This window comes from Palleronia sp. (genome assembly GCF_042089775.1).
Taxonomy (GTDB): Bacteria; Pseudomonadota; Alphaproteobacteria; order Rhodobacterales; family Rhodobacteraceae; genus Palleronia.
Genome location: NZ_JBELKF010000009.1, coordinates 18,626 through 69,476, shown reverse-complemented (window position 1 = coordinate 69,476; position 50,851 = coordinate 18,626). Strand labels below are relative to the sequence as shown.

Annotated in this window: 53 protein-coding genes; 17 read left to right on the top strand and 36 right to left on the bottom strand. The window is 66.1% G+C overall.

Features of this window, described 5'->3' with window-relative positions; translation table 11 throughout:
• Window positions 1-672: 672 nt before the first annotated feature.
• The 5 genes from ACFDS3_RS04350 to ACFDS3_RS04330 form a co-directional block, all read right to left on the bottom strand.
• Entirely contained in the window at window positions 673-2,664 is a 1,992-nt protein-coding gene (locus tag ACFDS3_RS04350; protein WP_375261121.1) for a methyl-accepting chemotaxis protein, read from the bottom strand.
• Window positions 2,665-2,703: 39 nt separating this feature from the next.
• Window positions 2,704-4,197 carry a glucosylglycerol-phosphate synthase gene (ggpS, locus tag ACFDS3_RS04345; RefSeq protein WP_375261120.1) on the bottom strand — a complete coding sequence of 498 codons (1,494 nt, stop codon included), beginning with the start codon at window positions 4,195-4,197 and terminating at the stop codon, window positions 2,704-2,706.
• Between the two features lie 10 nt (window positions 4,198-4,207).
• On the bottom strand, window positions 4,208-4,996 hold the full coding sequence (locus ACFDS3_RS04340) for an HAD-IIB family hydrolase (RefSeq protein WP_375261119.1): 789 nt from the start codon (window positions 4,994-4,996) through the stop codon (window positions 4,208-4,210).
• Window positions 4,993-6,108, bottom strand: a complete 1,116-nt coding sequence (locus tag ACFDS3_RS04335; protein ID WP_375261118.1) for an NAD(P)H-dependent glycerol-3-phosphate dehydrogenase — start codon at window positions 6,106-6,108, stop codon at window positions 4,993-4,995. The genes ACFDS3_RS04340 and ACFDS3_RS04335 overlap by 4 nt, the downstream gene beginning before the upstream one ends.
• 120 nt (window positions 6,109-6,228) lie before the next feature.
• Window positions 6,229-7,575, bottom strand: a complete 1,347-nt coding sequence (locus ACFDS3_RS04330; protein ID WP_375261117.1) for a HupE/UreJ family protein — start codon at window positions 7,573-7,575, stop codon at window positions 6,229-6,231.
• Window positions 7,576-7,577: 2 nt separating this feature from the next.
• Here ACFDS3_RS04330 and ACFDS3_RS04325 point away from each other — a divergent pair, with 2 nt between their 5' ends.
• On the top strand, window positions 7,578-8,396 hold the full coding sequence (locus ACFDS3_RS04325) for a DUF4198 domain-containing protein (protein ID WP_375261116.1): 819 nt from the start codon (window positions 7,578-7,580) through the stop codon (window positions 8,394-8,396).
• Here ACFDS3_RS04325 and ACFDS3_RS04320 read toward each other — a convergent pair.
• Window positions 8,393-8,803, bottom strand: a complete 411-nt coding sequence (locus ACFDS3_RS04320) for a hypothetical protein (protein ID WP_375261115.1) — start codon at window positions 8,801-8,803, stop codon at window positions 8,393-8,395. The two genes, ACFDS3_RS04325 and ACFDS3_RS04320, sit on opposite strands and share 4 nt — an antisense overlap.
• Before the next feature lie 113 nt (window positions 8,804-8,916).
• Between ACFDS3_RS04320 and ACFDS3_RS04315 the strand changes: the two genes are divergently transcribed.
• From ACFDS3_RS04315 to ACFDS3_RS04305, 3 genes are all read left to right on the top strand, one after another.
• The gene (locus ACFDS3_RS04315) at window positions 8,917-9,300 is read left to right on the top strand and encodes a helix-turn-helix domain-containing protein (RefSeq protein ID WP_375261114.1); all 384 of its coding nucleotides are present in this window, start codon (window positions 8,917-8,919) and stop codon (window positions 9,298-9,300) included.
• The gene (locus tag ACFDS3_RS04310) at window positions 9,297-9,572 is read left to right on the top strand and encodes a succinate dehydrogenase assembly factor 2 (protein ID WP_375261113.1); all 276 of its coding nucleotides are present in this window, start codon (window positions 9,297-9,299) and stop codon (window positions 9,570-9,572) included. Before ACFDS3_RS04315 ends, ACFDS3_RS04310 begins: the two co-directional genes overlap by 4 nt.
• Window positions 9,573-9,640: 68 nt before the next feature.
• Window positions 9,641-10,144: a MarR family winged helix-turn-helix transcriptional regulator gene (locus tag ACFDS3_RS04305; protein ID WP_375261112.1), complete on the top strand. Its 504-nt coding sequence runs from the start codon at window positions 9,641-9,643 to the stop codon at window positions 10,142-10,144.
• Between the two features lie 49 nt (window positions 10,145-10,193).
• Here the strand turns inward: ACFDS3_RS04305 and ACFDS3_RS04300 are convergent, their stop codons facing one another.
• Window positions 10,194-10,628 (bottom strand): VOC family protein, encoded by a 435-nt coding sequence (locus ACFDS3_RS04300; protein WP_375261111.1) that lies wholly within the window; start codon window positions 10,626-10,628, stop codon window positions 10,194-10,196.
• A gap of 79 nt (window positions 10,629-10,707) precedes the next feature.
• On the opposite strand from ACFDS3_RS04300, the gene thyX reads away from it, so the two are divergent.
• Together thyX and ACFDS3_RS04290 are read left to right on the top strand one after the other, a co-directional pair.
• Window positions 10,708-11,613: an FAD-dependent thymidylate synthase gene (gene thyX / locus ACFDS3_RS04295; protein WP_375261110.1), complete on the top strand. Its 906-nt coding sequence runs from the start codon at window positions 10,708-10,710 to the stop codon at window positions 11,611-11,613.
• A gap of 128 nt (window positions 11,614-11,741) precedes the next feature.
• Complete coding sequence (locus ACFDS3_RS04290; RefSeq protein ID WP_375261109.1) at window positions 11,742-12,296, top strand: biosynthetic peptidoglycan transglycosylase; 555 nt, start codon at window positions 11,742-11,744, stop codon at window positions 12,294-12,296.
• A 595-nt stretch (window positions 12,297-12,891) separates the two neighbouring features.
• On the opposite strand, the gene aroQ is transcribed toward ACFDS3_RS04290, so the two are convergent.
• The 9 genes from aroQ to ACFDS3_RS04245 all read right to left on the bottom strand — a co-directional run bounded on the left by aroQ (window position 12,892) and on the right by ACFDS3_RS04245 (window position 21,046).
• Complete coding sequence (gene aroQ / locus ACFDS3_RS04285; RefSeq protein ID WP_375261108.1) at window positions 12,892-13,329, bottom strand: type II 3-dehydroquinate dehydratase; 438 nt, start codon at window positions 13,327-13,329, stop codon at window positions 12,892-12,894.
• A gap of 51 nt (window positions 13,330-13,380) precedes the next feature.
• Window positions 13,381-14,694 carry an ABC transporter permease gene (locus tag ACFDS3_RS04280; protein ID WP_375261107.1) on the bottom strand — a complete coding sequence of 438 codons (1,314 nt, stop codon included), beginning with the start codon at window positions 14,692-14,694 and terminating at the stop codon, window positions 13,381-13,383.
• A complete protein-coding gene (locus ACFDS3_RS04275) occupies window positions 14,687-15,370 on the bottom strand; it encodes an ABC transporter ATP-binding protein (RefSeq protein ID WP_375261106.1) in 684 nt (227 codons plus the stop codon). Before ACFDS3_RS04275 ends, ACFDS3_RS04280 begins: the two co-directional genes overlap by 8 nt.
• Window positions 15,360-15,788 carry a hypothetical protein gene (locus ACFDS3_RS04270; RefSeq protein WP_375261105.1) on the bottom strand — a complete coding sequence of 143 codons (429 nt, stop codon included), beginning with the start codon at window positions 15,786-15,788 and terminating at the stop codon, window positions 15,360-15,362. Before ACFDS3_RS04270 ends, ACFDS3_RS04275 begins: the two co-directional genes overlap by 11 nt.
• A 98-nt stretch (window positions 15,789-15,886) precedes the next feature.
• Window positions 15,887-17,470: an alkaline phosphatase gene (locus tag ACFDS3_RS04265; protein WP_375261104.1), complete on the bottom strand. Its 1,584-nt coding sequence runs from the start codon at window positions 17,468-17,470 to the stop codon at window positions 15,887-15,889.
• 142 nt (window positions 17,471-17,612) lie between these two features.
• A complete protein-coding gene (locus ACFDS3_RS04260; RefSeq protein WP_375261103.1) occupies window positions 17,613-18,815 on the bottom strand; it encodes a peptidoglycan DD-metalloendopeptidase family protein in 1,203 nt (400 codons plus the stop codon).
• A 64-nt stretch (window positions 18,816-18,879) separates the two neighbouring features.
• Window positions 18,880-19,521, bottom strand: coding sequence for a protein-L-isoaspartate(D-aspartate) O-methyltransferase (locus ACFDS3_RS04255; RefSeq protein ID WP_375261102.1), 642 nt, complete (start codon window positions 19,519-19,521; stop codon window positions 18,880-18,882).
• Window positions 19,518-20,300 carry a 5'/3'-nucleotidase SurE gene (gene surE, locus ACFDS3_RS04250; RefSeq protein WP_375261101.1) on the bottom strand — a complete coding sequence of 261 codons (783 nt, stop codon included), beginning with the start codon at window positions 20,298-20,300 and terminating at the stop codon, window positions 19,518-19,520. Before surE ends, ACFDS3_RS04255 begins: the two co-directional genes overlap by 4 nt.
• Window positions 20,301-20,404: 104 nt before the next feature.
• Complete coding sequence (locus tag ACFDS3_RS04245; protein WP_375261100.1) at window positions 20,405-21,046, bottom strand: SDR family NAD(P)-dependent oxidoreductase; 642 nt, start codon at window positions 21,044-21,046, stop codon at window positions 20,405-20,407.
• A 96-nt stretch (window positions 21,047-21,142) separates the two neighbouring features.
• Between ACFDS3_RS04245 and ACFDS3_RS04240 the strand changes: the two genes are divergently transcribed.
• The gene (locus tag ACFDS3_RS04240; RefSeq protein WP_375261099.1) at window positions 21,143-21,730 is read left to right on the top strand and encodes a biotin transporter BioY; all 588 of its coding nucleotides are present in this window, start codon (window positions 21,143-21,145) and stop codon (window positions 21,728-21,730) included.
• 80 nt (window positions 21,731-21,810) lie between these two features.
• Here the strand turns inward: ACFDS3_RS04240 and purF are convergent, their stop codons facing one another.
• The 3 genes from purF to ACFDS3_RS04225 form a co-directional block, all read right to left on the bottom strand.
• Window positions 21,811-23,271 carry an amidophosphoribosyltransferase gene (purF, locus tag ACFDS3_RS04235; protein ID WP_375261122.1) on the bottom strand — a complete coding sequence of 487 codons (1,461 nt, stop codon included), beginning with the start codon at window positions 23,269-23,271 and terminating at the stop codon, window positions 21,811-21,813.
• Between the two features lie 95 nt (window positions 23,272-23,366).
• Window positions 23,367-23,948, bottom strand: a complete 582-nt coding sequence (locus ACFDS3_RS04230; protein WP_375261098.1) for a LysE family translocator — start codon at window positions 23,946-23,948, stop codon at window positions 23,367-23,369.
• A gap of 77 nt (window positions 23,949-24,025) precedes the next feature.
• A complete protein-coding gene (locus ACFDS3_RS04225; protein ID WP_375261097.1) occupies window positions 24,026-24,595 on the bottom strand; it encodes an exopolysaccharide biosynthesis protein in 570 nt (189 codons plus the stop codon).
• Between the two features lie 120 nt (window positions 24,596-24,715).
• Here ACFDS3_RS04225 and ACFDS3_RS04220 point away from each other — a divergent pair, with 120 nt between their 5' ends.
• Entirely contained in the window at window positions 24,716-25,504 is a 789-nt protein-coding gene (locus tag ACFDS3_RS04220; protein ID WP_375261096.1) for an MBL fold metallo-hydrolase, read from the top strand.
• Window positions 25,505-25,544: 40 nt separating this feature from the next.
• On the opposite strand, the gene thpR is transcribed toward ACFDS3_RS04220, so the two are convergent.
• The gene (gene thpR, locus ACFDS3_RS04215) at window positions 25,545-26,087 is read right to left on the bottom strand and encodes an RNA 2',3'-cyclic phosphodiesterase (RefSeq protein ID WP_375261095.1); all 543 of its coding nucleotides are present in this window, start codon (window positions 26,085-26,087) and stop codon (window positions 25,545-25,547) included.
• A gap of 62 nt (window positions 26,088-26,149) precedes the next feature.
• Between thpR and ACFDS3_RS04210 the strand changes: the two genes are divergently transcribed.
• On the top strand, window positions 26,150-26,722 hold the full coding sequence (locus tag ACFDS3_RS04210) for a hemerythrin domain-containing protein (protein WP_375261094.1): 573 nt from the start codon (window positions 26,150-26,152) through the stop codon (window positions 26,720-26,722).
• Window positions 26,723-26,737: 15 nt separating this feature from the next.
• Here ACFDS3_RS04210 and ACFDS3_RS04205 read toward each other — a convergent pair whose 3' ends face one another.
• The gene (locus ACFDS3_RS04205) at window positions 26,738-27,955 is read right to left on the bottom strand and encodes a multidrug effflux MFS transporter (RefSeq protein ID WP_375261093.1); all 1,218 of its coding nucleotides are present in this window, start codon (window positions 27,953-27,955) and stop codon (window positions 26,738-26,740) included.
• 122 nt (window positions 27,956-28,077) lie between these two features.
• Between ACFDS3_RS04205 and ACFDS3_RS04200 the strand changes: the two genes are divergently transcribed.
• The 5 genes from ACFDS3_RS04200 (at window position 28,078) to ACFDS3_RS04180 (ending at window position 31,182) form a co-directional block, all read left to right on the top strand.
• Complete coding sequence (locus tag ACFDS3_RS04200) at window positions 28,078-29,610, top strand: acyl-CoA carboxylase subunit beta (RefSeq protein ID WP_375261092.1); 1,533 nt, start codon at window positions 28,078-28,080, stop codon at window positions 29,608-29,610.
• A gap of 67 nt (window positions 29,611-29,677) precedes the next feature.
• Window positions 29,678-30,064 (top strand): DUF6497 family protein, encoded by a 387-nt coding sequence (locus ACFDS3_RS04195; protein ID WP_375261091.1) that lies wholly within the window; start codon window positions 29,678-29,680, stop codon window positions 30,062-30,064.
• Window positions 30,065-30,173: 109 nt separating this feature from the next.
• Window positions 30,174-30,314 carry a hypothetical protein gene (locus ACFDS3_RS04190; protein WP_375261090.1) on the top strand — a complete coding sequence of 47 codons (141 nt, stop codon included), beginning with the start codon at window positions 30,174-30,176 and terminating at the stop codon, window positions 30,312-30,314.
• A gap of 61 nt (window positions 30,315-30,375) precedes the next feature.
• Window positions 30,376-30,723: a hypothetical protein gene (locus ACFDS3_RS04185; RefSeq protein WP_375261089.1), complete on the top strand. Its 348-nt coding sequence runs from the start codon at window positions 30,376-30,378 to the stop codon at window positions 30,721-30,723.
• Between the two features lie 270 nt (window positions 30,724-30,993).
• The gene (locus ACFDS3_RS04180) at window positions 30,994-31,182 is read left to right on the top strand and encodes a hypothetical protein (RefSeq protein ID WP_375261088.1); all 189 of its coding nucleotides are present in this window, start codon (window positions 30,994-30,996) and stop codon (window positions 31,180-31,182) included.
• Between the two features lie 57 nt (window positions 31,183-31,239).
• Here ACFDS3_RS04180 and scpA read toward each other — a convergent pair whose 3' ends face one another.
• The 11 genes from scpA to pobA form a co-directional block, all read right to left on the bottom strand.
• The gene (gene scpA / locus ACFDS3_RS04175; protein WP_375261087.1) at window positions 31,240-33,369 is read right to left on the bottom strand and encodes a methylmalonyl-CoA mutase; all 2,130 of its coding nucleotides are present in this window, start codon (window positions 33,367-33,369) and stop codon (window positions 31,240-31,242) included.
• Window positions 33,370-33,665: 296 nt separating this feature from the next.
• On the bottom strand, window positions 33,666-34,568 hold the full coding sequence (locus ACFDS3_RS04170; RefSeq protein ID WP_375261086.1) for a hypothetical protein: 903 nt from the start codon (window positions 34,566-34,568) through the stop codon (window positions 33,666-33,668).
• Complete coding sequence (locus ACFDS3_RS04165) at window positions 34,565-36,613, bottom strand: biotin carboxylase N-terminal domain-containing protein (RefSeq protein ID WP_375261085.1); 2,049 nt, start codon at window positions 36,611-36,613, stop codon at window positions 34,565-34,567. Before ACFDS3_RS04165 ends, ACFDS3_RS04170 begins: the two co-directional genes overlap by 4 nt.
• Before the next feature lie 7 nt (window positions 36,614-36,620).
• Window positions 36,621-36,788, bottom strand: a complete 168-nt coding sequence (locus ACFDS3_RS04160) for a hypothetical protein (RefSeq protein WP_375261084.1) — start codon at window positions 36,786-36,788, stop codon at window positions 36,621-36,623.
• 100 nt (window positions 36,789-36,888) lie between these two features.
• Entirely contained in the window at window positions 36,889-39,321 is a 2,433-nt protein-coding gene (locus ACFDS3_RS04155) for a glycoside hydrolase family 3 C-terminal domain-containing protein (protein ID WP_375261083.1), read from the bottom strand.
• 79 nt (window positions 39,322-39,400) lie between these two features.
• Window positions 39,401-40,180, bottom strand: coding sequence for a 3-oxoadipate enol-lactonase (gene pcaD, locus ACFDS3_RS04150; RefSeq protein WP_375261082.1), 780 nt, complete (start codon window positions 40,178-40,180; stop codon window positions 39,401-39,403).
• The gene (locus tag ACFDS3_RS04145) at window positions 40,177-41,010 is read right to left on the bottom strand and encodes a 3-keto-5-aminohexanoate cleavage protein (RefSeq protein ID WP_375261081.1); all 834 of its coding nucleotides are present in this window, start codon (window positions 41,008-41,010) and stop codon (window positions 40,177-40,179) included. Before ACFDS3_RS04145 ends, pcaD begins: the two co-directional genes overlap by 4 nt.
• Window positions 41,011-41,028: 18 nt before the next feature.
• Window positions 41,029-41,634 carry a protocatechuate 3,4-dioxygenase subunit alpha gene (gene pcaG, locus ACFDS3_RS04140; RefSeq protein ID WP_375261080.1) on the bottom strand — a complete coding sequence of 202 codons (606 nt, stop codon included), beginning with the start codon at window positions 41,632-41,634 and terminating at the stop codon, window positions 41,029-41,031.
• A complete protein-coding gene (pcaH, locus tag ACFDS3_RS04135) occupies window positions 41,634-42,350 on the bottom strand; it encodes a protocatechuate 3,4-dioxygenase subunit beta (protein ID WP_375261079.1) in 717 nt (238 codons plus the stop codon). The genes pcaG and pcaH overlap by 1 nt, the downstream gene beginning before the upstream one ends.
• Window positions 42,347-42,727, bottom strand: coding sequence for a 4-carboxymuconolactone decarboxylase (gene pcaC / locus ACFDS3_RS04130; protein WP_375261078.1), 381 nt, complete (start codon window positions 42,725-42,727; stop codon window positions 42,347-42,349). The genes pcaH and pcaC overlap by 4 nt, the downstream gene beginning before the upstream one ends.
• Before the next feature lie 105 nt (window positions 42,728-42,832).
• A complete protein-coding gene (gene pobA, locus ACFDS3_RS04125) occupies window positions 42,833-43,999 on the bottom strand; it encodes a 4-hydroxybenzoate 3-monooxygenase (RefSeq protein ID WP_375261077.1) in 1,167 nt (388 codons plus the stop codon).
• A gap of 73 nt (window positions 44,000-44,072) precedes the next feature.
• Between pobA and ACFDS3_RS04120 the strand changes: the two genes are divergently transcribed.
• Window positions 44,073-44,951: a helix-turn-helix domain-containing protein gene (locus ACFDS3_RS04120; RefSeq protein WP_375261076.1), complete on the top strand. Its 879-nt coding sequence runs from the start codon at window positions 44,073-44,075 to the stop codon at window positions 44,949-44,951.
• Here ACFDS3_RS04120 and ACFDS3_RS04115 read toward each other — a convergent pair.
• The 3 genes from ACFDS3_RS04115 to ACFDS3_RS04105 all read right to left on the bottom strand — a co-directional run bounded on the left by ACFDS3_RS04115 (window position 44,921) and on the right by ACFDS3_RS04105 (window position 47,913).
• On the bottom strand, window positions 44,921-45,865 hold the full coding sequence (locus ACFDS3_RS04115) for a LysR substrate-binding domain-containing protein (protein ID WP_375261075.1): 945 nt from the start codon (window positions 45,863-45,865) through the stop codon (window positions 44,921-44,923). The two genes, ACFDS3_RS04120 and ACFDS3_RS04115, sit on opposite strands and share 31 nt — an antisense overlap.
• 73 nt (window positions 45,866-45,938) lie before the next feature.
• Window positions 45,939-46,253, bottom strand: coding sequence for a DnaJ family domain-containing protein (locus ACFDS3_RS04110; RefSeq protein ID WP_375261074.1), 315 nt, complete (start codon window positions 46,251-46,253; stop codon window positions 45,939-45,941).
• Between the two features lie 37 nt (window positions 46,254-46,290).
• A complete protein-coding gene (locus tag ACFDS3_RS04105; RefSeq protein WP_375261073.1) occupies window positions 46,291-47,913 on the bottom strand; it encodes an ABC transporter substrate-binding protein in 1,623 nt (540 codons plus the stop codon).
• A 194-nt stretch (window positions 47,914-48,107) separates the two neighbouring features.
• Between ACFDS3_RS04105 and ACFDS3_RS04100 the strand changes: the two genes are divergently transcribed.
• Window positions 48,108-49,403 (top strand): lipoprotein-releasing ABC transporter permease subunit, encoded by a 1,296-nt coding sequence (locus ACFDS3_RS04100; protein ID WP_375261072.1) that lies wholly within the window; start codon window positions 48,108-48,110, stop codon window positions 49,401-49,403.
• Entirely contained in the window at window positions 49,396-50,073 is a 678-nt protein-coding gene (locus ACFDS3_RS04095; protein WP_375261071.1) for an ABC transporter ATP-binding protein, read from the top strand. The genes ACFDS3_RS04100 and ACFDS3_RS04095 overlap by 8 nt, the downstream gene beginning before the upstream one ends.
• On the opposite strand, the gene ACFDS3_RS04090 is transcribed toward ACFDS3_RS04095, so the two are convergent.
• The coding region (locus ACFDS3_RS04090; protein WP_375261070.1) for an aminotransferase class III-fold pyridoxal phosphate-dependent enzyme at window positions 50,074-50,851 on the bottom strand (778 nt) is incomplete at its 5' end.

Below are 50,851 nucleotides of genomic sequence, written 5' to 3'. Positions count from 1 at the left end.
AGACATCAACCGGCGGACTCTCCGTAAGGCCGGAGGGAAGTTGGGGCTCAGGTCACGACTGCCGATGTGTGCCGCATGCATGACGTGAACGCTGATTTTCTAGGAGTGGAATGCCAGGTGTGGTGGACTCATGCTTTCGGACGCTCATCGCTGAAGGCGTTTGAGGATGAGAACACGAAGCTCTTGGGCGAGGCGGTGCATGTCGAGGCGGTTCTGAAGGATTGCCGCAGGAAAATTGTAGCGTCCGGTGTCAGGTGGGAGGTCTTTGAGATCCACAGCGTGAGCCAGCGCCTAGCATACAGGGCGCTGACCGTGGATCAGTCGAGCATACGGTATCGCAGCGTCCTCCCGAGGATGCCGAGGCAAGGGTGGCGATATAGGCTGTGGCAGCCGAGTGCCGCCAATTCGGCTATATCCGTGTGCATGTCATGCGTGAAAGGCCGGGCTCATGATGAACCTCAAGAGGCTCAGGCGACTTTAACTTGGAGCAGTTCCAGGTGCGCCGGAGGGGCGGCCGCAAACGCCGCCGGTCGAGCTCACCCTTTCTGCGCCACGCGGGCTGACGTCAGCGTCGGTTCTATCTGAGTGCCCAACGCACTGGCATCGAGTGGCATATCGGCACATCGGGAAGCGCGGGTGGTGTGCCCGCCCGGTGTCGAGCGAGCGCCGCGGTCAGGCGGCGCGGGACGGGCGATGCTCCTTTACATCGAAGCGACGTACAAGGTCCGACAGTGCCCGAGACTCGTTGCGCAGCCCCAGCGTCGCGGCTGCAGTCTCTTCGAACATGGCAACGTTCTGCTGCGTCGCTTTCTCGAGTTGGCACATGGAAGAGTTTATCCCGGACAATTCGTTGGCTTGCTCTGACGAAGACGTTGCGATCAGTCCGACCTGACCGGCAAGATCGTCCACGGAAGAGACGATCGATTGTAGGGCCGCTCCCGCCTCGGACGCCATGCCAACGACCGAGCCGACCTTCTGGCTAGATTGCGTGATCAAGGCGTCGATTTGCCGCGCGGCCTGCGTAGAACGCTGGGCAAGAGCACGGACCTCGGACGCAACGACGGCGAAACCTCGACCTGCTTCGCCCGCACGTGCTGCTTCGACGCCTGCGTTCAGAGCCAAAAGGTTCGTCTGGAACGAAATGTCATCGATCAAGTCGATGATCTTGCTGATCTCCGCGGAGGATTCAGCGATTTCGCCGATGGCGCCCACGGTGCGATCCACGACGGCCTGTCCTGCTCGTGCAGTCTCGTTCGCTGATCTGACTAGGCTATCGGCCCGAGTGGCGCCTTCGGAGGCTTCGTTGACAGCTATGCTCAGGCGCTCCAGTGCCTTGGCAGTCATTTCCAGCGTTCCGGCGGTGGATTCCGTGCGCTGCGAAAGAGAAGTCGCAGCCGATGAGATCTCCTCGATGTTGCTGTCCATCGATTCCGTCGAATTGCCGATGCCGCTGAGGAGTTCGGCCAAAGTCTCCAAAGCTTCATTGAAGTCCAGGCGGAGCTGCTCGTAGGCGGCCGGGAAAGTCTCCTCGATCCGGGTGTCGAACTTGCCTTCTGCAAGGTGACGCATACCGCCGGCCAGGGCGGCAACAATCCGCGCCTGCTCGGCCTCGCGGGTAGTACGCTCTTCTTCGGCCAAGCGGCGAGACTTCTCTTCCGCGGCTGCGCGTCCTGCCTCGCGGCGCTCTTCCTTGCGGCGTTGCTCTTCATGGTTTTCCAGCGCCCGCCGCTCTTCTTCAGCCCGTTGCTGGCGCGCAATCTCGGCCTCCTGCCGCATATGATTCTGTTCGGCCTCCATCCCTTCCTTTTCGATCAGGGCGTGGCGCAAACCATCAACTTGTTTGGCTATTTCGCCGACTTCATCCGCGCGGAGCGTCGCGGCTATCTCATCGTGGATGTAGCCAGAGCGGATGCGGGCGATGGCGCCGGAAAGTTGATGCAAAGGAGAGGTGACGCTTCGCGCGATGAAGAGCCCGGCACCGCCGAGCACTGCCAGCACGACGGCAAGTGCGATCACGGCAGAGGCGAGGTGAGTGAACATCTCGGCTTCTACATCATTGATCCAGATGCCCGTGCCCACCACCCAGTTCCACTGCGGCACGAGGCCGGTGTAGCTGATCTTGGGCAGCGGATCGCCGCCTTCGGGCGGACTGATCTCATAGGGCACGGTGCCACCACCGGTGGCTGCGACCTGCATCAGTTCGCGCGTGAAATAGCGGCCGTCGGGAAGCTGGTTGTCGTAGTGGTTCCGACCGACCTGCCCGGCGTCCGGATGCACGAGCATGTTGGCGTCCGCGTCGAAGGCGAAGATGTAATTCCCGACGCCGTACCGGATGCTGCCTAGAACCCGCTTTGCTTCGGCTTGAGCCTTGGCCTCGGTCATCTCCCCCGAGGCTGCCAGGTCGGCATAGGAGGCCACGATTGCGATCGCCGTCTCGACCTGCGACTTGATCAGGTTTTCCCGCTGCTTGTATGCCTCGCTTTGGTAGTTTCCGAAGCCGACCGCGAAAAGCGCGACCATCAGAAGCCCGGCGAAAGCAATCAGGCCAAAGAATTTGCGTGAGATCGTCAGTTTCATTTCATCACCGGCTCCGAGGTTGGCCGGGACAAGCTGCGCCAGAATGGTTACGGCCGACTGACCCTCACGCTTCAATATGCGGTGCATTCGAACCATCCGGCAGCTCGTGGAAACTGCCGGCGAGGTTCAACGGGTGGTAGAGGGGCCGTCGACGCCGGAAAAACCCTTCATCTGGTCCTCGGCCCATGCCTTGACGTCGTACTTGCGGATGGTCTCGCGCATGTCGCGCATCCGCTCTTCCTGTTCTTCCTCACTCATGTTCAGGGCCTGCAGCAGCGCCTTGTCCATCGACTTGTGCGAGAAGGGATTGGCCAGCACGGCCGAGCCCATCTCGACCGCCGCACCCGCGAATTCGGACAGGACCAGTGCACCGCGGAGGTCCGAGCGGCAGGCCGCAAACTCCTTGGCGACGAGGTTCATGCCGTCGGCGAGGGGGGTGATCCAGCACACATCGGCGGCACGGTAGTAAGCCACTAGATCGTCGAACGGGATTGCCCGGCTCATCAAGGTCACAGGCGTCCAGTCGAACGTGCCGAACTGGCCGTTGATGCGACCCACGGTCTCTTCGATCTCGGCCTGTACGCTCTCGTACACCGTCATGTTGCGGTTGGCGCTGACCGACACGTGCAGCAGCCGGACCTTGCCGTGCAGATCCGGATTGTCTTCGAGGATGCGCTCGAAGGACAGGAGCTGATCCGCCCCGCCTTTGGTGTAGTCGGTGCGGCCGACGGACAGGATCATTGCGCCGGTGCCGATCTCGCTGCGCAGCTCACGGGCGCGCGCCAACGTCTCTTCGGACTCGGCCTTGCCTGCAATGTAATCGACGTCGACGCCGACCGGCGAGGCCAGCACCTGCACTCTGTGTCCCTCGTGCTTCACCCAGCGGGCAACCTTGCGGTCGGAAAGCGCCACGTATTCCTTTACGAAGTCCGGAGCCACGGGCTCGCGCGGGCCCGTCTCGATGTCGAAGAGGCTTTCGGCCACACCGACGAAGTTCGCCGCGTAGCGCGGGATGTGGAAGCCGACGACGTCGCAGGCCAGCAAGCTTCCCATGATCTCGCGCCGCCAGGGCAGCACGTTGAACATGTCAGCCGACGGGAAGGGCGTGTGGTGGAAGAAGCTGATCCTGAGGTCGGGGCGGATCTTGCGCAGGTAACCCGGCACGAGCCACAGGTTATAGTCGTGGACCCAGACGACGGCGCCTTCGGCCGCCTCGTTTGCGGCGGCCTCGGCAAAGGCCCAGTTCACCTCGCGGAAGGTGGGCCAGTCGACAGGGTCGTAGTCGTACTTCTCCTTGAAGGAGTGCAGGATCGGCCAGAACGCCTCTTTCGAGGTGACGTGGTAGAACGACCGGACCTGCGCTTCGGTCAAGGGAAGGCGGCTGACGGAATACTTGCCGTAGCTGTCCTCGATCTCGACGATGCGCTCGAAGTTGGGTTCGGCCGGCGTTTCAGACAGCTTCCACGCGACCCAGGCGCCCTTTTCCACGCGGCCGAAGAAGCTCTTCAGCGTGGGTACGATGCCGTTGGGACTCTTGTTTTCCTTGCGGACGATTTGGCCGTTTTCCTCGACCTCCTCGTAGGGCTGACGGTGGTAGACGATTACCAGATCGGACGCCATTCGAACCTCCTCACTCCTTGGTGCCGGACGCCTCTGCGCCCGGCGTCTCGTGCAGATCGAGCGCGCGGACCGCCTCGAGGATGCCCGCGGCGCCGATCGCCTCGGCGATATAGACGTGGCTCAGCGGCCTGACCCGTTCCACCAGCGCGTCCTCGGAGCCGCCGACAGCCACGGCCGGAAGGCCGCATTCCAGCATTGACAGGTCGTTCAGCGTGTCGCCCGCGGCGAGCACCGCATTGGGTGGGACACCAAGATGGCTGGCCAGCTTCTTGAGCGACGGCCCCTTCGAGATGCCCTTGGGCAGGACGTCGAAATACTTGGATGCCGACGCGATCCAGTCGAACCCCATCTCTTCGACCTTGTCGATGATCGAGCGGTCGAACATGTCGGGATCCATATCGTAGCTGACGCGGTAGCGGAAGTCCGTCGGCTGCAGCGTCAGACCCGGCGCCCCGTCAAGCGCGTTGCGCACCCGATCACCCGCGTTATTCCACGTCTCGGCGATGGCGGACTCGAGCGCCGGGATCGGCTCGAGCGACTTGTTCTTGACCTGCGCGATGGTCGTGCCGACGTCGCCGACCACGTATTCGGGCCACGGCACGCCGCTGTCGCAAAGCTCGGCGATGAACTTCGGGTCGCGGCCGGTGACGAAGATCAGGCCAATGGTCTGCCGGTTGGCCTCGATCCAGTTGTAAAGCGTCTGGCGGTCTTCTTCCGAGCCACCGAGGAAGGTGCCGTCGAGATCGGTGGCCAGGACGAACTTGCAGCTGCCGATATCGCGGGCGGGGGTCTCGCTCATGCGGGTTCTCCGAAGGGGTGCTTGAACTGGATGGGCATGCCTTTGGGCTCGGCCTCGATCGGGCGGGCCCAAAGATCACGGAAGGTCTGGGTGATGTCGGCGTTTTCGTGCAGGATCGTGTAGACGGCTTCGCAGATGGGCAACGTGACGCCTATCCGGCGGGCAAGGTCGATGACCGAGACCGAGTTGACCTCGCCCTCGACCACGACCTTCTTGCCACCGAAGCACTCATCGCGTTTCAGTCCCTGTCCCAGCTGCATCCCAAGGCTCATGTTCCGCGAGGTGGTGGACGAGCAGGTGAGCGTGAGGTCGCCAGCGCCCGAAAGGCCGGTGACGGTCTCGCGCCGGCCGCCGAGGTTTTCGGCCAGTGTCTTCATCTCGTCCATGCCGCGGGTAATGAGGGCGGCGCGCGTATTCTCGGCAAAGCCCGCGCCTGACATCATGCCGCACGCGATGGCGATGACGTTCTTCACCGCACCGCCGATCTCGACGCCGACGAGGTCGTCCGAGATGTAGGGACGGAAGCTTTCGGAGCTCATCGAGATCGCTAGTCGCGCGGCCGGTGCGTTCTGCGGGTCGAGGCGGTCCTGGTAAGAGAAGTCGAAGGCCACCGTCGCCGCGGTCGGGTGGGCGAGCACGGTTTCCTTTGCGAAGGTCGGCCCTGAAAGGGCGCCTACCGGGTTGTCGCCAAGCTCGGACGCCGCGACTTCGCCCAGCAGGAGGCCCGTCTTGGCTTCGATCCCTTTGGCACAGAGGGCGACCGGAACGCGCGGCGCAAGGTGCGGCTTCATCTGCCGACAGATGCTGCGCAGCGTCTTTGAGGGCGTGACGATCAGCACTGCTTCGGCGCCGTTCAGCGCCTCGGCCATGTCGGTCGTGGCCTCTATGCCGCTCGGCAGCGCCATCTCGGGGAGGTATCGCGGGTTTTCGGCGCGCTCGCGGATCGCGCGGACGGTTTCCTCGTCGCGGCCCCACATGATGACCTCGCGCCCCGCGCGTCGCGCGACCGAGGCCAGCGCAGTTCCCCAGCTCCCGGCGCCGATGACGGCAATCCGGCGGTAAGGCTCGGCCAGTGCGGCCGAAGCACGTTCTACTGTCTTGCTTACACTCATGGTCCCTAAACTGACCGTAAATCGGCTCGGGGCAAGTCCCTCGCGGTAGCTGCCGCCGCCCCTCGACAAGAAAATGCTGCGCTGCAACACCGCCGAGGGGCGCGAGCCGCGATCACCTCGCTAGAGGAACACCCTTTCCACGAACCAGTAGGCGCCCGTCAGCGCAATCAGGATCGAGGCCGGATTCGCCACGTTCTGGCGGTAGCTCTGCTCCCCGTCCGAGACCAGGGCCGCCGCCGTCAGGCCGCACAGGACCGCTACTGTCGCGATCAGAGGCGTCAGACCCTCCACGGGCAGGATCGTTGACAGCAGGGCCAGAAGTGCCGGCGCGGCGACAAAGGACAGGACCATGTAGCCATAGGCCAAGGGATCGTTGCGCTCGCCCGCCCGGTCGTGACGAATTGCGGCGGTGACAATCAGGAACGCCACGGCGATCACCGTGAGCTGGCCGATCTCGACCCCGATGTTGAAGCCGATGAGCTTGGCCACGAAGTTCTGCGCCCCAAGCCCGTAATCCGACAGAACGCTGGCAAACCCGAGCCCGTGCAGCAGGCCGAACACCACGATCACCACGGGCCGCCAAGGCGACAGGCCGCGCGCGAGCACGTTCTCGACTCCCACATAGACGATCGAGGCGGCAATCAGCGGCTCGACCACCGCGGCCGGTATCCGCACGACTCCCAGCGCCGCAAGCGCCAGCGTCACTGTGTGGGCCAGCGTAAAGGCCGTCACCTGCCAGAACAGCGGGCGGAAATGCGTCGACAGGAAGAACAGCCCCAGCACGAACAGGATGTGGTCGAGGCCCAAGGGCACGATGTGCTCGAATCCCACAGAGATGTAGCTGAGGAATGCCGCGCCGAAGCCCTGCGTGCTGCCGCCTTCGCGCGGGATCGGGTCGCTTTCGCCGCCGGAGGTCAGGTAGGCGGTGTAGCCTTCGGCGCCCTCACCCATCTGGCGTATCGCCACGGCGCCGAGCGACGGCTCCCATGCGATTGTCACCGGACCTTCCGGCGGCAGGTCTGCCGTGGCCATGAAGGTCGAGACGCGGGGCAGGGCGGGATCGCCCACCGGCGGGATCGAGACGTCCTGCAGGTCCAGCGGCACCGCCTCACCATCCACGCGCAGTTGCAGGCGCTCCTGCATGTCGGCCCAGTCGTCGCGGAAGGCGGCGGCAAGATCCTCGGGCGGCAGGTTCCGCAGCCGATCCGTCTCGTCGGAGAGATCGGAGTTGTTGGTGTTGGACAGGCCGTTCAGGTCGACGCCCGCGATCATTGGCTCGATCGTCGCCTCGACCTCCACCAGCGCAGTGCCGTCCTGCAGCGTCAGGTTCAGGACCGACGGCTGCACCTCGTGTGCAGCCACCGGCGTCGACATCACCACCAGCAGGGCCGCAAGTGCCGCCCCGATCCTTGACAGCGAGCTCCACCGGACCACCTTCGCTGCCTGCTTCCCTGGGATGGTTCTCATCTATGAAACTCCTGCCTGCCGCGACGGCGATTGTTCTGATTATACTCGCAGCACCGGTCGCCGCGCACGAGTTCTGGATCGAGGCCGATGACTACACGATTGCGCCCGGCGACCAACTCTCAGCTTCGCTTATGGTAGGGCAGGATTTCCACGGCTCCTCCTATGCCTACATCCCCGTGAACTTCCATCGCTTCGACTTGGCGATCGGTGGTGAGGACCCGCATCCCGTGCCCGGCCGTATCGGCGATCGTCCCGCCCTGCAGACCGAGATCGAGGCGGATGGCCTCGTGACGATCATCCATGTCACCCGAGACTACGAGCTGACCTGGGACACGTGGCGCGAGTTCACCGACTTCGTCGAGCACAAGGCCGGGGCAGGGGTGCTCGAAGCTCACGCTCAACAGGGCTATCCTCAGGAGGACGTGCGCGAAGTCTACACGCGCTACGGGAAGGCGCTCGTCGCGGTGGGCGAGGGGGCCGGGGACGACCGCGCCTTCGGCTTGCCGACCGAAATCGTCGCCCGCGAGAACCCCTACACGGGGGACCTGACGGACGGGCTCGACGTGCGGCTCTACTATGACGAAGAGCCCCGCGCGGATGCCCGGATCGAGGTGTTCTCCAAGTCCGGTCCCGACGACACGCGGCTCGAGACTGTTCGCACCGACGCCGAGGGGCGCGCCACCATCCCGGTCGAGGCCGGGCGCACCTACCTGCTGAACGCCGTCGTCTTTCGCCAGCCATCGGAGGAGCTCGACCTTGCGTTCGACCCGATGTGGGAAACGCTCTGGGCCAGCCTCACCTTCGCTGTTCCGGCCGATTAGCCTTCGCGCGACTTCTGCAAACGCTCGGCCCGCTTGCGCACCAACACCGAGCGCAGATCGTGCATCGCCAGGAGCAAGTCGTCGGTCACCGCGTCGACTTCATCACCTTCAGCCTTCGTCTGAAGCCAGTGCGTCACCTGGTTCAGGTGGTCCACGGTGCGCCGGATGTCGTCCACGAGCCGATCCGACAGGATGCGCCGGCGTTCGGCCATCCAGGTGTCGATGGCGGCAATGTCCTCGATACTGAGCGTGCGATCCCCGTGAGGCTTCACCTCGCCGTTGCGGATGTTGACCACGGCGATCTGGTCCATCTCGATCCGGCGCATCCGGTTTTCCTGCTCGACGCGAAAGACGATGGCGCCGTTCTCGCGGGTGCGGAAGTAGTAGGGGGGAAGCTCGGCGGCCATGGAACCTCTCGACGCGGACGTGTCGCGTTTCTGCGGGCGGGCGTCGTGGATCGGTGGCCACGCCGACCCGGACGTCATAAGGTCGGCTCCGGTGCCACACAAGGGAGAGCCAGATGAGCGACGCGATCGAACGGGACTGGTATTCCGACCAGACCGCCACATTCGGAGACCGGCTCGCAGACGCCCGCCAGGCCGTCGGCGTGACTCAAAAGGAACTGGCCCGGCGTCTGGGCGTGCGTCTTCAGACCCTCGAAGCCTGGGAGAACGACCTTTCCGAGCCTCGTGCGAACCGGCTGCAGATGATCTCGGGCCTGCTGAACGTGTCGCTCATGTGGCTCCTGACGGGCGAGGGCGAGGGGCTGACGGCTCCTGCGGACGACGCCCCTGCCGAAGTCACGCAGATCCTGAGCGAGATGCGGCAGCTGCAAAGCGACCTCGTCCGGACCTCGGATAAGCTTGGGCGTCTGGAAAAGCGGCTGCGGGCCCTGAAGCAATGAGCGTCGATGAAACGACCCTGCGCCGCCTGAAGATGCGCTCCATGCGCCGCGGCATCCGCGAGATGGACCTGATCCTGTCCGGCTGGGCCGAGACCCGCCTTGCCGCGCTTTCCCCCGAAGAGGTGGCGACCTACGAGGCCCTTCTGTCCGAGAACGACCAGGACCTCTATCGCTGGGTCAGCGGGCAGCAGCCGGCGCCGCCGGTTTACGCCGATCTGGTGGCCGATATCGCCACCTTGGCCCACGAAAGGGCAATATCGGCAAAAAACTGACACGATTTGACGAATTGTTAGTCATTCCGCCGCATGAACGACTTGTATAGAATACGGCGGAGAATGCGATGAACATTCATAACGATACGCTCACGATCACGGCGGCCGACCGCGGGTTCGCCGCGGAATACCTCGACAGCCTGTCGCTGGTGGAACGGCTGCACCGGCTGCTGCTCGACGTCCTGAAGGACGAGTTCGAGCGTGTCGGCGTACTCGAGGTCAACCCGGTGCAGGCGCTTCTGCTGTTCAACGTGGGCGACAACGAAGTCACCGCGGGCGAACTGAAAAGCCGCGGCTACTACCAGGGCTCGAACGTCAGCTATAATCTCAAGAAGCTGGTCGAGATGGGCTACATGCACCACAAGCGCTGCGAAATCGATCGCCGCGCCGTCCGCGTGAGCCTGACGCCCAAGGGGCACGACGTGCACAAGATCGTCGCCCGCATGTTCGCGCGCCACGCGCAAGGACTGCAGAGCAAGGACGTGCTCAGCTTCGACCAGATCACCCAGATCAACGGCACGTTGCGCCGGGTCGAGCGGTATTGGTCCGACCAGATCCGCTACATCTATTGACGGCTGCTTGGCCCGCGCCTTCGCGCGGGCCCGTTTGCTAAGTAGGCGCTTACCAGTGCCCGGTATTCTCCATGCTGGTCCAAGGCTCCTGCGGCTCCTTCGCGTCGCCCCGCTGCAGCAGCTCGACCGAGATGTTGTCGGGCGAGCGCACGAACGCCATGTGCCCGTCGCGCGGCGGCCGGTTGATCGTCACGCCCGCGTCCCGAAGCTTGGCGCACATGTCGTAGATGTCGTCCACGCGGTAGGCGAGGTGCCCGAAATGCCGCGAGTCGTCGGGCAGCTTCTCGTCGCCGTCCCAGTTATACGTGATCTCGACATCAGCGCGGCCGTCGTCCTGGTCGGGCGGGCACATGAAGACAAGCGTGAAACGGCCCTGCTCGCTTTCCTTCCGCTGACGCTCCTTCAGGCCCAGCATCTCGAAGAAGGCCATCGTCTTCTCAAGGTCCTTCGCACGCACCATCGTATGCAGGTATTCAATGCCCATCGGCCTCTCCCTTTCATGGTTTCGGCTGCAACTAGCGTCGGGCATAAGTCCGTAAAGATGCATGCCGTAGGAGAGCCCGATGTCCATCACCCCCGAACAGCAGGCCGAGATCGAAGCGCAGCGCGCTGAGACCACGTCCACCCGCCGCGCCACTGCCGCAGGGATGGAGGCGCATCTCTACGAGGCGAAGCCGGTGCTCGACCACGGCTTCGTGCGGGCGATCGACTACATGGGCGACGACGCAGCCATCGTACAGGCGGCCCGCGTCTCGTATGGGCGGGGGACCAAGGCGGTGTCGAACGACGAAGGGCTGATCCGCTACCTCATGCGGCACTGGCATTCTACCCCGTTCGAGATGTGCGAGATCAAGCTCCACGTGAAGCTGCCCGTCTTCGTCGCGCGCCAGTGGATCAGGCACCGGACGGCGAACGTGAACGAATACTCCGCCCGCTACTCGGTGCTGGACCGCGAGTTCTACATTCCCGCGCCCGAGCACCTCGCCGCGCAATCCACGATCAACAACCAGGGCCGCGGAGAGGTGTTGCAGGGCGAAGAGGCGCAGCGCGTGCTCGAAATGTTGCGCGACGACGCCAACCGCGCCTACGACCACTACCAAGAGATGCTTAGCACCGACGGCCAGCCGGGCCTTGCGCGCGAGCTTGCCCGGATGAATCTGCCGGCGAACATCTACACGCAATGGTACTGGAAGACGGACCTGCACAACCTCTTCCACTTCCTCCGCCTGCGCGCCGACCCCCACGCCCAATACGAAATCCGCGCCTACGCCGACACCATTTCCGCCATCGTCCGCGACTGGGTCCCCCTGGCCTACGCCGCCTTCGAGGACTACCGCATGGGCGGCGCCCACCTGTCCCGCGGCGCGCTGGAGGTCGTCCGCCGGATGCTGGCTGGCGAGGAGGTCACGCAGGAGAATAGCGGGCTGTCGGCGCGGGAATGGCGTGAGGTGATGGGGGTGATTGGGTGAGCCGTGCAGATAGGGAGCCGAGGCTGAGTTTTAGTCTAAAGCGATCCCTAGCCAATACGGTCGCTGATATCGAAACCGCTCGCGCTAAAGTTGGTGGCAGAGGAGGCGCTCTACCCGATGAGGAGTTGATGCTGGAGCTAGGAACGCTTGCTCTTGAGGATCGATACTTCTATCGTCACTTTGGCTTTGAGCTGCGGGTATTTCCACGCATGCTGAAACAGATCCTTTCTAAGATGCGGCCCGGGGGCGTTAGTACGCTCGAGCAACAGCTAGTTCGCATATATAGTGGGCGCCGTGAACGGACGTTGCGCCGGAAGGTTCGAGAGATCATCCTCGCAATCGCATTGGATGCCCACAATTCCAAACGAGATATATTAGCTTCGTATATGTTTGATAGTTACCTAGGATATCGCTTGGAGGGTGTTCGAGAGGCCAGCGAGTTCCTGTTCAACAAGCATTGGGGAGCACTGTCAGTCGAGGAGGCGGTGTTTGTTTCTTGTTTGTATGCTCGCCCATTTCCGAAAGCCCTATGGCTCAGAATTGAGCTAAATCCGCTTGGCCCCGCTTCTCCCGAGAGCCTTCTTGTACTCGGGGATATATATGCCCCCGCTTGGACGAGCAGGCTAAGATCCCGTTACCAGTATGGAATCCTATTAGTAGCTGATCGATTGAACAGGCGTTGAGCCAAGTAGGTGTAGGAAACGTGGGTTAGGTCGCCTCGCATATTCTCTTTATTCGGAACTCTTTCCAGATCAAGGGCGGCAATGCGATTGTCTAGGTTTCGCAGATACCGAGCAATGTCTGACTGGACACGACTCAGGTCTTCACTGGCGCCATCGAAGGATTTGCGGTCTCGGGTCGACAAGCCGGTTCTGCCGTGCCTTCTTACAAGCGTGATGGACGACGAATTGGCCTGCAGCCTCTCTTGTACTGTCTTTTCAAACTCGTACGCGCTGCTCCAGCCGAAGCTGTAAAATATCTGAGAGATGGTTGACGAGTACGCCCCCATCCACCTAGATAGCTCCTCCGAATATTCCTGCGCTCCCTCAGGAGAGATTTTCCCGGACAAAACCCGCTGGAGATACAACCTCTGGGCGTGAAGCCTTCTGTCAAGGCGCTTCGATAGGCTGTCGACAGTGCATCGGGCTATCTCTACTTCTTTCTCTATAAATTGAACTCTGCTCCGGTATTTCCACTCTCTCGACTGATAGATGTACCCCAAGCATGCGATCAAAATGGACGCACTCAGGGAAATCAAAAAAGCTTCTGCGGCAGAATTCATTTCTTTGCTTCCATTGCGACCACCCGCCGCACCCCCGCAGCATACCCCTCGATCCCCAACCCCGCGATCACCCCATCCGCCCTCGACGACACGTAGGAATGGTGCCGAAAGCTCTCTCGCTTGTGGACGTTCGAGATGTGGACCTCGATCACCGGCCCCTCGTAGGCGTTCAGCGCGTCGAGGATCGCGACCGAGGTGTGGGTGAAGGCTCCGGGGTTGATGACGATGCCGGCGGCGTGGTCGCGGGCCTCGTGGGTCCAGTCGATCAGCTGACCCTCCCAGTTTGACTGGAGGGCGCGCAGGTCCCACCCCTCGGGCAGGGCGTCGCGGCAGAGGCACTCGACATCCTCAAGCGTTTCGGACCCGTAGATCTCGGGCTGGCGCTTGCCCAAAAGGTTCAGGTTCGGCCCGTTGAGAAGGTAGATTGTCGGCATGTGCCCCTCCGCTTGGTGTGCGCCATGGTTAGGGCGGGACGCGGCGCTTGACTACCCCCGCAGCGCGCCGACGATCCCGCCTCGCGTCGCGCCCCACGCCCCGATCAAGGCGGCCATCGAGGCGGCCGAGGCGAAGCCAATCGCCAGGTGGATCTCGGTCCAGCCGATCCCGGCCTGCACGAGGATGTCCGTCCGCTCGCTGACGATCCGCGACAGCACCGCCGCCGCCGCGTAGCCGACCGCGATACCGAGGACTGCGCCCGTCACGAGGATCGCCGTGGCGAACCCCCAGACCACGGCAAAGACGAACCGCGCCGGCGCCCCGAGCGCGCGCAGCAGCGCCAGTTGCCGCCGGATCAGCCGGCCGAGCAGGTAGAGACCCACCAGCACCGAGGCCGCCACCAGAAGCTGACTGACGATGGACAGGACCGACATCGCCTGCCGCACATCGCCCATGATCGTGTAGAGCTGCGACAGCACCGCGCCGGGGAAGAAGGCCATGGTCTCGCCCGTGCCCTGGAACTGCGCGCGCAGGCCGTAATTGGCGGCGAGGTTCTCGGCCCGGATCACGATGGCGGGGGTGCCGGGGAAGTAGTTCGCATCGAACGGGGGGCCGAGTTGGGTCGGGCTGTCGGGGGCATGGCCGGGGGCGAGGCCGTGCGCCTCCCACACGGCCTCGACCGGGACGAGGACGGCGCGATCCCAAGGCGAGCCGGTGGGCGCCATGCGGCCGGTGACGGTGTAGCTAAGGTCGCCATGGGCGCCCTCTTCAGCGGCATCGCCGAGTCCGTGCGCCGGGACAATCGTGTCCCCGATCGCGAAAGGCGAGGCGGCGCCAACGATGGCCTCGGTGGTGCCCTGCCACATGCGGCCCTCGATGGAGCCGTCGGTCAGATGGGTGACGAAATTGGCGATGGTGCCGACGATCGGCGCGCCGTCGGCGCTGTCTCCGAAGGCGAGCGGCGCGGCAAGGTCCACGTCGCGGGCGTTCGCGACCTCGGCGAAGGTGGGGCCGTCGACGAGCGGCACGTCCGAGGGCTGAAGGAACACCGCGGCCATCAGCATGGTGATCTCGGACCCGGGTGCCGCGACGACGAGGTCGAACTTGTCAGCCGCCTGCGCTGTGCCCTGGCGCAACGCCCGTTCCTGCGCCACGAGGCCGAGGCCCGTGCCGACCGAAACCGCGACGAGCAGCACGAACAGCACCACGGGCAGGCGGAACCGCGCGGCCAGCGCCCGGATCAGGGGCCAGGGTGAAAAGCCCCGCAGGATCACCGCTCCGACGATCAGGATCGGCAGGGCGAGGGCGATCGCTGTCAGGATGTCCTGCGTTCCGATCGACATACTGTCCCAGAGATCACGCATGTGCCGACACCATCTGTCCGTCCACGATCTTCACCACCCGATCCATGCGCGCAAGAAGCCGGTCGTCATGGCTGACCGCGACGAGGGTGGTGCCATTCTCTCGCACCCGTGCCAGCAGATCGGTCAGCAGTCGCTCGCCGGTGTCGCGATCCAGATTCGCCGTCGGTTCATCCGCCAGCAGGATCGCCGCATCACCCGACATGGCGCGGGCCACGGCGACGCGCTGCCGCTCGCCGCCCGACAGGGTGGGGACGGTGCGGCCGTCCTCGTCGATGCCGAAGCGCTTCAGCAGGCGGCGGGCGCGGTCGCGAATGCCGCTGCGCTCGCCTCGGGGGCGGTACATCGCGGCAAGGGAGGCATTCGCGACGGGGCCGAGTTCCTCGAACAACAGAAAGTCCTGGAACACGATGCCGACATGGCGGGCGCGAAACGCCGTTCGCGCACCAGAGCGGAGCGCGCCGAGGTCGGTGTCGCCCCACTGCACGCGGCCGGTCATGCGGTCCTGCAACCCGGCGAGCGCAAAGAGCAGCGTCGACTTGCCCGCCCCGCTTGGCCCGCGAATCCCCATCGTGCCGCCGGCGGGCAGTTCGAGGCGGGGGACCGACAGCAAAACGCGATTCTCGGCGGACCGCACTTCCAGCCCCTCGATCGCGAGGGGCAGGCCATCACCGGCCATAGGTGGCGTCGGTCAGCCGCACCATCGAGACGAAGCCGGTGTCGGGGTCCTTGTACTCGCCGATCTCCAGCACGCCGCGGTTGTCGATGCCCACGTTGAACGGGATCCGGTCGACCGTCCGCTTCGTGTAGATCGCAAGGATGTCGTCGGGCCACTCGGCCGAAGTCTCGCAGAACGGGCAGACCGCCATCGGGCGCTTGGTCAGAACGAAGAACCTGGCGTCGGCCTTCAGGGGCGGCGCCATGAACCCCTCGAACGTGGCGCGCTCGCCTTCTAGCGAAAGGGCGAGATCCGACATCGTTCCGTTTTTGTTGTAGAGATCGCGGACCTTGATCGGGCCCTTCTGCGCGTTGACGAGGCCGGGGGCGGCCAAGGCGGCGGAGCCGGCCAGGGCGAGCATGTGGCGGCGGTGGAGCATGGACCCTCCATGATGTCGGCGGCGATGGCGTAATCGATATGGAACGGAAAACGGGCCCCCGGAAGGGCCCGCTTCGCTATGTCACGAAAGTTATGCGATCAGTTCGACGCGTTCTCGCCGGCGGTCGCGGCATGCTGCATCACGTGGAAGATCACGTTCTGTTCGATCGTGCCGTCGAAGAGGTGCGCCGAAGGTCCCTTGGCGTAGACGGCCACGTCCTCGCCTGAGTGGGTCTCGGAGGACATCGGGATCAGCGCCTGCTGAAGGTAGTCGATGTCGGTCACGTCGGCATCGGCAATGGCCGAGCGGTCGCCCGAGTAGATCGGAGCGCCAGCCTCGGGACTGGCTTCGCCCGCCTTGATTTCGGTCGCGGCCGAGTTCTCGGCCTCTTCCGGCATCTGCTCGACCAGAACCGAACCGGCGCCGTTGAGGTAGCCGATGACGGTGTAGGGCAGCTCGTCCGAGGCCATGTTCGGCTCGTCCAGCGCCTCGATGCCTTCGCCGTTGACCTTCATGCACAGGCCAAGGATGTCCGAGCCGCGGCCGCAATAGCCGTTGAAGGCGATCGCATGTTCATGGTCCGAGGTGACGACGATGAGCGTATCCGCGTCGTCGGTCATCTCGTCGGCGGCGCGGATGGCCTCTGCGAAGGCGACGCCGTCGGTCAAGGTGCGCGCGGCGTTGCCGGCATGGTTGGCGTGGTCGACGCGGCCGGCTTCGACTGCAAGGTAGTAGCCGTTCTCGTTCTGGCTGAGCTTCTCGATCGCGGCCGAGGTCATTTCGGCCAACGAAGGCTCGCCCGAGCGGTCGGCCTCGTACTGCATGTGCGACGGCTCGAACAGGGCGAGGATCGGCCCTTCGGCCGACAGGTCGAGGGCATCGAACTCTTCCTGGGTCTGGATGTAGGCGGCGTTCAGGTTGTCCACGGCCATCTGCGCGAGGTTCTGATTGTCTTCACGCTTGCCGGCGCTGTTCTCGGCGTCCGTCGTGTCGGTGGTGATGAAGTGACGGCGGCCGCCACCCATGGCGACGTCGATGACGCCATTTTCCATCTGCTTGTAAAGCTGCAGCGCAATGTCGTCCTGATCGCAACCTTCGGGGAGCAGAGTGTCGTCCTCGAAGTCGCGGTCGGCGGTGCGGGCGTAGACGGCGGCGGGAGTCGCATGCGTGATGCGCGCGGTCGAGATGACGCCGACCGACTTGTCCATGTCGGACACGATCTCGGCGAAGGTGCGCACGCCGTTCTCGAGGCCGGCGACACAGTCGCCGACGGCGACGTTGTCGGTCACGTTGATCAAGTCGTTCTTGGTCTTGATGCCCGAGTTCATGGCCGTCGCGGTCGGGGCCGAGTCGGGGGTCTGGCCGTTCGCCGAGTAGGTCTTCACGAGGGCCGAGTACGGGAACTCGTCCTGCGGCAGGTTGTGGTCGTCGCCCAGACCGCCCTGCTGCTGCCCTTCGAACAGGCGGGTGGCGTAGTTCGTGCCGACGCCGTTGCCGTCCGCCACGAAGAGGATGATGTTGAGCGCCCGGTTCGTGTTCTCCTGGCGGTCGATGAGCTGCTGCAGCGTCTCCTGAGCCGACTGATACCACTCATTGTCCTGCTGGGGCAGGTCGCCGCTCTGGGCGAAGGCGGCCGTCGTGCCGAGCAGCGCGGCCATGGTGACGGAAAGCGAGAATTTCATGGGTGTCCCCCGTTCGGTTCGGTTTTCTCGCCGCTGGGTTAGGCTGCGGGCGACACAGATATGTGAAGGGCAGGTGACGGATTCGTAACAGCCGCGGGCCGGACGCGGCGGAAGCGCCGCCCGGTGACGACTGTCGTGTAACCTAGTCGAGGTAGGTCGACGGATCGACGCTTTCGAAACCTTCGCGCACCTCAAAGTGCAGGGCCGAGGTCTCGGCCGAGCGGATCTTGGCGATGGCCTGACCGCGGGTGACGGTCTCACCCTTCGTCACCGCGATGTCCGACACGCCGGCATAGACTGTCAGCACGTTGTTCGGGTGCCGCAGGACAAGGATCGGGATCTGGTCGGTGTCGCGCGTGATCGCCGCCACCGTACCGTCGGCGGCAGCCTTCACGGCGGTTCCGGGCGCGGCCGCGATGTCGATGCCCTCGTTCTTGCCCTCGGAATAGGCGCGGATCACGCTGCCTTGCAACGGGTAGGCGAAGCGCCCTCCGCCCGAGGATGCCTCGGTCACCTGCCGAGACATCGACTGCGTCGGAGGTGTCTCCTTCGGCGGGGCCTGCGTGGCTTCTTCCTGAGGCAGCGGCTTCGATGCCGAAGGCGGCGGCTCCACTTGAGTCCCTTCGCCGGGCTTGCTGGTCTGTTCTGAGGGGGCGGGCTGCGACGCAACCGCAGGCACCAACAGGATCGAACCTAGGCGCACGGTCATCTGCTCGTCGAGCGCATTCCACTGGGCCAGCGCCTGGACCGGAATGCCATAGCGCCGTGCGATCGAGAACGCCGTTTCGCCGGACTCGACCCGGTGCCGGATCGGCTGACTGCCGCCGGGCATCGACGGGGTGGCCGCGGGTGCCGGTGTGGGCGCGGGGGCTGTGGTCGGCGTGGTGCTGCGCTCGATTGCTGCGTTCGCGCGATCATCGAGCGTTGCCGTCGCGATGGGCTGCGCCGCGGGAATGGCCGGTCCGCTTTGCGGAGCGCCGGTGGCGGATGACGGCTCGGCCACGCGCCGGGGCAGGGCCACCAGCTCGTTCCGGCGCAGGGGAGCGCCTGTGGGCAGGCCGTTATACGTCGCCAGCTCTTCGGCGTTCAGGCCAAGGCGCTGCGCCATCGAGGCGATCGTGTCGCCTTGGCGGGCGACGGCAACCTGATAGTCGGGGTACGAGATCACGCCGCGGTTGTCGGCATCCGGGCGCGAGGGCACGCTGGCCATCACGGCGGAAGTGGTCCCGAAAGGCGCGCCAATGCGGTCGCGCAGGTCCATGTCCCATCCCGAGGTCGTGCACGCCGACAGCGAAAGGCCGGCGACGGCGATCAGGGGCAGGGCCCCGGTTGTATGGCGGGTCATCTGCTCGTCCTTACATGCGGGGCGGCGCCTCTTGGCGGGCGCTCGCCCGGTCTCGAATTGCGGCCTAATCCGCGCCCATTCCCTCCACGAGCGGCACGAACCTGACCGGGCGAAGCTCTTCGTAGTCGAACCCGTCCGCGTGTCGCGTGACCTTCAGAAGGGTCTGGACGTGATCCGACTGTCCCACCGGCACCACCATGATACCGCCCTCGCGCAGTTGCGCCAAGAGCGCCGGTGGCGGATCCTCGGCGGCTGCGGTCACGAGGATACGATCGAACGGGGCCTGCTCGGGCAGGCCGTGCCCTCCGTCGCCCGAGATCACCGTGACATTCGCGATGCCAAGCTCTTGCAGCACCTCGCGGGCGGCCCGCACCAGGCGGCGATGCCGGTCCACCGTATAGACTCGGCGGGCGAGGTGACTGAGGATGGCAGCTTGGTAGCCCGAGCCGGTCCCGATCTCGAGCACCTTGTCCCGCGGGCTGACATCCAGCGCCTGCGTCATCAGCCCGACCACCGATGGCTGCGAGATCGTCTGCCCGCATTCGATGGGCAGCGGCATGTCCTCGTAGCACCGGTCGGCAAAGATGCCGCGGACGAACAGGCCGCGGTCCACGCGCTCCATCGCGTCAAGCACGCGGTGCTCGGTGATTCCCTTCGAGCGAAGGGCAAAGAGCAGTTGCATCCGGGTTTCGGCGTCGAAGGTCATTCAAGCTGCTCTGACAGCGGGGCGACGAGGTCATGCGCCGTCAGGTCCGCGCGCATGGGCGTGATTGCGACATAGCCGTCCAGCGCCGCAGCGACGTCAGTGCCCTCGTCCGTGGGGGTCTGCTGCGGTCCGCCGGTGACATAAAGGAACCGCCGACCCGAGGGCGACACGTGCGGCGTCATTCCGTGCCCCGCATCCTGCCGCCAGCCCTGGTGAGTGACCTTGCGGCCCTTGACGTCGGCCGCGGGGCAGGGCGGGAAGTTGACGTTGTAGAAGAGGCGGTAGTCGGCGCTGTCCCACGTGGCGTGGTCCAGGAGGCGGCGCACCGTCTCGGCCCCCGTGGCGCGCGCCGCCTCGAACGGGTCGTCCAGCCGCGCGTTGTCAGGGCCGAAATACTGGCTGAGCGCGACTGACGGAACATGCTGCAGCGCACCTTCCATAGCTCCGCCGACGGTGCCGGAATAAAGGACGTTTTCGCCGGCGTTGTTGCCGCGGTTCACGCCCGAAAGCAGAAGGTCGGGGCGCCCCGGCAGGATGTCGAAAAGTGCCGCAAGGACGCAGTCGGCGGGCGATCCTTCGACCGCGTAGCGCCGCGTGTCGATCTCCTGCACCATCGCGGGGCGCGCGTAAGAGATGCAGTGGCCGACGCCGGACTGCTCGAACGCGGGCGCGACGGTCCAGACTTCGCCATCCGCGCCGGCAATCTCGGCCGCGATCTCGCGCAGAACGGCCAGTCCGGGGGCCGCGATACCGTCGTCATTGGTGATGAGAATGCGCATGGTGCTCGCCCTTTTGGCCTGTCTAGGGACGTCGAGGACGAGCGGCAAGCGGTCGCCCGACGACCGCCGTGCGGCGTTGCAGCAGGATGACGGCTGCGCGCCCCTCAGAGCAGCGCGACGAGGCGAGCGGCCTCTTCGGTGGCGTCCGCCAGGGCCGCACGATCCTCGCCGGGGAAGAACCTTGCGCGGGTGGCGGTCGGCATCGGCTTCGGCTCGAGGATCGAAACCTTGGGCCCCGTATTCACCGTCTCGGTCTGCCAGCTGCGGGCCAGCGCCATCTGCGCCGCCTTCGTGGCGCCGTAGCTGCCGAAGAACTTCTGGCCTGCGCGCGGGTCGTCGAAGAACACGGCCTGACCTTCGGGCGCCGACAGCAGCAGCGGCTCGACCATCCGGATCAGCGTCGCGGTCGCGGAGGCGTTGATCGCGAGGCTCTTGTCCAAGTCCTTCGGCGCGATATGCGCGCTCGGCGACAGCGGGGCGGCGTGGATTGCGGTGTGCAGCCACAGATCGACATGGCCCCAGCGGTCGTAGATGTCGCGGCACAGATGCGCCATCGCATCGGCATTCGTCACGTCCATCGGCGCAAGCGTCGCCGTCCCGCCCCCGGCTCGGATCCGGTCGTCCAGTTCCTCGAGCGCACCGGTGGTGCGGGCGACGGCAACGATGTGATGCGTGGGCGCCAGCGCGGTGGCAAGCGCGGCGCCGAGCCCGCGGGAGGCGCCGGTGATGAGGGCAAGCTTGGTCATGGCGCCGGTTTGCGCGCGCGCCCGCGGATTGGCAAGCCTTGACGCTCCGATCCGGCAGGGCGACAACGGCCCAAACGTTTCCCAAGGAGGACGCTCATGATCAATTCCACCCCGCTTCTGCGCAGAGGTGACCTGTCCCTGATCCAGCAGGGCGCGATGATTCTGGCCGGTACGGCGCTGATCGCGCTCGCGGCAAAGATCACGATCCCCATGTGGCCGGTTCCGGTGACGCTGCAGACGCTGGCCGTCCTGACCGTGGGCCTGACCTTCGGCAGCCGCATGGGTGCGCTGACGCTGCTGGCCTATCTGGCCGAAGGCGCCATGGGTCTGCCCGTCTTCGCCGCAGGCGTCGGCCCCGCCGTGCTGGTCGGCCCGACCGCCGGCTTCCTGTGGGGCTTCGTCCTGATGGCATGGATCGCCGGCCGCGCCGTCGAAACGGGCTTGGCCCGCGGGCCGGTGTCGACCTCTGTCACCGCGCTTGTCGCGACGGCTGCGCTTTATGTTCCGGGTGTCGCATGGCCCTACGCTGTCGCGTCGATGTTCGGGATCGAAGCGAGCTGGGCCTCAACCTCGGCCGCGACGCTGTGGTCGGGCTGGGTTGCGCCGTTCCTCGTTGGCGATGCGGTGAAGGCCGTTCTTGCCGCGCTGGCCGTCACCGGGGCCGCGCGCGCCCTGCGCGGCTGAACCGACGCATCCTTGTCGTAAGAAAACGCCGCCTCTCGGGGCGGCGTTTTTTTTGCCCGGTTGGGCGCCGCAGCGACGTGTTACTCGGCGGCTTCCTTCAGACGAAATCCACGCTCCATCCGGTCGGTGGGGGCGATCGGGTATTCGCCCGAAAAGCAGGCGTCGCAATGTTGCGGCGCAGCCGGGTTGCGGCCTTCCGCCTCGCCCACGGCCCGGTAGAGCCCGTCGAGCGAGATGAAGCGCAGCGAGTCGACGCCCAGATGCGCTTCCATCTCGGGCTCGGACATGGTGGCGGCCAGCAGCTTTTCGCGGTCCGGCGTGTCCACACCGTAAAAGCACGGCCACGCTGTCGGCGGGCTCGCGATGCGGAAGTGAACCGCCGCGGCACCGGCATCGAGCAGCATCTCGCGGATCTTAACGGTGGTCGTGCCGCGCACCACCGAATCGTCCACCAGCACGATGCGTTTGCCGCGGATCAGGGCCCGGTTCACGTTCAGCTTCAGCCGCACGCCCATGTTGCGGATCTGCTCGGTCGGCTCGATGAAGGTCCGGCCCATGTACTGGTTGCGGATGATCCCCATCGCGTAGGGAATGCCGCTTTCCTGGCTGTAGCCGATGGCCGCCGGCGTTCCCGAATCTGGGACGGGGCAGACGAGGTCGGCCTCGACCGGCGCCTCGCGCGCCAGCTCGACCCCGATCTGGCGGCGCGTCTCATAGACCGATCGGCCGCCCAGGATCGAATCGGGGCGCGAGAAATAGACGTGTTCGAAGATGCAGAAGCGCGGCTTCCTGGGCGCGAAGGGACGGTGCGAGGCCACCTCGCCGTTTTCGATCACCACCATCTCGCCCGGTTCCACCTCGCGGATGAACTCGGCGCCGATGATGTCGAGGGCGCAGGTTTCGGACGACAGGACCCAGCCGTCGTCGCCGATCTTGCCCAGCACGAGCGGCCGCACGCCCAGCGGGTCGCGCACGCCGATCAGCTTGGTGCGAGTCATCGCGACGATCGAGAACGCGCCTTCGACTCGACGCAGGGCGTCCTGCATCCGCTCGGGCACCTTTCGCTGCAGCGAGCGGGCCATAAGATGAATGATGCACTCGCTGTCGCTGGAGCTCTGGAAGATCGAGCCGGCCTCGATCAGCTCGCGGCGCAGGGCGTCTGCGTTCACAATGTTACCGTTATGGGCGATGGCAGCGCCGCCCATCGAAAACTCGCCGAAGAAGGGCTGCACGTCGCGGATCTGCGTGTTGCCCTTCGCGCCGGCCGTCGAATAGCGCACGTGCCCGATGGCCAGCGGCCCCGGCAGCGTGTCCATCAGTGATTGCTTGGTAAAGTTGTCGCGCACGTAGCCGAAGCGGCGGGCCGAGTTGAAGCCGTGCTCGGGATCGTGGCTGACGATGCCGCCAGCCTCCTGTCCGCGATGTTGCAGCGCATGGAGGCCAAGGGCGACGAAGTTCGCGGCGTCGGCCACACCCGTCACGCCGAACACGCCGCACTCCTCGCGCAGCTTGTCGTCGTCGAACGGAGGGGCAGGGGGCATCGCGGGCATGGGCGGGGCTCCGGCGAGGGCGTTTCGCGGCCCCCTTACGCCGTTGTCACGGCCTTGTCACGTCCCGCCGCTTCACGAAGCAACGATCAGGCGAAGGCGGGGATCATGGTGCCCACCAGCAGCGCGGCCATTGCGATGTTGAACAGCCTGAGCGCACGCGGCGTTCTGAGAAGCCGGCCGATCCATGCGCCCGCGACAGTCCATATCGTGACGAGCGGCAGCGCAACGGCGGCAAAGATCATGGCCGCGATCAGCGCCTGCGACGGCTCGACATAGACCGCGACCGAGGTAAGCGCGAGCGCCCAGGACTTGGGGTTGATCCACTGAAACCCGGCCGCCTGCAGGAAGGTCAGCGGGCGACCTTGCGGCCGGTCCGCCTCGGGCGGGGCGGCGTTCGCGATCTTCCACGCGAGATAGAGAAGGAAAAGCGCTGAAGCCGCCAGAAGCGTCCCTTCGAGCCACGGGAACAGGCCGAAGACCTGCGCCATACCCGTCGCCACGAGGGCGATCATCAGCGCGAAACCTAGCGCGATTCCCAGGATGTGCGGCACGGTGCGACGCAAGCCGAAATTGGCGCCCGAGGCCATGACCATCAGGTTGTTCGGCCCCGGCGTTCCCGTTGCGACGGCGGCGAAAAGGACGAAGGCGAGGAAACTGTCGGATGTCATCCCGCCGATCTACAGCGGAATCGCCGGCAGAGGAGCCGAAAAATGCTGATCCCGCGCTTGTGCGGCACTCGACTCGCTCAGATGAAGGGCTGGATGCGCCACATGCCCCACAGGGCGGCAGCGCTGCTCACGAACGCCACCAGCATCAGAAGGCCGTCCCGCATTGTCAGCGCGACGCCCAGCAAGGCGATGGCGGCGAAGGGAATGATTCCGGCGAACGGCACGAGTTCCAGCGGCGGCATCAGACACGCGAAGACGAATGCGAGCAGCGCGGCGATTCGGGCCGGCAGGTTTCCCGTGGCCCATTCCAGCCGCCGACCGAAATGTCGGTCCATCCAGCGGGCGATCTTGCGTATGCGCCGGACCACCGCATCGATCCGCTCCCCCTCGACCGACCACCGGGCGAGCACGCCCGGCAGCCAAAGGTCATTCCGCCCGACCAGCATCTGCAGGGAGACGATCGCGACAGTGGCCCCGAACAGCGTCGGCACGCCGGGAATGCCGCCGACGGGCGTCATGCCGATCAGGCCCGGGATTGCGAGAAAGGTCCCCTGGCCGCGGCGCCCGATCTTTCCGACCACCTCCTTCAACCGAACCTCGTCCCCGTCCGAGGCCAGATCTTCGAGGTCATCGAGGATGTCGGTCACGCCCTGCGTCATGGGAGGCGAACGTCGCCCCCGCACAGCCGTTCCGCAGGTGCGGTGATCTCTGGCGGGCGCGGGCTATCTTTGCGCCAGGTGCAATTGCCTACACAGGAGAGACCTCAGATGACCACCAGACGCAGCTTCCTCGTCACCGGCGTCGCGCTCGGTGCCACGACGATCCTTCCGACCGCGACGCTTGCGCAAGAAGACGGCAGCAACACCTTCGAGACCGACGCCGGCCAGATCACCGTCCACCCGCTTCAACACGCGAGCTTCGTGATGGAGACCCCGGCCGGCGTGATCTACGTCGACCCGGTGGGCGAGGCGTCAATCTACGAGGGTCTGCCCGATCCCGACCTGATCCTCATCACCCACGAACACGGCGATCACTACAGCGCTGAAACGCTGCAGGCGGTGACGGCTGGCCAGACTCAGATCGTGACCAACCCGGCTGTCTACGACATGCTGCCGTCCGAGCTGCAGTCGAAGGCACAGCAGGTGGCGAACGGCGAGACGCTCGATGTCTCGGGGCTCGAGATCGAGGCGGTGCCGGCCTACAACACCACCGAGGGGCGGCTCGACTACCACCCCGAGGGGCGCGACAACGGCTATCTGTTCGAGATCGGCGGCCGCCGCATCTACGTCGCCGGCGATACCGAAGACACCGAAGAGATGCGCGCGCTCGAGGACATCTTCCTCGCCTTCATCCCGATGAACCTGCCATATACCATGGACGTGCAGCAGGCCGCCGATGCCGTGGCCGCGTTCCAGCCGACCTATGTTTATCCCTACCACTACCGTGGCGAGGGTGAGGGCACGCAGGACCCGCAGCAGCTTGCGGATCTGGTTGGCGAAACCGACGCCGAGACCGAGGTGCTGATGGGCGACTGGTACGAGCCGGGCGAACTCTGACGCCTTGCCTGGGGGCGCCCAACGGCGGGTGCTCCCCTTGCTACGCGATGGGATAGGTTTCCAGCAGATCGTAGCGGGCGCCGTCCGAGCTTAGCGTGGACTGGATCAACACGACCTCATCCACCATCACCGGGTCGAATTGAAAGTCGCCCTGCGCCTCGAGGAAACGCCCGATCTTGGCGTGATCCTCGGGCGGCATGCGGTTCGGGAACCGCGCGAGCGTGATATGCGGCACGAAGCGGCGGTGCGGCAGGTCGATTCCCGACCGCCGCGCCGCCGTTTCGACCTTCTTCTGCAGGTGCACCAGGGCCGGGTCCGGCGCGACTACCGTGTGAAGCGACCTTGGCTCGGCGCTGCCGAACGTCGCGACACCCGTGACGTGCAGGGGGACCGGCCCCGTGCGGATCATCTCGAGCGTGAGGTTCAGCTCCTCAAGCTCGGCCAGCGAGACGTCGGGAAAGAACGTCAACGTCAGGTGCATGTCGTCATCGTCCACGTGCCGGCCGCATTTCAGGCCGGAAACGAGGGTCGAAAGGGCGTCGACAAGGCGCTCTGGAGGGGTGAGGGCAAGAAATGCGCGCATGACAGCGGACCTAACGCTGCACGGGGCTGTCGGGAAGGGGGCGAGCGCCTATATCCACGGTCATGACCAATGACGAGATCCTGGCGCTCGAGCGCCGCGAAGGTTTGCCGGACGCGCTGCGCGTCCTTGTCGAAGAGCTTCCGCGCGGCACGTGGGAGGCGCACCCGAATTTCTCGCCCCTGACGCGGTTCTGGCTGCAGCGACACCTGATGTTTCGCGAGATCCTCGACAAGCTGCAGGCCGGGACGCGCGGCTTTCTCGACGGGCAGCAAGATCCCGAGCGGTTTGGCCGAAACACGGCGAGGATGGCGCAGTTCTTCCTGCAAGAGCTGCACGGCCACCATTCGATGGAGGACCACCATTACTTCCCGGTGCTGACGGTGCTCGACCAGCGGCTCGAAAGAGGATTCGTGATCCTCGACGCGGACCACCACGCGCTTGACGGACATTTGAACGATCTGGCCGAGGGCACGAACGCGATGCTGAGAGGTCTGTCCGAGCCTGACCCGAAGCAGGCGACCGGTGCTCTCGACAATCAGCTGACCGGGTTTGCGGAATTCCTCGACCGTCACCTGACCGACGAGGAAGACCTCGTCGTGCCGGTGATCCTGAAATACGCGCCCGAAATCCACTGACGCGGCGCCCCCGTGTCACATCCTGCGCAGGCGCGCCTCGCGGCGCAGGACGAACAGGATCGACGCCACGGCCAGGGCCGAACTGACGGTCATGAGCGTCGTGAGGGGCAGGGCGCTCGACCCGCCGGCCAGAAGGATTCCCGCAAGGATCGACAGCGCGGCGCCGCCGCCGATCATGATCGCGCCGCCAAGCCCCGACGCCGTGCCCGCCAGGTGCGGGCGAACGGACAGCATCCCGGCGGTGGCGTTCGGAATGACGAGGCCGTTGCCCAAGCCCACGAAAGTCATGAAGCCGAAGAACACTTCGGGCGACTCGAGCCCCCCAACCGACAGCAGGCACGCCATGCCAAGCCCCAGTGCCGAAATGACCGACCCGTAAAGCACCATCCGGTTGGTCCCCAAGCGGACCGCGAACCGCGCGGTGATGAAGTTCCCCACGAAGTACCCCACCGCCGGGGCGCCGAAATAGATACCGAGGACGGCCGGGCTCATCCGGAAGACTTCGGACCCGACATAAGGCGCCCCGCCGAGATAGGCGAAGAACGCCCCGGACGAAAACGCCGCGGTCGCCGCATAGCCCCAGAAACGCGGCGCAGTCAGAAGCTCGGGGTAGGCCTTCAGCTGCCCTCGGAGGTTGCTGGTTGCGGCGGCTGCGGTCTCTCCCATGTCGTAATAGGCGAGGGCGAGGGCACCAATGCCCGCCAGCAGGTAGGCCACGAAGGACGCATGCCACCCGAACGCCTGATCCAGCACGCCTCCCACCGCTGGCGCGAGCATCGGCGCAACGGACATCCCCATGGTCACGTAGCCCATCATCGATGCACTCTCGTCCTGGGTATAGAGATCCCGGATCGCGGCCCGCGGCAGGACGAGGCCGGCGACGATCGACGCCTGCATCATGCGGAAGGTCAGGAAGACCCAGACATTGGTGCTGAAGAGGCAGCCCACGGTCGCGACGATGAAGATCGCCGTCGCCCAAAGCATCACCCGGCGCCGTCCGAACTGGTCCGACAGCGGGCCGATGACGATCTGCAGAAGCGCGTTGACCCCGAGATAACCCGCGACCGAAAGCTGGATCACCTCGTAGGGCGCGTCGAAGAACTCTGCCATCCCGGGCAGGGACGGCAGGAACAGGTTCATTCCCAGTGCCGCCACTGACGTCAGGAGGATCATCGAGGCGATGTGCGGCGGGGTGGATTTGTCCAGGAAAATGGCGCGGCGATTTGCAGGCATGTGGGCGATCTAAACTGGCCGGTCCGAAAGTCCAAGACACGTTGCGCGACAGGATCTTTCGCAGGGCCGCGCCACGGCATATGCTGTCGCCGACAGATAACGGCCTGCGGGGGACGCGCGCGATGAAGGACATTCTCGGACAACTGGTCGAACGGCGGGACGTGGCGCGTCTAGGTGGCGGCGCGGCGCGGATCGAAAAGCAGCACGAAAAGGGCAAGCTGACGGCGCGCGAACGCGTGGACCTGCTGCTCGACGAGGGCTCGTTCGAAGAATTCGACATGTTCGTCACGCACCGGGCCACGGACTTCAACATGGCCGAAAGCAAGGTTCCGGGCGACGGCGTGGTCACCGGCTGGGGGACGATCAACGGCCGGCAGGTCTACGTGTTCAGCCAGGACTTTACCGTGCTCGGCGGGTCCCTGTCCGAGACGCACGCCCAGAAGATCTGCAAGATCATGGACATGGCGATGCAGAACGGCGCGCCGGTGATCGGGTTGAACGACTCGGGCGGCGCGCGCATCCAGGAAGGCGTCGCCTCGCTCGCCGGCTATGCCGAGGTGTTCCAGCGCAACGTTCTGGCCTCGGGCGTCATTCCGCAGATCAGCGTCATCATGGGCCCCTGCGCCGGCGGAGCGGTCTATTCGCCGGCGATGACTGATTTCATCTTCATGGTGAAGGACAGCTCGTACATGTTCGTGACCGGCCCCGACGTGGTGAAGACGGTCACCAACGAGGTCGTCACCGCCGAAGAGCTTGGTGGCGCCTCGACCCACACCAGGAAGTCCAGCGTCGCCGACGCCGCCTTTGAGAACGACGTCGAAGCCCTGATCGAAACGCGGCGGCTGGTCGACCTGTTGCCGCTGAACAACCGCGAAAAACCGCCCGTGCGGCCTTTCTTCGACGATCCGAACCGGACCGACGACAGCCTCGACTCGGTGATCCCCCAGAACCCCAACATGCCCTACGACATGAAGGAGGTGATCACCAAGGTCGCGGACGAAAGCGATTTCTACGAAATCCAGGCCGAGTTCGCGAAGAACATCCTGACCGGGTTCATCCGGCTTGAAGGGCGCACCGTGGGCGTGGTCGCCAATCAGCCGATGGTGCTGGCCGGGTGCCTCGACATCGACAGTTCGCGCAAGGCCGCGCGGTTCGTGCGCTTCTGCGACGCGTTCGAGATCCCGATCCTGACCTTCGTGGACGTGCCGGGCTTCCTGCCGGGGACGGGGCAGGAATATGGCGGCGTCATCAAGCACGGGGCCAAGCTGCTCTTCGCCTATGGCGAGGCGACGGTGCCGAAGGTGACTGTCATCACCCGCAAGGCCTATGGTGGCGCCTATGACGTGATGAGCTCCAAGCACCTGCGCGGCGACTTCAACTACGCGTGGCCCACGGCCGAGATCGCAGTGATGGGCGCCAAGGGCGCGGTCGAGATCCTCTACCGCTCGCAGCTCGGCGACAAGGAGCAGATCGCCAGCCGCACGGCAGAGTACGAGACGAACTTTGCCAACCCCTTCAAGGCGGCCGAACGGGGCTTCATCGACGAGGTGATCCTGCCTCACTCCACCCGTCGTAGGGTCTGCCGTGCTTTTGCCTCGCTGCGGAACAAGCAGCTCCAAAATCCTTGGAAAAAGCACGACAACATCCCGCTGTAGCTTGCCCGGCCGCCTGGCATCCGCATAGCCTGACCTCGCAGCTTTGATGAGCGGGGGGAGATTACCGATGATGCGCCTGGTTTTCGCCGCGGTGTTCGCGGCGGCCGGACCTTCCTTCCTCGCGGCAGAGCCGATCCCGCTGCCCTCGGGCCTTCAGGTCGAGTTCCTTGATATCGTCGCGGACGATCCCGGCCTCGGCTACGCCTACCGCTTTCGCTTTGTGGCAGCCGCCCTCGATGCCTCCCGGAGCTACAGCACAACCGAGGCAGATCTGGCCCACCTGTGTCGGTCCTACGCCTTGCCGCGCGTGGTGAATGCCGATCCGCCCGCGGCTTCTATCGTCATCGCTCTGGCGGATCGGGTGCTGCCGTTCGGCTCGACCGACCCCGAGGCCGTGCAGTTCTTCGAAGCCTACACCCCCCTTGGGGCCGACTGTGTCTGGCAAGCCTTCTGACTCCAACAATGACGCACGATGCTTCACGATCTCGCTACCAAGGGGACTCGGGGTCGTGTAGCGTGTTGCGGAGTCGCGTTTGCGATTCACGACATCAACGGAGAAATTCATGTCGAAGAGCGTCAAGATCATCATGGGCCTCGCCCTCCTGACCGTCGTCTCGGCCTGTGGCCAGCGGAATGAAGAGGTTGTGTACGCCGATCCGGCTCCGGCCCCGATCGCCGCCGAGCCCACCTACTCGAAGTACTGAAACACCCATCGCGGGCGCACCTGAACGGTTCGCCCGCGATGCCCCCCGAAAGGACGGCAAGATGCTGAAGCATCGGGGCTTTCCCGGCCGCCTGCCCGGCAGCGATTACCAGTTCATCATCCGCCGCGCCTCGCCCAAGGGTGCGACCAGGCTGGTTGCGCGCGAACGCTATCGCGACCGACGGCCCGCCGACCTTGCCGCCGACGAAGGGTTCCTTTGGGCGCTGTGGCAGCATTTTGGTGACCAGCCGTTCGAGCGTGGAAACCTTGATGCGGGCCGCCTGTCCTGGCTCTTTGGACGTGAGGTCATTCCGGCCGAGGATCCATTCGATCCCGAAAGTTACGAGGCGCTTCTGCGTATCGACGAGCCGCGCGCCCGCGCCAGCTTCCCTGACGCCTTCGACGACTGACGCCACGCGGGAAAAGGCGGTTTTTTGCCGTCACGCGCCTCGGACCGGCGGAAATGAACCGAAGACGGTGGCGCGCTCTGGGACACCGTAGCCTTTTGCGTCCGCGCAGCTATCGTCAACGGTGTCCGTGGCTCCCTGAACCGCGCGATGTGATACCCCTTCCTTTGTGGCCCGGGCACTTGCCCGGGCCTTTTTCTTCAATTCAGGAACCTCGCGCCCACGTGAGTGGTTCTTTTTTTGCAATCGACTGTGACAAGAAAGGAATATCACGTGACTCATCTTCTCCGCCCCGTTCTCGCCATCGCCGCGCTTGCCGCTGTGAGCGCCTGCGGCAACACGGATCTGGAACGTGCCGGCACCGGCGCCCTGGGCGGCGCAGCCGTGGGCGCTGCCGTGGATGAGCCCATCGCGGGCGCCGCGATCGGCGCTGTCGGTGGCGCACTCGTCGACGACGTCTGATTTTCCAACACAGATTACCAAGGGCGCGCCACGTCGGGCGCGCCCTTTTTCGTTGGCTCAGGCGATCTCGCGGGCGCGCTCCTTGCGGATCAGCTCGAGCACCTTGGCCGCTGCCGCCGGGATGTTGGTCCCGGGGCCGAAGATCGCCGCGACGCCGGCCTGTTGCAGCGCTGCATAATCCCGTGCCGGAATGACCCCGCCGCAGACGACGAGGATGTCGCCCGCCCCTTGGTCGCGGAGCGCCTGGATCAGCTTGGGCGCGTTCGTCATGTGCCCGGCCGCCTGGCTCGACAGGCCCACCACGTGCACGTCGTTGTCGATGGCATCCTGCGCCGCCTCTTCCGGCGTCTGAAACAGCGGCCCCACGTCGACGTCGAAGCCGATATCGGCGAAGGCCGTTGCGATCACCTTTGCGCCGCGGTCGTGGCCGTCCTGGCCGACCTTGACCACCAGCATGCGGGGGCGGCGGCCTTCTTCCTCGGCGAAGGCCTCGACGTCCTTCTGAATGCGCGCATAGCCCTCGTCGCCCTCGTAGGCCGCGCCGTAGACGCCGGACAGTGTCCGCACCTCAGCGCGGTGGCGGCCGAACACCTCTTCCAGCGCCATCGAGATCTCGCCCACGGTTGCCCGCGCCCGCGCCGCCGCGACCGCGAGCGCCAGAAGGTTGCCGTCACCCTTCGCACCTTCGGCCAGCGCCTTCAGCGCCGCGTCGCAGGCGGGCTGGTCGCGGGTCTCGCGTAGGCGGGCGAGGCGCGCGATCTGGCCCTGCCGAACGCCCGCATTGTCCACGACGCGGATGTCGAGGTCCTCTTCCTGCGGCAGCCGGAACCTGTTGACGCCGACGATGACCTCTTCGCCCCGGTCGATCCGCGCCTGCTTGGCGGCAGCGGCCTCTTCGATCCTGAGCTTCGGCATTCCGCTTTCGACTGCCTTCGTCATGCCGCCAAGCGCGTCGACCTCGGCCATCAGCGTGCGCGCCTGGTCGATCAGGTCGGCGGTCAGCTTCTCGACATAGTAGGAGCCTGCCAGCGGGTCGACCACGTTGGTCACGCCGGTCTCGTTCTGCAGGATCAGTTGAGTATTCCGCGCGATCCGGGCCGAGAAATCGGTCGGCAGCGCCATCGCCTCGTCGAACGAGTTCGTGTGCAGCGACTGGGTGCCGCCGAGAACCGCGCTCATCGCCTCGTAGGCGGTGCGGACGATGTTATTATAGGGGTCCTGCTCGGCCAAGCTGACGCCGCTGGTCTGGCAGTGGGTGCGCAGCATCTTCGACCGGTCATCCCTGGCGCCGAGTTCGGTCATGATCTCGTGCCAGAGGAAGCGGGCAGCGCGCAGCTTTGCAGCCTCCATGAAGAAGTTCATGCCGATGGCGAAGAAAAAGGACAGGCGCGGCGCGAAGGCGGCCACGTCCATGCCGCGGGCCATCGCCGTCTTCACGTATTCCTTGCCGTCGGCGAGGGTGAAGGCCAGCTCCTGCACCAGGTTCGCCCCGGCTTCCTGCATGTGGTAGCCCGAGATCGAGATCGAGTTGAACCGCGGCATTTCGGTCGCGGTATAGTCGATGATGTCCGCCACGATCCGCATCGAGGGCTCGGGCGGATAGATGTAAGTGTTGCGGACCATGAACTCCTTGAGGATGTCGTTCTGGATGGTCCCCGACAGCTGCGCGCGGTCTACGCCCTGTTCCTCGCCCGCCACGATGAAGCTCGCCAGCACCGGGATCACCGCGCCGTTCATCGTCATCGAGACGCTAACATCCTGAAGCGGGATGCCATCGAAAAGCACCTTCATGTCCTCGACCGAATCGATGGCCACGCCCGCCTTGCCCACGTCGCCCTCGACCCGTTCGTGGTCGCTGTCATAGCCCCGGTGGGTGGCAAGGTCGAAGGCGACCGAGACGCCTTGCTGACCGGCGTCGAGGGCGCGGCGGTAGAAGGCGTTCGATTCCTCGGCGGTCGAGAAGCCAGCGTATTGCCGGATCGTCCAGGGCCGGCCCGCATACATCGTCGCCTTTACGCCGCGGGTGAACGGCGGCTCGCCGGGCATCGATCCCATGTGGTCGTGGTCTTCGGCATCTGCGGGTCCGTGGACGGGCGCGATGTCGATGCCTTCGGCCGTGCGCCATGTCAGATCTTCGAGCGTGCGGCCGCGCAGCTCCTTCTCGGCACGGGTTTTCCAATCGCTCATCCGTCTCTCCTCCGCCAGGTCCGGCATCTGCCGTCGCGCCACGGCGATTTTCGCAGGTCCGTGACGCGGCTCCAAGGGCGGAGATACATGTTTGCGCAATAAAATGTCGGCTCTACATGCAAAGGCAGTGGAATCGAACAGGCGGCTGCGATTCCGTTGATTTCCGACAGGCGGCGGTCTATATCAGCATCATGAAAAAGCTGATCAGAGCCATTTTCGACTACTTCCAGCCGCCGTTGAATTCCAAGGCGCGGCCCGAGACGCGGTCCAGGATCGCGTACTGACCTTTTGCGCGACTAGGCGCTTTCGGCCTGTCGCGAGCTTTCTATCACAGGGATAGATATCCGGGGCGAGTGCCACGGAAGCTCTGCGTTGATCGCCTTGAGCGCGCTGTGCCCTTGCCGGTCGGCGTCCCGCCACATCCCTGCAAATCGCTCGAACTGCTCGCGTCGCCGCCTGGGTGGCATGTCGCGAAACGCGTCCGAGTTCAGGTCGTCCACCATTGTCGCGAGGTCGCGGTAGAGAGTGTAGAACGACACGATCTCGAAAACCGCCTTCTGGGGCAGGGTGGCCAGACGATCGCTCATCGCATCGAACACGACAGTGGTGTTCGGTCGTGCCACGAAGGGGTGGTAGGGGCCATCGCCCTCGCCGCTTTCGATGCGGGAGGTTTCGGCGATAATGCGGGTGTGACGTCCGACGCCGTGGGCGTCGATGGCGCCTTTCAGCGCGTCCGAAATCTCGGCCCCAAAGGCGGTCAGCGTCTCGGCGGCTTGCGACCGACGTGCCTGCTCGGCACGGAATTCCTGGATCGCGAAGGTGACGAACCACCCCGCCACCACGACGAGTCCGGTGACAAGGATTGGAGGTAGGCGCCCGGTCGCGGGGTCGAGCAAGGCAGGTTCGATCTGCTGGAAGGCGAACCACAGGACGGGCGTTACGAGGACCAGGGCGCCCGCGACCCGCATTCCGATCAGGCGCGCCGCGGGGAATACGATGGACAGGAAGAGGAACGCGTAGACGCTGAGCCAGGGCGTCATGTAACCTTCGGGGACGGACGCCAGCAGGTAGCTCGCGGCGGTCAGCGCCGCGAAGGCGAGGATGTTCGACACGCTCACCGACGCCCGGCCCGCCACAACCACCACGACCGCCGCTGCGGCAAGGGTGCCCGTGGTGATCCAGGCGAGGCTGGAGGTCATTCGAACTCCATGATCACCTCGTCCACGGCAAGGCTGTCGCCTTCGGCTGCGTTAACCTTGGCAACCTTGCTCTTGCGTTCGGCGCGCAGGATGTTCTCCATCTTCATCGCCTCGATGGTGCAGAGCGCCTGGCCCTCCTGCACCTCGGCGCCTTCCTCGACATGCAGCTTCACGACGAGGCCCGGCATCGGGCAGAGGAGCATCTTGGACGTGTCCGCCTCGGCCTTTTCAGGCATCAGGCGCGCCAGCTCGGCCTGGCGAGGCGTGAAGACCTTCACCACCATGTCAGCGCCGCGGGTCCGCAGGCGGAAACCCCCGGCCACGCGGTTCACCTTGAGGACCAGCGGCGCGTCGTCCACCTGCAGCCGGGCGAGGGGCTCTCCGGGCCGCCAGTCAGAGGTGACGCGGTGCGTGGTGCGGTCCTGAAATCGCACGGTCGCGCCGTCGCGGTCGGCATCCACGGTCGCCGCGATTTCACGTCCGCCGATCACGACCACGCAATTGTCGCCGATCCGGCGCTCGTGGTTGTCCATGCGACCCGAGATGCGCGTGCGTCGGATCTCGGCCACCCGGTTCATCGCCGCGGCCGCCGCCGCAACGCGCGTAAGTTCTGCTTCAGGCAGTACGGCGCCATCGAACCCGTCGGGATATTCCTCGGCGATGAAGGCGGTCGTCATGTCGCCCGAGGTGAACTTCGGATGGTCCATTACGGCCGACAGGAACGGCAGGTTGTGTCCGATCCCCTCAAGCTCGAACCGGTCGAGCGCCAGCCGCATCCCCTCGATCGCCTGGGCACGATCCGGCCCCCAGGTGCAGAGCTTGGCTATCATCGGGTCGTAGTACATCGAGATCTCGCCGCCCTCGAAGACGCCGGTATCGTTCCTGACCGCCGTTTCGCCGGCGGGCGCGTCTGCCTCGTGCCACTTGCCGGCTTTGGCCAGCGGGCCGGCAGCGACCTCCTCGGGAGGGCGATAGCGGGTCAGGCGGCCGATGGACGGCAGGAAGCCGCGATAGGGGTCCTCCGCATAAAGGCGGCTTTCCATGGCCCAGCCGGTCAGCGTCACGTTTCCTTGCGCCAGCGACAGCTTCTCGCCCGCCGCCACCCGGATCATCTGTTCGACCAGGTCGACGCCGGTGATCAGCTCGGTCACCGGGTGCTCGACCTGCAGGCGGGTGTTCATCTCGAGGAAATAGAAGTTGCGGTCGCCGTCCACGATGAACTCGACCGTTCCGGCGGAGGTGTAGCCGACGGCCTGCGCCAGCCGGACGGACTGTGCGCCCATGGCCCGCCGCGTCGCCTCGTCGAGGAAGGGCGAGGGGGCCTCTTCGATGACCTTCTGGTTGCGGCGCTGGATCGAGCATTCGCGCTCGCCCAGATAGATGCAGTTGCCATGCTGGTCGGCGAGGACCTGGATTTCGATGTGCCGCGGCTGGGTGACGAACTTCTCGATGAAGATGCGGTCGTCGCCGAAACTGTTCGCGGCCTCGTTCTTTGAGGACTGGAAGCCTTCGCGGGCCTCGTCGTCGTCCCAGGCAATCCGCATCCCCTTGCCGCCGCCGCCCGCGCTGGCCTTGATCATCACCGGATAGCCGATCTCGGCCGCGATGCGCGCGGCCTCGTCGGCATCCTCGATCAGGCCCATATGGCCGGGCACGGTGGACACGCCCGCCTCGTCGGCCAGCTTCTGTGAGGTGATCTTGTCCCCCATTGCCTCGATCGCGCCCTGAGGCGGGCCGACGAAGGCGACCCCCTCGGCGGCCAGCGCGGCGGCGAATTTGGGGTTCTCGGACAGGAAGCCGTAGCCGGGGTGGACGGCCTCGGCGCCCGTCTCGCGGATCGCTTGCATGATCTTGTCAATCACGATGTAGGATTGGTTGGCCTGGGGCGGGCCGATATGCACCGCTTCGTCGGCCATCCGCACATGCAGCGCGTTGCGGTCGGCGTCGGAATACACTGCCACCGTCTGGATACCCATCCGACGGGCGGTCTTGATGACGCGGCAGGCGATCTCGCCCCGGTTGGCGATCAGCAGCTTCTTGAACATCGGCCCCTCAATACGCGCAGAGTTGCGGCACCACACCCTTGCACGGGTCGCCCGGCTCGTAGGCGGGGCCGCCGGGCGTATCCGTTACGCCGCCATCCTGCGGGACGGGCTGACAGGCGGCGCCAAGCAGCGCCAGGCAAAGCACCGCGGCAATGCGGGCCGGAAGTTGCGTCATCGAGATCCCTCCGTGTTCAGCAGTCAAGTAGTCATCATATTGCGTCACGATACAATGCTTCGTGCAAAAGATTGCGCCAACGGGCGCCGTGGCCGCCGCGTCACAGCGGCAGATCGCGCCCTTCCAGGTGCACCGCGGCGGTCGCGAAGATGTCGGTGGCCGAGGTGCCCAAGCGCAGCGTGTATTCGCCGGGCGCGATGGCCCAGCAGCGACGGTCCCCGTCGAACCAGGCGAAGTCGCGGGCGGCGAGCGCAAGCGTCGCGATCCCGCTGTCCCCGGGGGCGAGCGACAGTTTCGCGAAGTTCTTGAGCTCGGCCTCGGGCCGATCCACCGGCGCTGCCGCGGGCGCGATGTATAGCTGCACGACGGCCGCCCCCTCGCGCGCGCCGGTGTTGGTGACGGTCAGGCGCAGGTCGCCGGTGCCGTCGGGCTTAACGCGCACCTCGGGTTTGCCGAAGGCAAAATCCGTATAGCCAAGCCCGAAGCCGAACGGGAACGCGGCCGGTCGGCTTCTCGCGTGGTGCCGATAGCCGATGTAGAGGCCTTCGTCATAACGCACGTGCCCGTCCTCGCCGGGATAGGTGACCTCCGGCGTGCCCGAGAACGTGAGCGCATCGTCAAGGCGCGTGGGGAAGCTCTGTGGCAGGCGCCCTCCGGGGCTGCGTGCGCCGGTCAACACATCGGCAAAGGCCTGTCCTGCCTCTTGCCCCGGATACCAGCCCTGCAGCACCGCATCGACACGGTCGAGCCACGGCATCGCGACCGGGCCGCCGGTCTGCAGAAGAACGATTGTGCGCGGGGCGCGGGCGGCTACGGCCTCGACCAATCGGTCCTGCAGGCCTGGAAGCGTCATGTCGGGCAGGTCCCACCCCTCGGTGTCCCACTCGGCCGAGCGCCCGACGCAGACAAGCGCCACGTCGGCCTCGGCCGCAATGTCGGCGGCGCGATCGATCTCGGCCTGTCCAAGCACGCGGCCGACGCCCAGGTGATAGCCCGAGACGTGCAGGTCGTGGGTCGGATGGGTCGCGAATTCGAACGCGATCTCGATGCTCTGGCCGGCGCCTAGGTCCCGCTCGACCGTCACCGGGTCACAGCCCTCCTCGAAGAAGGTGCGCCCGCGGGCCCAGCTGTCCCACGCCTCGGCCACCTCTTCCCCGTCGAGGAACAGCCGCGACCGCCCGGCACTGTGAAAGCCGAAGCGCCACGTGCCAGCCTCGGGCGCCGTGAAGCGGCCGGTAATCCGCACCGCGTGGTCGAGCGGGTCGATCCCCTCGGGCCCGTCCGCCATGAATGCGTGCAGCGCGTGGACCGTGTCGGTCGCGACTGGGTCGCCCGACAGGTCGCCCTTGAACCACTCGCGGGTAAAGTCGCCTTCCAGTACGGGGGAAAATCGTTCGTTCGTGCAGCCCTCGGCATAGCTCAACCGATCCTCCGGCAGGACCTGGGCCAGCCCGTCCCAGGGCGAAACCATTCGATACGCGTTGAGCTGCGCAGAGCCGCCGCCCATCACGCGGGCCGTCCTGGCGTTGGGGCCGATCACGGCGATCCGGGCGCTGTCGGACAGGGGCAATGCGCCGTCGTTCTTCAGCAGCACCGCCGACTGCACCCCGGCCTCGCGGATCAGGGCGCGCGTTTCGGGGCGCTCGTTCTCGACCTCGCGCCGCGGAGTGGTGTCGCGCAGCGTGCCGGTCCGCTCCAGCAGGCGCAGGACGTTGAGGGCGGCCTGCCGGACCAGCTCGGCGGGAACGTCGCCGCGGCGAACGGCCTCGACCAGCTTGTCGCCGCGCTGGATCGTCGGCCCCGGCATTTCAAGGTCGAGCCCCGCAATGGCTCCGTCGACCGTCGAGCGCAGCCCGAACCAGTCCGACATGACGAGGCCGTCGAACCCCCAGTCACCGCGCAGCACCTCGGTCAGCAGCCAGCGGTTGTCGGCGGCATAGGTGCCGTTGATCCGGTTGTAAGCAGACATGATCGCCCAGGCACCGGCCTCTTTCACCGCGCGCTCGAAGGGGACGAGGTAAAGCTCGCGCAGCGTGCGCTCGTCCGCGTCCGACGAGTTGACCGTGCGGCGGATCTCGCTCTCGTTGGCGACGAAGTGCTTGAGGGTCGCGGCCACGCCCGCGGCCTGCAGGCCCTGCACATAGCTGACGGTGAGCTTGGCGGTAAGCACGGGATCTTCGGAATAGCATTCGAAATTCCGGCCGTTCAGCGGGCCGCGCTGCAGGTTGATCGTTGGACCAAGAAGGACCGACGCACCCTTGTCCCGCGTCTCGAGCGCGAGGGCGCCGCCGATCTGGTGCATCAGGTCCGGGTCCCAGGTGGCGCCAAGCGCGATGCCCACGGGGAAGGCGGCCGAATGGGTGCCGTGCACGAAATCGCCACCCCCGCGCGCGCCGTTCGGCCCGTCGGTCACGCGCAGTGCGCCGATCCCGAGCCGCTCGATCCCGCCGACATTCCACATGTCCTGCCCCGCCATCAGCGAGACCTGCTCATCCAGCGTCAGCTCGTCCATCAGGGTGGTGATGTCGGTCATGCTGGTCTCCCCGTCTGTCCCCGCGCGGTCACAGGATAGGCGGGAAAGGCGATCCGTCACGGGCCGGCGGTCCGGATCGTCAGGTCAGGCGCGCGTAGTGATCCAGAAGGGCCTCGGCAACAACCTCGGGGGCCTCGATCATCGGCAGGTGGCCGACGCCTTCTATGTCCTTGCAGGTTGCGCCGGGGATGGCGCTGGCGAGGCCGTGGACGACTTCGGGCGGGCTCGCCAGGTCATCGCTTCCGGCAAGGCACAAGGTCGGCACGTCGATCCCGCCGATCCGCTCGCGCAGGTCTGTGTCGCTGATAGCGGCGCAGGCGGTCGCGTAGCCCTCGGCCGGGGTGCGGGTCAGCATGGCGCGGTAGCCCTCGAGCTCGACCGGCCGTTCTGTTCGAAACCGGCCTGAGAACCAGCGTTCGAGCACGGCATCCGCCATCCCCTCCAGCCCCACGCGGTCGAGCGTACCCAGCCGGTCCTGCCAGCTTTGAGCGTCGCCCAGCTTGGCCGCCGTGTTCGACAGGATGAGGCCGGCCACCTTCCCGGGGTGGGACAGGGCGAGGGTCTGCGCGATCATGCCGCCGATCGAGACGCCGCAAACCAGCGCGCGGTCGAGCCCGCAATGGTCCATCAGGCCGGCGACTGTTCTGGCATAGCCCTCCATCGTGGTCGGCGCCGTCTGGCTGAGCCCGTGACCCGGCTTGTCCATCAGCAGCAGCGGCAGGCCCGCCGGAAGGCGCGCGACGACGCCGTCCCAGATGCGGAAGTCCGTGCCCAGCGAGTTCAGGAACACGATAGGCAGCCCCGCGCCCGCGCGGTAGCGGTAGTGGATCACCGTCCCGTCGATGCACGCAAAGCTCATGCTGCTTTCAGCCCCAGAATGCGCCGCGCCTCGTCCGGCGAAGCGACGCTGCGGCCATTGGCGCGGACGATCTCCGCCGCCCGCTCGACCAGCGCGGCATTCGACGGGGCAAGCGTGTTGCGGTCAAGGCGGATGTTGTCCTCGAGCCCCGTGCGCAGGTGCCCGCCCGCTTCGGCGGCCCACTCGTTGATCTCGGCCTGGTGGCGGCCAATGCCGGCGGCGCACCACGGGGCGTCCTCACCGAACAAGGTCTTCACCGTCTCGACATAGAAGTCGAAGACCCGCTTGTGGGCCGGCATGGCGTTCTTCACGCCCATGACGAACTGCACATAGGGGCGGGAGGTCAGCTCGCCCCGGTCGTGCATCGCTTTGGCCTGGTAGATGTGGCTGAGGTCGAAGGCCTCGATCTCGGGCGTGACGCCGTGTTCGCGCATCTCGGCGGCGAGCCACTCCACCAGGTCGGGCGGGTTCTCGTAGACGCGCGTGGGAAAGTTGTTCGACCCGACCGACAGCGAGGCCATGTCGGGCGCCAGCGACAGCATCCCGCCGCGCGCCTTGCCCGCGCCGGACCGGCCGCCGGTGGACAGCTGGACGATCATGCCGGGGCAGGCCTCTTCGATGCCGGCCTTCAGTTCGGCAAAGCGGGCGGGGTCGCTGGTCGGCTTCCCCTCGTCGTCCCGGACGTGGCAGTGGGCGATGCTCGCGCCCGCCTCGAATGCCTCGCGGGTCGAGGCGACCTGTTCATCGATGGTGACGGGCACAGCCGGGTTGTCGGCCTTGGTGGGGACCGACCCGGTGATGGCGACGCAGATGATGGCGGGATTGGACATAGTGCTCCTCGTCGGGCGTCAGATGTCGAGAAAGACGGTTTCCTGCGGCCCCTGCAGGTGGATCTCGAAGCGGTAAGCGTTTTCACCTGCGGCTTCGGCGACCAGCGTGGCGCGGCGGTGGACCTGTTCGACCATGCCGAGCAGCGGGTCGTTGTCGTTCTCTTCGTCGGGGAAGTACATCCGGGTGTGCAGGCCGATATTGATGCCCCGCGCCACGATCCAGATGTTCAGATGCGGCGCTTGCGGCCGCGCATGCCGGCCGGGTGTGACGCCGGGCTTGATCGTCTCGATACGAAATACGCCGGTGTCGAAGTCCGTGTGGTAGCGGCCAAAGCCGCTGAAGCCCTCGTGCACCTCGCCCACGCGCGGGTCCTCGGGATGGGCGTAGCGGCCTTCGGAATCCGCCTGCCAGACCTCGACCATCGCGTCCTTGAGCGGCGCACCGGTCCCGTCGAGCACGCGGCCCTCGATCGTCACCCGTGTGCCCGGCACGCCTTCGGCCGCGATCTCGCGCCCGAGTTCCGTTTCGAACAACTTGAAGCCGGCGACGCGGGGCATCGTGCCGATATGGACGTAGGGTCCCGCGGTCTGGGACGGCGTCTCCTCGGGGTATTCCAGCGGCATCACGCGCCCTCCAGCTTGTTTTCGAACATGGTCTGCCTGCGCCCGCGCAGCACGATGTCGAAGCGATAGGCGAGACAGTCGAGCGGCACAGATGCGTCCAGATCCAGCGGCGCCACCAGCCGGTCGATCGCGGCCTGATCGGGGATGGTGTTGGCAATGGGGTCCTGCGCCCGCAGAGGGTCGCCCTCGAAATACATCTGGGTGATGAGGCGCTGAGTCATGCCCGCCCCGAAGATCGAGAAGTGGATATGCGCCATCCGCCATGAGTTCGAGTAGTTGCGGAACGGATAGGCGCCCGGCTTGACCGTACGGAAGAAGTAGTACCCGTTCTCGTCCGTCAGGCAGCGCCCGCAGCCGCCGAAATTCGGGTCGAGCGGGGCAAGGTAGCCGTCCTTCTTGTGGCGATAGCGTCCGCCCGCATTGGCCTGCCAGACCTCCAGCAGCGCACCCTTCACCGGGCGGCCATTCTGGTCCAGCACGCGACCGTGGACGATCGTGCGCTCGCCAATGGCCTGCTCGCCCGTGTAGTTCAGCAGCAGATCGTGGTCGAGCGGCCCGAGCGGGGCGTGCGAAAAAGTCGGCCCCGTGATCTCGGACAACGAGTTCTCGACCGAGAGAAGCGGCAGGCGGGGGCTGCGCGCAACGGTCGTCTTGTAGTCGGGTGTCAAGGCGGGCGGGTGCCAGCGACGTTCGCGCTGGAAGTACTCGGCGGTCATGGTGCAATCCCCATTTCAGCAAACGTCTCGCGGGCAATCTTCAGCGCGTGGTTCGCGCGCGGCACGCCCGAGTAGATCGCCACGTGCTGCAGCGCCTCGGCGATGTCCTGAGGGCTGGCCCCGGTGCGGGCGGTGGCGCGGACATGCATGGCGATCTCTTCGAAATTTCCCGTCGCGGCAAGCAGGGCGATGGTCAGCATCGACCTCTCGCGCCGGCTGATCGCGTCAGAGGCCCAGACGGTGCCCCAGGCGCTTTCGGTGATGAGGTTCTGGAAGGCGCTGTCGAACTCGGTCCGGTTCGCCTCGGCCCGGTCCACGTGGTCGTCGCCCAGAACGGAACGGCGCACCGCCATCCCCTGCGCGTGACGATCTGTCATGGTGCACGTCTCCGTCGATCGTTTCCCTTGCGGCTATAGTACCCCGCGCCCGCCCTCGTGAAAAGCAGGGTTTCGCGTATCGACACATAGCCGAAGGGGAATACCTCAGAACGGCAGGCCCACGTAATTCAGCGCCATTGCCTGCCGCGCGGCGTCGAGATCGCGCAGGTTCTCAAGCTCCATCTCCTGCATTCTCTGGTCGAAATCGTCCTGCTCGGGAAAGCGGTGGAGGATCGACGTCATCCACCAGGAAAAGCGGATCGCCCGCCAAACGCGGGTGAGCGCCCGGTCGGAATAACCGTCGAGACCACTGTCATCCTTGCGCTCGTAGTGGCCGATCAGGCCCTCGCTCAGGTAGTGGACGTCCGACATTGCAAGGTTCAAGCCCTTCGCGCCCGTGGGCGGCACGATGTGGGCCGCGTCCCCGGCGAGGAACAGCTTGCCGAACCGCATCGTCGCGCAGACGTAGCTGCGAAGGGGGGCAATGGACTTCTCGATCGACGGCCCAGTTTCCATGCTGTCGGCCACATCCTCGGGCAGGCGGCGCTTCAACTCGGCCCAGAAGGCGTCGTCCGACCAGTTCTCGGGGCGGTCATCCGACGGTACCTGGATGTAGTAGCGCGACAGGTGGTCGTTCCGCATGGAGGCAAGCGCGAAGCCGCGGGGGTGGTTGGCGTAGATCAACTCGGGCGCGGCAGGGGCGGTGCGGGACAGGACGCCCAGCCAGCCGAAGGGATAGACTCGCTCGAACTCGCGCTTCTTCTCGGCGGGAATCGTCTTGCGCGAGACCCCGTGGAACCCGTCGCACCCGGCGATGAAGTCGCAGTCGACGCGGTGGGTGTGGCCGTTCTTCTCGTAGGTAACGAATGGCGTGCCGTCGATGTCGTGAGGCATGACGTCTTCGGCCTCGTGGATCACCGTTGCGCCGATCTGGTCCTGCGCCGCATAGAGGTCCTGCGTCACCTCGGTCTGGCCGTAGACCATGACGCTTTGGCCGCATTGCGCTTCGAAATCGACGCGGAACATGCCGGCTTCGGTGGACAGGAAGCAGCCCTCGTGCGGGTGGCCCTCCCGCTGCATCCGGTCGGCGATGCCGGCGCGATGCATCATTTCGACCGTCCCATGCTCGAGCACGCCTGCGCGGATGCGCGACAGCACGTAGTCACGGCTGCGCCGCTCGAGCACGACGGTCGAGATGCCCGCCCGGTTCAGCAGTTGCGACAGCATCAGCCCGGCGGGCCCGCCGCCGATGATCGCGACGTTCGTGCGCATGTCATCCTCCCTCTCTGGTCGGGGGAAGGTAGCGACCTTTGGCAGGGGCTGAATGGACGGGGCCGGAGAAGTCTTGTATTTTTCCGGCATGCAGAACAGCCCCGACACCATCCCAGCCTACGATCTTTATGGAGAGAAGGGGCTCTTTCCCGACATCATGCATTGCGAGCGGATCGTCGACCGCGCACGCGGGCTTGGCTGGACGATCGCGCCGCACCGGCATGGCATCCTGCACCAGTTCTTCCATCTCGAAGGCGCGGGGGCCGAGGTGTCGGTGGACGGTCGACGGTTCACCACTGATGGGCCGAGCCTGATCTCCGTGCCGCGCTTCACCGTCCACGCCTTCCGCTTTCCCGCGGGGCAGGAGGGGCACGTCCTCAGCGTCCTGCCCGACACGCTGCCCGAATTGTTCGGCGATGCGCCCGACGCGTCGCGGGGGCTGTCGCGCTGGCGGATGGTCCGTGCGCCCGACGGACTCGGCGCGGTGTTCGACGCGGTCCGTGCGGACCTCGCCGGGGCGCTGCCGTTGCGCAACGCCCTGCTGCGGGCGCGCGCGGTCGAGATCGCGGCGGCGGTGCTGCGTGGCGAGGGCGGGGGCGGCGACGATACCGCCGTTCCGCCCGCCATGCGCCACATGCGCCGGTTCGAGGCGCTGATCCGTGCCGACCCCGCCGCACGTCGTCACGTCGGCGACTATGCCCGCGAGATCGGTGTCTCGGCCGAGCATCTGGGGCGGATCACGCAGGCAATGGCCGGCCAGTCCCCCGCCCGGTTCATCGAGGCGCGCCGCATGCAGGAAGCGCGGCGGCAGCTGGCGTATACCCGCCTGTCCGTTGCATCGGTCGCCCACGCCCTGGGCTATGACGATCCGGCCTATTTCTCGCGCGCGTTCCGCCGGGCCGAGGGCGTCAGCCCCAGCGCCTACCGCGCCTCGCGGTCCGAAACGGCCTGACGCGCGCCCTCGGCACGTGGCGGGGCCGCGGCGCTCAGCGCGTCGTGGAGCAGCCGCAGTCCCGGATGATCGCGGTCGTTCGCCCGTGTCGTTATGCCAACGGCCCCCGACAGGAACGGCACGTCGAGCGGCCATGCCACCAGCGTCCCGCGCCGCAGCTCGCGTTCGACCACGCCGCGCGAGATGAACCACAGCATGTCCGACCCTTCGAGGAACCGCAGGGCTGGGGCAAGCGAGACCGTCTGGACCGAAACGTCGGGCTGCGTGACGTGGATGGCGGTCAGGTAATCCTCGACCGTGCGGCGGATGATGGCGGTGTCGGGGGGCAGGATGACGGGGACGCTGCGCAAGGCCTCCTCTGCCGGGCGATCGCGGAGGGGGTGACCGGCGCGCGCGACTAGGACGATCTCTTCGTCGTAGAGCCAGTGAAAGCGCAGGCCCGGCATCTCGGGCGTGTCGGGCATCCGACCCAGCATCATGTCGATCCGTCCCGCGCGCAGCTCGCCCAGGAGGTGCAGGTGTGAGCCGGTGGTGATCGTGAGCCGCAGCCCGGGGTGCTGCGCAACGAAGGGCAGCGCCACGTCGGGGAAGAAGCCGCCCGCAACCGTCGGCAGGACCCCGACCGATACCCGTCCCGGCGCGTCGCCCCGCACCGCCTCGGCCCCCGCATCCAGCGATTTCAGCGCCTGTGCGGCATGGCGTCGGAACGTGTCGCCCTTGGGGGTCAGCGCGACGCCGCGGCCCGCGCGCTCCAGCAGGCGGGCGCTCACCATGGCTTCGAGGTCCCCGAGCGCCTTCGATACCGAGGGCTGCGTGATCCCCAGATCGCGCGCGGCGCCCGAGATCGACCCCGCCTCGGCAATGGCCAGAAAGATGCGCAGGTGCCGCAGTTTCAGGCCGCGATGTATGGTCATTGAGCTATGCCTCGAGAGTCGGAGCCCCGAGGATACACCCAACGGCTTGGAAAAGCAGCGCGCGTCGGGACGCCTATCCGCGCTTGGCGTCCTGGACCGCGCGCTCGATCTCCATCCGGCGGCGCATGTCGGTTTCGGCGATCTCAGCGAGGATCGTGCGGCGCTTCGTGCGGTCGCGTTCGCCTGCGAGCTGGGCGCGCAGGGCCTCGAGCTTGCGGTTCAGGATTACAACCGGCGGGGTGTAGCCGCTTTCGCGCAGCGACTTGGGAACGACGGGTTCGCCCGGTTCGAAGGGCAGACGTTCGCCCGCGTAGGGAAGGTCGTCGAACGCTCCTTCCTCCATGGCGCGTTCGATCCGTTCGCGGGCCAGTCTTTCGAAAAACAGCATGAGCACGATGTTGGTCGATTCATGCCGCGGCGCAAGATCAGACCCGCACAAAACCCAGCTCGTAGGGGTGGATCTCGAACGAGGGGTGCTGCTCGGCGCCGACGACCGAGACGTCGTAATGACGATACGTTGCCCGCCAGTAGGGCTGAATGACGACGCCTTCCTCGCGCAGGATCGTCTCGAGCTGCGCCATCAGGAGGGACCGCGCGTCGGCATCCGCGATGCCCTGCGCCTCCCTCAGGATGCTGTCGAACGCCTCGTTCGAGAACGCCGTCTCGTTCCACGCCGCGTCCGATTTGTAGCCCAGCGAAAGGATCTGGACGCCCAGCGGTCGGTGGCCCCAGTCTGTGGTCGACAGCGGATACTCGGTCCAGTTGTCCCAATAGGTCGCCCCAGGCACCACGCGCCTCTCGGCCCTCATGCCGGCATCGCGCAGCATGGCCGCAGCTGCGTCTGCCGTGTTGCGCCGCCAGTCGTCGTCGATCGAAATGATCTCGAACACGTGGTCGGCCTGGCCAGCCTCCTTCAGCAGGTCCATCGCCCGGTCGGGGTCGTAATCCGACGGTCCGATATCGGCGTAATCGGGATGGACAGGCGCGACGTGATGGTTCGCGGCGACCTCGCCGCGGCCCGAATAGCCAAGCTCCAGCAGCGTGGTGTTGTCGGTCGCCAGTTGCAGGGCACGGCGCACGCGCACATCGTCATACGGCTCGTGGTTCTGGTTGCCGCGGATGACGAGCGTGCCCGAGGTGAGGGCCTCTGACCTCTCCCATCCGAGCGTGTCGAAGATGTCGATGTACTCGCCCACGGTTTCAAAGACCATGTCCACGTCGCCGGCGCTGGCGGCGGCGAACCACGAGGCGGGGTCGGTGCCGTAGTCGATGAACTCGATCCGATCGAGGGTGGCGGGGCCGTAGACGTCGGTGCCCCACCAGTCATGCTCGGTGTTCTTCTCGATCGCCGCACGCGCGCCGACCTCGTACTCGACCGGACGGTAGGGCCCGGTTCCCTTGGTCTCGAGCGGATCGCCGTCGAAATCCTGCGGCACGATCGCGGCGGGGAAGTCCGAGAAGGACGCGATCAGCGTCACGTCGGGAAAGCTCAGGGACAGGCGCACGATGTCGTCGCCTTCGACCGTCACGGCGTCTTCGCGCAGCTGGTCGGTGTCCGCGTCGATCAGCGCGGCGAAACGGCTCGCCATGGAGTTCTCTTCGGCGGTGCGGTCGCACCAGCGGCGGATGTTGAACGCCACGTCCTCGGCCGTGAAGGGGGTGCCGTCGGACCAGGTGACGCCGGGCCGGACGCGCAGAACGTAGGCCGTGGCGTCCTCGTCGATCTCCCAGCCTTCCAGCAGCATGGGGGTCAGGGTGCCGTCGCGTTCGTAGCGGACAAGGTATTCCAGCCAGCCGCGGGTGACGTTGGCCATCTGCGGCCAATCATAGGCGCGCGGGTCCTTGAGCGCGCGCACGCCCTGCTGGATACGCAGCGTACCGCCATCCTGACGCTGCTCTTGCGCACGGGCCGGCGCCGAGAGTCCGAGAAGGCCGTAGGCGGCGCCGGCCGTCAGCCCAAGCGACGTGGCGCGAGTCAGGAACTCCCGCCGCGACAGACGGCCATCGACAGCCTCGGCGGCGAGGGTGAGGGCGTGGGAATGTCGCATCGGGCTCGCTCCGCGTCGTGGGTCTTGTCGAGGCGAGCTAGCCGGGATGCCGCCGGCGTCGAGCGTGAGGGGCGTCTCGGGTCCTCGGAATCGACTGTCGCGCACCGCGGCGGTGGTCCACGCCGGCAGCCGTGACTTGACCACGGCCGCACGATCCCCCAAGCCTCCGCCGACCTTTGGACGGACCCCTGATCATGGCGAACCCCGCCCCTTTCTCGCGTTTCGAATGGATGATCGCCTGGCGCTACCTGCGCGCTCGGCGGGCCGAGGGCGGCGTGTCCGTCATGACCTGGATCAGCCTGATAGGCATCACGTTGGCCGTCTTCGCACTCATCGCGACGCTCGCCGTGCGCTCGGGCTTCCGGTCGGAATTCGTGGACACGATCCTGGGGGCGAACGCCCACGCCACGATCTATTCGGCCGGCCAGGTGACCGAGGGCGGGGGCAACACCCGCCACATCGAGGACTACGCCGCAATGGCTGACCGCATCCGCGAGGTTCCGGGGGTCGAGCGTATCGCGCCGCTGGTCAAGGGACAGGTGATGACCAGCTTCAACGGCGCGACTTCGGGCGTCGAGGTGCACGGCATCCGCCCCGAGGACCTGCAGGGCGTGCGCCGCGTCGTCGACCCGATCGAGAGCTTTGGCGACCTGTCCCGCTTCGGGGCCGAGGGCGTGGCGGGCATCGCCATCGGATCGGGGGTGGCGCGCGAGCTGAATGCGACGGTGGGCGACGTGATCCGGTTGATCTCGCCCGACGGGGCGCAGACGCCCTTCGGCACCACACCGCGCGTGTCGAACTACGAGGTCGTCTACGTCTTCACCGCCGGGCGCTACGACATCGACCGCACGCGGGTCTACATGCCGTTCACCGAAGCGCAGACGTATTTCAATGCCGATGGCGCGGCGACCGAACTCGAAGTCATGGTCGACGATCCCGAGGATATCGACGCCTACACGCTGCCGATCCTGCGCGCGGCCGGGCCGGACGCGATCTTGTGGACGTGGCGCGATGCGTCGGGATCGTTCCTGCGCGCGCTCGACATCGAGGACAACGTGATGTTCGTGATCCTGTCGATCCTCGTGCTGATCGCGACAATGAACATCGTTTCGGGCCTGATCATGCTGGTGAAGAACAAGGGGCGCGACATCGGCATCCTGCGCACCATCGGCCTCACCGAGGGGTCGATCCTGCGGGTCTTCTTCATCTGCGGCGCGATGACCGGGGTGATCGGCACGGCGCTTGGCGTGGCTTTGGGGTGCCTCTTCGCGCTCTATATCGACCCGATTTTCTCGGCGGTGAACTGGATGTCGGGGGGCGGCGCGTGGGACCCGTCGATCCGCGGCATCTACGCCCTGCCGGCCGAGCTGCAATGGGGCGACGTGCTGTCGGCGGTGGCCCTTTCGATCGGTCTCAGCTTCGTGGTCACGATCTTTCCCGCCCGCCGCGCGGCGCGGATGAACCCGGTGGAGGCCCTGCGCTATGAGTGATCCGGCGCTGGAGCTTCGCGACATCCACAAGGGCTACAACCACGGCACTCTGAAAGAGGTGCAGGTACTGAGGGGCGTTTCCCTGACGGTCGCACAGGGCGAGATCGTGTCGATGGTCGCCCCATCCGGCGCTGGCAAATCCACGCTTCTGCACATTGCGGGGCTTCTGGACACGGCGGACGAGGGGCGCGTGCTACTGGCGGGGGAGGACATGACGGACCTCGGCGACCGCCGCCGCACGCGGGCGCGGCGCGACCGGGTGGGCTTCATCTACCAGTTCCACCACCTCCTGCCCGAGTTCTCGGCCGAAGAGAACATCGTCCTGCCCCAGCTCGCCGCCGGCGTCGCGCAGCCCGAGGCTGCGAAGCGCGCGCGCGACCTGCTGGAGATCGTCGGCGTGGCGCACCGAGCCGAGCACCGCCCCTCGGCGCTGTCGGGCGGAGAGCAGCAGCGCGTCGCTTTCTGCCGGGCGCTCGCGAACAAACCTCGCGTTCTCCTGGCGGACGAGCCTACGGGGAACCTCGATCCTGGTACCTCTGAAACCGTGTTCGCCGCGCTGATGGATCTCGTGCGCGAGACGGGGCTGTCGGCCCTTATCGCGACGCACAACCTTGACCTCGCGGCGCGCATGGACCGGTCGCTGCGGCTGACCGAGGGTCGGATCGTGTGATCAGCCGCGCAGCGCAGCGCCGATGGCGTCGGTCAGGCGGTCGGCCAGCGTCTCGACCTCGGCGTCGGAGATGATGAAGGGCGGGGCGAGCAGGATGTGGTCGCCGTGCCGCCCGTCGATGGTTCCGCCGGCCGGATAGCAGATCAACCCGCGCGAGAACGTCTCGGCTTTCACCTTGGCGTGCAGCTTGCGGTCGGGATCGAAGGGCGCTTTCGTCTCGCGATCCGCCACCAGTTCAATCCCGCGGAACAGCCCGCGGCCGCGAACGTCGCCCACATGCGGATGGTCGCCCATCCGTTCCGTCAGGGCCGCCGCCAGCGCCTCGCCCTTCCTCCGCACACCCGCAACCAGACCGTCATCCACCAGTCGCTCCAGCACCGCATGGGCAGTGGCGGCGGCAAGTGGATGGGCGTGGTAGGTGTGGCCGTGCTGGAAGGCGCCCGAGCCGCCCTCGATCGCGTCATGGATGCGCTGGCTCGCCAGCATCCCACCGATGGGCACGTAGCCTGCGCCGAGGCCCTTGGCGATGGTGACAATGTCGGGCGCGACTCCGTCCTGCTCGCAGGCGAACAGGGTGCCGGTGCGCCCCATCCCGCACATCACCTCGTCAAGGATCAGGAGCACGCCGTAGCGGTCGCAGATCTCGCGGATGCGGCGGAAGTAGCCGGGGGCAGGGGCGAGCGCGCCCGCCGTCGCGCCGACGACCGGCTCGGCGATGAAGGCCATCACCGTCTCGGGGCCGAGACGCTCGATCTCGGCCTCGAGCTCGTTTGCGGCG

Excerpts from the sequence above, each read along its gene's own strand:
- ACFDS3_RS04350 (WP_375261121.1), bottom strand. The coding sequence starts at position 2,664 with ATGCACCGCATATTGAAGCGTGAGGGTCAGTCGGCCGTAACCATTCTG.
- ggpS (WP_375261120.1), bottom strand. The coding sequence starts at position 4,197 with ATGGCGTCCGATCTGGTAATCGTCTACCACCGTCAGCCCTACGAGGAG.
- ACFDS3_RS04340 (WP_375261119.1), bottom strand. The coding sequence starts at position 4,996 with ATGAGCGAGACCCCCGCCCGCGATATCGGCAGCTGCAAGTTCGTCCTG.
- ACFDS3_RS04335 (WP_375261118.1), bottom strand. The coding sequence starts at position 6,108 with ATGAGTGTAAGCAAGACAGTAGAACGTGCTTCGGCCGCACTGGCCGAG.
- ACFDS3_RS04330 (WP_375261117.1), bottom strand. The coding sequence starts at position 7,575 with ATGAGAACCATCCCAGGGAAGCAGGCAGCGAAGGTGGTCCGGTGGAGC.
- ACFDS3_RS04325 (WP_375261116.1), top strand. The coding sequence starts at position 7,578 with ATGAAACTCCTGCCTGCCGCGACGGCGATTGTTCTGATTATACTCGCA.
- ACFDS3_RS04320 (WP_375261115.1), bottom strand. The coding sequence starts at position 8,803 with ATGGCCGCCGAGCTTCCCCCCTACTACTTCCGCACCCGCGAGAACGGC.
- ACFDS3_RS04315 (WP_375261114.1), top strand. The coding sequence starts at position 8,917 with ATGAGCGACGCGATCGAACGGGACTGGTATTCCGACCAGACCGCCACA.
- ACFDS3_RS04310 (WP_375261113.1), top strand. The coding sequence starts at position 9,297 with ATGAGCGTCGATGAAACGACCCTGCGCCGCCTGAAGATGCGCTCCATG.
- ACFDS3_RS04305 (WP_375261112.1), top strand. The coding sequence starts at position 9,641 with ATGAACATTCATAACGATACGCTCACGATCACGGCGGCCGACCGCGGG.
- ACFDS3_RS04300 (WP_375261111.1), bottom strand. The coding sequence starts at position 10,628 with ATGGGCATTGAATACCTGCATACGATGGTGCGTGCGAAGGACCTTGAG.
- thyX (WP_375261110.1), top strand. The coding sequence starts at position 10,708 with ATGTCCATCACCCCCGAACAGCAGGCCGAGATCGAAGCGCAGCGCGCT.
- ACFDS3_RS04290 (WP_375261109.1), top strand. The coding sequence starts at position 11,742 with ATGCTGGAGCTAGGAACGCTTGCTCTTGAGGATCGATACTTCTATCGT.
- aroQ (WP_375261108.1), bottom strand. The coding sequence starts at position 13,329 with ATGCCGACAATCTACCTTCTCAACGGGCCGAACCTGAACCTTTTGGGC.
- ACFDS3_RS04280 (WP_375261107.1), bottom strand. The coding sequence starts at position 14,694 with ATGCGTGATCTCTGGGACAGTATGTCGATCGGAACGCAGGACATCCTG.
- ACFDS3_RS04275 (WP_375261106.1), bottom strand. The coding sequence starts at position 15,370 with ATGGCCGGTGATGGCCTGCCCCTCGCGATCGAGGGGCTGGAAGTGCGG.
- ACFDS3_RS04270 (WP_375261105.1), bottom strand. The coding sequence starts at position 15,788 with ATGCTCCACCGCCGCCACATGCTCGCCCTGGCCGGCTCCGCCGCCTTG.
- ACFDS3_RS04265 (WP_375261104.1), bottom strand. The coding sequence starts at position 17,470 with ATGAAATTCTCGCTTTCCGTCACCATGGCCGCGCTGCTCGGCACGACG.
- ACFDS3_RS04260 (WP_375261103.1), bottom strand. The coding sequence starts at position 18,815 with ATGACCCGCCATACAACCGGGGCCCTGCCCCTGATCGCCGTCGCCGGC.
- ACFDS3_RS04255 (WP_375261102.1), bottom strand. The coding sequence starts at position 19,521 with ATGACCTTCGACGCCGAAACCCGGATGCAACTGCTCTTTGCCCTTCGC.
- surE (WP_375261101.1), bottom strand. The coding sequence starts at position 20,300 with ATGCGCATTCTCATCACCAATGACGACGGTATCGCGGCCCCCGGACTG.
- ACFDS3_RS04245 (WP_375261100.1), bottom strand. The coding sequence starts at position 21,046 with ATGACCAAGCTTGCCCTCATCACCGGCGCCTCCCGCGGGCTCGGCGCC.
- ACFDS3_RS04240 (WP_375261099.1), top strand. The coding sequence starts at position 21,143 with ATGATCAATTCCACCCCGCTTCTGCGCAGAGGTGACCTGTCCCTGATC.
- purF (WP_375261122.1), bottom strand. The coding sequence starts at position 23,271 with ATGCCCCCTGCCCCTCCGTTCGACGACGACAAGCTGCGCGAGGAGTGC.
- ACFDS3_RS04230 (WP_375261098.1), bottom strand. The coding sequence starts at position 23,948 with ATGACATCCGACAGTTTCCTCGCCTTCGTCCTTTTCGCCGCCGTCGCA.
- ACFDS3_RS04220 (WP_375261096.1), top strand. The coding sequence starts at position 24,716 with ATGACCACCAGACGCAGCTTCCTCGTCACCGGCGTCGCGCTCGGTGCC.
- thpR (WP_375261095.1), bottom strand. The coding sequence starts at position 26,087 with ATGCGCGCATTTCTTGCCCTCACCCCTCCAGAGCGCCTTGTCGACGCC.
- ACFDS3_RS04210 (WP_375261094.1), top strand. The coding sequence starts at position 26,150 with ATGACCAATGACGAGATCCTGGCGCTCGAGCGCCGCGAAGGTTTGCCG.
- ACFDS3_RS04205 (WP_375261093.1), bottom strand. The coding sequence starts at position 27,955 with ATGCCTGCAAATCGCCGCGCCATTTTCCTGGACAAATCCACCCCGCCG.
- ACFDS3_RS04200 (WP_375261092.1), top strand. The coding sequence starts at position 28,078 with ATGAAGGACATTCTCGGACAACTGGTCGAACGGCGGGACGTGGCGCGT.
- ACFDS3_RS04195 (WP_375261091.1), top strand. The coding sequence starts at position 29,678 with ATGATGCGCCTGGTTTTCGCCGCGGTGTTCGCGGCGGCCGGACCTTCC.
- ACFDS3_RS04190 (WP_375261090.1), top strand. The coding sequence starts at position 30,174 with ATGTCGAAGAGCGTCAAGATCATCATGGGCCTCGCCCTCCTGACCGTC.
- ACFDS3_RS04185 (WP_375261089.1), top strand. The coding sequence starts at position 30,376 with ATGCTGAAGCATCGGGGCTTTCCCGGCCGCCTGCCCGGCAGCGATTAC.
- scpA (WP_375261087.1), bottom strand. The coding sequence starts at position 33,369 with ATGAGCGATTGGAAAACCCGTGCCGAGAAGGAGCTGCGCGGCCGCACG.
- ACFDS3_RS04170 (WP_375261086.1), bottom strand. The coding sequence starts at position 34,568 with ATGACCTCCAGCCTCGCCTGGATCACCACGGGCACCCTTGCCGCAGCG.
- ACFDS3_RS04165 (WP_375261085.1), bottom strand. The coding sequence starts at position 36,613 with ATGTTCAAGAAGCTGCTGATCGCCAACCGGGGCGAGATCGCCTGCCGC.
- ACFDS3_RS04160 (WP_375261084.1), bottom strand. The coding sequence starts at position 36,788 with ATGACGCAACTTCCGGCCCGCATTGCCGCGGTGCTTTGCCTGGCGCTG.
- ACFDS3_RS04155 (WP_375261083.1), bottom strand. The coding sequence starts at position 39,321 with ATGACCGACATCACCACCCTGATGGACGAGCTGACGCTGGATGAGCAG.
- pcaD (WP_375261082.1), bottom strand. The coding sequence starts at position 40,180 with ATGAGCTTTGCGTGCATCGACGGGACGGTGATCCACTACCGCTACCGC.
- ACFDS3_RS04145 (WP_375261081.1), bottom strand. The coding sequence starts at position 41,010 with ATGTCCAATCCCGCCATCATCTGCGTCGCCATCACCGGGTCGGTCCCC.
- pcaG (WP_375261080.1), bottom strand. The coding sequence starts at position 41,634 with ATGCCGCTGGAATACCCCGAGGAGACGCCGTCCCAGACCGCGGGACCC.
- pcaH (WP_375261079.1), bottom strand. The coding sequence starts at position 42,350 with ATGACCGCCGAGTACTTCCAGCGCGAACGTCGCTGGCACCCGCCCGCC.
- pcaC (WP_375261078.1), bottom strand. The coding sequence starts at position 42,727 with ATGACAGATCGTCACGCGCAGGGGATGGCGGTGCGCCGTTCCGTTCTG.
- pobA (WP_375261077.1), bottom strand. The coding sequence starts at position 43,999 with ATGCGCACGAACGTCGCGATCATCGGCGGCGGGCCCGCCGGGCTGATG.
- ACFDS3_RS04115 (WP_375261075.1), bottom strand. The coding sequence starts at position 45,865 with ATGACCATACATCGCGGCCTGAAACTGCGGCACCTGCGCATCTTTCTG.
- ACFDS3_RS04110 (WP_375261074.1), bottom strand. The coding sequence starts at position 46,253 with ATGCTGTTTTTCGAAAGACTGGCCCGCGAACGGATCGAACGCGCCATG.
- ACFDS3_RS04105 (WP_375261073.1), bottom strand. The coding sequence starts at position 47,913 with ATGCGACATTCCCACGCCCTCACCCTCGCCGCCGAGGCTGTCGATGGC.
- ACFDS3_RS04100 (WP_375261072.1), top strand. The coding sequence starts at position 48,108 with ATGGCGAACCCCGCCCCTTTCTCGCGTTTCGAATGGATGATCGCCTGG.
- ACFDS3_RS04095 (WP_375261071.1), top strand. The coding sequence starts at position 49,396 with ATGAGTGATCCGGCGCTGGAGCTTCGCGACATCCACAAGGGCTACAAC.